The sequence below is a fragment of the Streptomyces sp. NPDC000878 genome, from assembly GCF_053599695.1.
The window spans coordinates 1-56,183 of sequence record NZ_JBSFMT010000013.1 but is presented as its reverse complement, the minus strand read 5'-3'; the positions used below and the strand labels follow the sequence as shown (position 1 = coordinate 56,183).

Annotated in this window: 51 protein-coding genes and 3 pseudogenes (1 of these 54 running past the window's edge); 22 read left to right on the top strand and 32 right to left on the bottom strand. The window is 71.7% G+C overall.

Annotation, left to right across the window (positions count from 1 at the left end):
• Window positions 1-172, top strand: the end of a protein-coding gene (locus ACWDR4_RS14610) for an N-acetyltransferase family protein (protein WP_450408309.1). 380 nt of this gene lie to the left of the window's left edge; only the last 172 of its 552 coding nucleotides appear in the window; its start codon lies beyond the left edge, outside the window; it ends in the stop codon at window positions 170-172.
• Between the two features lie 69 nt (window positions 173-241).
• On the opposite strand, the gene ggt is transcribed toward ACWDR4_RS14610, so the two are convergent.
• The gene (gene ggt / locus ACWDR4_RS14605) at window positions 242-2,050 is read right to left on the bottom strand and encodes a gamma-glutamyltransferase (protein WP_450408307.1); all 1,809 of its coding nucleotides are present in this window, start codon (window positions 2,048-2,050) and stop codon (window positions 242-244) included.
• A gap of 103 nt (window positions 2,051-2,153) precedes the next feature.
• Between ggt and ACWDR4_RS14600 the strand changes: the two genes are divergently transcribed.
• Together ACWDR4_RS14600 and ACWDR4_RS14595 are read left to right on the top strand one after the other, a co-directional pair.
• Complete coding sequence (locus ACWDR4_RS14600) at window positions 2,154-2,912, top strand: hypothetical protein (RefSeq protein WP_450408304.1); 759 nt, start codon at window positions 2,154-2,156, stop codon at window positions 2,910-2,912.
• Window positions 2,913-2,940: 28 nt separating this feature from the next.
• Window positions 2,941-3,120 (top strand): annotated as a pseudogene (locus tag ACWDR4_RS14595) (acyl esterase); the annotation flags it as partial.
• Between the two features lie 36 nt (window positions 3,121-3,156).
• Here the strand turns inward: ACWDR4_RS14595 and ACWDR4_RS14590 are convergent.
• The 3 genes and pseudogenes from ACWDR4_RS14590 to ACWDR4_RS14580 form a co-directional block, all read right to left on the bottom strand.
• Window positions 3,157-3,279: pseudogene (locus ACWDR4_RS14590) on the bottom strand (amino acid ABC transporter permease); the annotation flags it as partial.
• A 17-nt stretch (window positions 3,280-3,296) separates the two neighbouring features.
• Window positions 3,297-4,040 carry an amino acid ABC transporter ATP-binding protein gene (locus ACWDR4_RS14585; RefSeq protein ID WP_450408301.1) on the bottom strand — a complete coding sequence of 248 codons (744 nt, stop codon included), beginning with the start codon at window positions 4,038-4,040 and terminating at the stop codon, window positions 3,297-3,299.
• Window positions 4,041-4,177: 137 nt separating this feature from the next.
• On the bottom strand, window positions 4,178-4,618 hold the full coding sequence (locus tag ACWDR4_RS14580) for a DUF6278 family protein (protein WP_450408300.1): 441 nt from the start codon (window positions 4,616-4,618) through the stop codon (window positions 4,178-4,180).
• A gap of 176 nt (window positions 4,619-4,794) precedes the next feature.
• On the opposite strand from ACWDR4_RS14580, the gene ACWDR4_RS14575 reads away from it, so the two are divergent.
• Window positions 4,795-6,594 carry an SGNH/GDSL hydrolase family protein gene (locus ACWDR4_RS14575; RefSeq protein ID WP_450408298.1) on the top strand — a complete coding sequence of 600 codons (1,800 nt, stop codon included), beginning with the start codon at window positions 4,795-4,797 and terminating at the stop codon, window positions 6,592-6,594.
• 167 nt (window positions 6,595-6,761) lie between these two features.
• Here the strand turns inward: ACWDR4_RS14575 and ACWDR4_RS14570 are convergent, their stop codons facing one another.
• The 9 genes from ACWDR4_RS14570 to ACWDR4_RS14530 all read right to left on the bottom strand — a co-directional run bounded on the left by ACWDR4_RS14570 (window position 6,762) and on the right by ACWDR4_RS14530 (window position 19,557).
• On the bottom strand, window positions 6,762-7,541 hold the full coding sequence (locus tag ACWDR4_RS14570) for an exodeoxyribonuclease III (protein WP_450408296.1): 780 nt from the start codon (window positions 7,539-7,541) through the stop codon (window positions 6,762-6,764).
• A 36-nt stretch (window positions 7,542-7,577) separates the two neighbouring features.
• The gene (locus ACWDR4_RS14565; protein WP_450408295.1) at window positions 7,578-8,210 is read right to left on the bottom strand and encodes an MBL fold metallo-hydrolase; all 633 of its coding nucleotides are present in this window, start codon (window positions 8,208-8,210) and stop codon (window positions 7,578-7,580) included.
• A 73-nt stretch (window positions 8,211-8,283) separates the two neighbouring features.
• Window positions 8,284-9,579 (bottom strand): bifunctional 3-oxoadipate enol-lactonase/4-carboxymuconolactone decarboxylase PcaDC, encoded by a 1,296-nt coding sequence (gene pcaDC / locus ACWDR4_RS14560; RefSeq protein WP_450408293.1) that lies wholly within the window; start codon window positions 9,577-9,579, stop codon window positions 8,284-8,286.
• A gap of 146 nt (window positions 9,580-9,725) precedes the next feature.
• Complete coding sequence (locus ACWDR4_RS14555; protein WP_450408291.1) at window positions 9,726-10,853, bottom strand: LacI family DNA-binding transcriptional regulator; 1,128 nt, start codon at window positions 10,851-10,853, stop codon at window positions 9,726-9,728.
• 128 nt (window positions 10,854-10,981) lie between these two features.
• Window positions 10,982-12,958 carry an SWIM zinc finger family protein gene (locus ACWDR4_RS14550; RefSeq protein ID WP_450408559.1) on the bottom strand — a complete coding sequence of 659 codons (1,977 nt, stop codon included), beginning with the start codon at window positions 12,956-12,958 and terminating at the stop codon, window positions 10,982-10,984.
• 758 nt (window positions 12,959-13,716) lie between these two features.
• Complete coding sequence (locus tag ACWDR4_RS14545) at window positions 13,717-16,548, bottom strand: DEAD/DEAH box helicase (protein ID WP_450408288.1); 2,832 nt, start codon at window positions 16,546-16,548, stop codon at window positions 13,717-13,719.
• A gap of 336 nt (window positions 16,549-16,884) precedes the next feature.
• Entirely contained in the window at window positions 16,885-17,487 is a 603-nt protein-coding gene (locus ACWDR4_RS14540; RefSeq protein WP_450408285.1) for a sugar kinase, read from the bottom strand.
• Complete coding sequence (locus tag ACWDR4_RS14535) at window positions 17,484-18,668, bottom strand: ROK family glucokinase (RefSeq protein WP_450408282.1); 1,185 nt, start codon at window positions 18,666-18,668, stop codon at window positions 17,484-17,486. Before ACWDR4_RS14535 ends, ACWDR4_RS14540 begins: the two co-directional genes overlap by 4 nt.
• 139 nt (window positions 18,669-18,807) lie before the next feature.
• Window positions 18,808-19,557: a GntR family transcriptional regulator gene (locus ACWDR4_RS14530; protein WP_450408556.1), complete on the bottom strand. Its 750-nt coding sequence runs from the start codon at window positions 19,555-19,557 to the stop codon at window positions 18,808-18,810.
• 118 nt (window positions 19,558-19,675) lie between these two features.
• On the opposite strand from ACWDR4_RS14530, the gene ACWDR4_RS14525 reads away from it, so the two are divergent.
• Entirely contained in the window at window positions 19,676-20,689 is a 1,014-nt protein-coding gene (locus tag ACWDR4_RS14525) for a Gfo/Idh/MocA family protein (RefSeq protein WP_369031363.1), read from the top strand.
• 76 nt (window positions 20,690-20,765) lie between these two features.
• On the opposite strand, the gene ACWDR4_RS14520 is transcribed toward ACWDR4_RS14525, so the two are convergent.
• Complete coding sequence (locus ACWDR4_RS14520) at window positions 20,766-21,956, bottom strand: cytochrome P450 family protein (RefSeq protein ID WP_450408279.1); 1,191 nt, start codon at window positions 21,954-21,956, stop codon at window positions 20,766-20,768.
• An 88-nt stretch (window positions 21,957-22,044) separates the two neighbouring features.
• Entirely contained in the window at window positions 22,045-22,725 is a 681-nt protein-coding gene (locus ACWDR4_RS14515) for a response regulator (RefSeq protein WP_450408276.1), read from the bottom strand.
• Window positions 22,726-22,821: 96 nt separating this feature from the next.
• On the opposite strand from ACWDR4_RS14515, the gene ACWDR4_RS14510 reads away from it, so the two are divergent.
• Window positions 22,822-23,856 (top strand): aldo/keto reductase, encoded by a 1,035-nt coding sequence (locus ACWDR4_RS14510; protein WP_450408274.1) that lies wholly within the window; start codon window positions 22,822-22,824, stop codon window positions 23,854-23,856.
• A 47-nt stretch (window positions 23,857-23,903) separates the two neighbouring features.
• Here the strand turns inward: ACWDR4_RS14510 and ACWDR4_RS14505 are convergent, their stop codons facing one another.
• Window positions 23,904-25,280 (bottom strand): sensor histidine kinase, encoded by a 1,377-nt coding sequence (locus ACWDR4_RS14505; protein ID WP_450408271.1) that lies wholly within the window; start codon window positions 25,278-25,280, stop codon window positions 23,904-23,906.
• A 177-nt stretch (window positions 25,281-25,457) separates the two neighbouring features.
• On the opposite strand from ACWDR4_RS14505, the gene ACWDR4_RS14500 reads away from it, so the two are divergent.
• Both ACWDR4_RS14500 and ACWDR4_RS14495 read left to right on the top strand, forming a co-directional pair.
• Window positions 25,458-25,658, top strand: coding sequence for a hypothetical protein (locus ACWDR4_RS14500; protein WP_450408269.1), 201 nt, complete (start codon window positions 25,458-25,460; stop codon window positions 25,656-25,658).
• A gap of 122 nt (window positions 25,659-25,780) precedes the next feature.
• Window positions 25,781-26,176, top strand: a complete 396-nt coding sequence (locus tag ACWDR4_RS14495) for a ribonuclease domain-containing protein (RefSeq protein WP_450408267.1) — start codon at window positions 25,781-25,783, stop codon at window positions 26,174-26,176.
• A gap of 247 nt (window positions 26,177-26,423) precedes the next feature.
• On the opposite strand, the gene ACWDR4_RS14490 is transcribed toward ACWDR4_RS14495, so the two are convergent.
• Entirely contained in the window at window positions 26,424-27,050 is a 627-nt protein-coding gene (locus ACWDR4_RS14490) for a dihydrofolate reductase family protein (protein ID WP_450408265.1), read from the bottom strand.
• A 146-nt stretch (window positions 27,051-27,196) separates the two neighbouring features.
• Here ACWDR4_RS14490 and ACWDR4_RS14485 point away from each other — a divergent pair.
• Window positions 27,197-27,418, top strand: a pseudogene (locus ACWDR4_RS14485) (oxidoreductase); the annotation flags it as partial.
• Between the two features lie 764 nt (window positions 27,419-28,182).
• Here the strand turns inward: ACWDR4_RS14485 and alc are convergent.
• A complete protein-coding gene (alc, locus tag ACWDR4_RS14480; RefSeq protein ID WP_450408263.1) occupies window positions 28,183-29,298 on the bottom strand; it encodes an allantoicase in 1,116 nt (371 codons plus the stop codon).
• Window positions 29,299-29,362: 64 nt separating this feature from the next.
• Entirely contained in the window at window positions 29,363-30,703 is a 1,341-nt protein-coding gene (gene allB / locus ACWDR4_RS14475; RefSeq protein ID WP_450408261.1) for an allantoinase AllB, read from the bottom strand.
• A gap of 246 nt (window positions 30,704-30,949) precedes the next feature.
• Here allB and ACWDR4_RS14470 point away from each other — a divergent pair, with 246 nt between their 5' ends.
• Window positions 30,950-31,756, top strand: coding sequence for an IclR family transcriptional regulator (locus ACWDR4_RS14470; RefSeq protein WP_450408258.1), 807 nt, complete (start codon window positions 30,950-30,952; stop codon window positions 31,754-31,756).
• A gap of 30 nt (window positions 31,757-31,786) precedes the next feature.
• Here the strand turns inward: ACWDR4_RS14470 and ACWDR4_RS14465 are convergent, their stop codons facing one another.
• A complete protein-coding gene (locus ACWDR4_RS14465; protein ID WP_450408256.1) occupies window positions 31,787-32,074 on the bottom strand; it encodes a DUF5955 family protein in 288 nt (95 codons plus the stop codon).
• A gap of 205 nt (window positions 32,075-32,279) precedes the next feature.
• Here ACWDR4_RS14465 and ACWDR4_RS14460 point away from each other — a divergent pair, with 205 nt between their 5' ends.
• Complete coding sequence (locus tag ACWDR4_RS14460) at window positions 32,280-32,879, top strand: nucleotidyltransferase family protein (RefSeq protein WP_450408253.1); 600 nt, start codon at window positions 32,280-32,282, stop codon at window positions 32,877-32,879.
• A 114-nt stretch (window positions 32,880-32,993) separates the two neighbouring features.
• Window positions 32,994-34,616 (top strand): malate synthase A, encoded by a 1,623-nt coding sequence (aceB, locus tag ACWDR4_RS14455; RefSeq protein WP_450408251.1) that lies wholly within the window; start codon window positions 32,994-32,996, stop codon window positions 34,614-34,616.
• 14 nt (window positions 34,617-34,630) lie between these two features.
• Here aceB and ACWDR4_RS14450 read toward each other — a convergent pair whose 3' ends face one another.
• From ACWDR4_RS14450 to ACWDR4_RS14435, 4 genes are all read right to left on the bottom strand, one after another.
• Complete coding sequence (locus tag ACWDR4_RS14450; RefSeq protein ID WP_450408249.1) at window positions 34,631-34,918, bottom strand: SelT/SelW/SelH family protein; 288 nt, start codon at window positions 34,916-34,918, stop codon at window positions 34,631-34,633.
• Window positions 34,915-35,826 carry a HipA family kinase gene (locus ACWDR4_RS14445; protein ID WP_450408247.1) on the bottom strand — a complete coding sequence of 304 codons (912 nt, stop codon included), beginning with the start codon at window positions 35,824-35,826 and terminating at the stop codon, window positions 34,915-34,917. The genes ACWDR4_RS14450 and ACWDR4_RS14445 overlap by 4 nt, the downstream gene beginning before the upstream one ends.
• A 79-nt stretch (window positions 35,827-35,905) precedes the next feature.
• Window positions 35,906-38,284 (bottom strand): protein kinase domain-containing protein, encoded by a 2,379-nt coding sequence (locus tag ACWDR4_RS14440; RefSeq protein ID WP_450408244.1) that lies wholly within the window; start codon window positions 38,282-38,284, stop codon window positions 35,906-35,908.
• Window positions 38,285-38,463: 179 nt separating this feature from the next.
• Window positions 38,464-39,966 carry an IucA/IucC family protein gene (locus tag ACWDR4_RS14435; RefSeq protein WP_450408242.1) on the bottom strand — a complete coding sequence of 501 codons (1,503 nt, stop codon included), beginning with the start codon at window positions 39,964-39,966 and terminating at the stop codon, window positions 38,464-38,466.
• Between the two features lie 146 nt (window positions 39,967-40,112).
• Here ACWDR4_RS14435 and ACWDR4_RS14430 point away from each other — a divergent pair, with 146 nt between their 5' ends.
• The 3 genes from ACWDR4_RS14430 to ACWDR4_RS14420 all read left to right on the top strand — a co-directional run bounded on the left by ACWDR4_RS14430 (window position 40,113) and on the right by ACWDR4_RS14420 (window position 43,819).
• Window positions 40,113-41,618 (top strand): IucA/IucC family protein, encoded by a 1,506-nt coding sequence (locus ACWDR4_RS14430; RefSeq protein ID WP_450408239.1) that lies wholly within the window; start codon window positions 40,113-40,115, stop codon window positions 41,616-41,618.
• A gap of 72 nt (window positions 41,619-41,690) precedes the next feature.
• Window positions 41,691-42,965 (top strand): VWA domain-containing protein, encoded by a 1,275-nt coding sequence (locus ACWDR4_RS14425; RefSeq protein ID WP_450408237.1) that lies wholly within the window; start codon window positions 41,691-41,693, stop codon window positions 42,963-42,965.
• Window positions 42,965-43,819, top strand: a complete 855-nt coding sequence (locus ACWDR4_RS14420; protein WP_450408235.1) for a hypothetical protein — start codon at window positions 42,965-42,967, stop codon at window positions 43,817-43,819. The genes ACWDR4_RS14425 and ACWDR4_RS14420 overlap by 1 nt, the downstream gene beginning before the upstream one ends.
• Before the next feature lie 132 nt (window positions 43,820-43,951).
• Here the strand turns inward: ACWDR4_RS14420 and ACWDR4_RS14415 are convergent, their stop codons facing one another.
• Window positions 43,952-44,587 (bottom strand): winged helix-turn-helix transcriptional regulator, encoded by a 636-nt coding sequence (locus tag ACWDR4_RS14415; RefSeq protein WP_450408233.1) that lies wholly within the window; start codon window positions 44,585-44,587, stop codon window positions 43,952-43,954.
• An 87-nt stretch (window positions 44,588-44,674) separates the two neighbouring features.
• Between ACWDR4_RS14415 and ACWDR4_RS14410 the strand changes: the two genes are divergently transcribed.
• From ACWDR4_RS14410 to ACWDR4_RS14390, 5 genes are all read left to right on the top strand, one after another.
• Entirely contained in the window at window positions 44,675-45,883 is a 1,209-nt protein-coding gene (locus ACWDR4_RS14410; RefSeq protein WP_450408230.1) for a pyridoxal phosphate-dependent aminotransferase, read from the top strand.
• Window positions 45,884-45,943: 60 nt separating this feature from the next.
• A complete protein-coding gene (locus ACWDR4_RS14405) occupies window positions 45,944-46,489 on the top strand; it encodes a hypothetical protein (protein ID WP_450408553.1) in 546 nt (181 codons plus the stop codon).
• Window positions 46,490-46,559: 70 nt separating this feature from the next.
• Window positions 46,560-47,237, top strand: a complete 678-nt coding sequence (locus ACWDR4_RS14400) for a hypothetical protein (protein WP_450408227.1) — start codon at window positions 46,560-46,562, stop codon at window positions 47,235-47,237.
• Between the two features lie 115 nt (window positions 47,238-47,352).
• Window positions 47,353-47,775, top strand: coding sequence for an acyl-CoA thioesterase (locus tag ACWDR4_RS14395; RefSeq protein ID WP_450408225.1), 423 nt, complete (start codon window positions 47,353-47,355; stop codon window positions 47,773-47,775).
• A 103-nt stretch (window positions 47,776-47,878) separates the two neighbouring features.
• Window positions 47,879-48,694, top strand: a complete 816-nt coding sequence (locus tag ACWDR4_RS14390; RefSeq protein ID WP_450408222.1) for a chitosanase — start codon at window positions 47,879-47,881, stop codon at window positions 48,692-48,694.
• A 90-nt stretch (window positions 48,695-48,784) separates the two neighbouring features.
• On the opposite strand, the gene ACWDR4_RS14385 is transcribed toward ACWDR4_RS14390, so the two are convergent.
• The 7 genes from ACWDR4_RS14385 to ACWDR4_RS14355 form a co-directional block, all read right to left on the bottom strand.
• The gene (locus ACWDR4_RS14385; protein ID WP_450408220.1) at window positions 48,785-50,158 is read right to left on the bottom strand and encodes an 8-oxoguanine deaminase; all 1,374 of its coding nucleotides are present in this window, start codon (window positions 50,156-50,158) and stop codon (window positions 48,785-48,787) included.
• A 13-nt stretch (window positions 50,159-50,171) separates the two neighbouring features.
• Window positions 50,172-51,101, bottom strand: a complete 930-nt coding sequence (gene pucL, locus ACWDR4_RS14380; RefSeq protein ID WP_450408217.1) for a factor-independent urate hydroxylase — start codon at window positions 51,099-51,101, stop codon at window positions 50,172-50,174.
• A gap of 7 nt (window positions 51,102-51,108) precedes the next feature.
• Complete coding sequence (gene uraH / locus ACWDR4_RS14375) at window positions 51,109-51,528, bottom strand: hydroxyisourate hydrolase (protein ID WP_450408214.1); 420 nt, start codon at window positions 51,526-51,528, stop codon at window positions 51,109-51,111.
• Between the two features lie 5 nt (window positions 51,529-51,533).
• Entirely contained in the window at window positions 51,534-52,046 is a 513-nt protein-coding gene (gene uraD / locus ACWDR4_RS14370; RefSeq protein ID WP_450408212.1) for a 2-oxo-4-hydroxy-4-carboxy-5-ureidoimidazoline decarboxylase, read from the bottom strand.
• 165 nt (window positions 52,047-52,211) lie between these two features.
• Window positions 52,212-52,592 carry a helix-turn-helix domain-containing protein gene (locus tag ACWDR4_RS14365; protein WP_450408210.1) on the bottom strand — a complete coding sequence of 127 codons (381 nt, stop codon included), beginning with the start codon at window positions 52,590-52,592 and terminating at the stop codon, window positions 52,212-52,214.
• Window positions 52,589-52,843, bottom strand: a complete 255-nt coding sequence (locus ACWDR4_RS14360; protein ID WP_450408207.1) for a hypothetical protein — start codon at window positions 52,841-52,843, stop codon at window positions 52,589-52,591. The genes ACWDR4_RS14365 and ACWDR4_RS14360 overlap by 4 nt, the downstream gene beginning before the upstream one ends.
• A 119-nt stretch (window positions 52,844-52,962) precedes the next feature.
• Window positions 52,963-53,952 (bottom strand): hypothetical protein, encoded by a 990-nt coding sequence (locus ACWDR4_RS14355; RefSeq protein WP_450408204.1) that lies wholly within the window; start codon window positions 53,950-53,952, stop codon window positions 52,963-52,965.
• 250 nt (window positions 53,953-54,202) lie between these two features.
• Between ACWDR4_RS14355 and ACWDR4_RS14350 the strand changes: the two genes are divergently transcribed.
• Together ACWDR4_RS14350 and ACWDR4_RS14345 are read left to right on the top strand one after the other, a co-directional pair.
• Complete coding sequence (locus ACWDR4_RS14350; RefSeq protein WP_450408202.1) at window positions 54,203-55,042, top strand: TIM barrel protein; 840 nt, start codon at window positions 54,203-54,205, stop codon at window positions 55,040-55,042.
• 53 nt (window positions 55,043-55,095) lie between these two features.
• The gene (locus ACWDR4_RS14345; RefSeq protein WP_450408199.1) at window positions 55,096-55,986 is read left to right on the top strand and encodes a 2-hydroxy-3-oxopropionate reductase; all 891 of its coding nucleotides are present in this window, start codon (window positions 55,096-55,098) and stop codon (window positions 55,984-55,986) included.
• The last annotated feature ends 197 nt before the right edge of the window (window positions 55,987-56,183 follow it).

Here is a 56,183-nt window from a genome sequence, read left to right as displayed (position 1 = left end):
GGAGGTCCTGGCCGGCAACGCCCGCGCGATCACGTTCTACGAGCGCGCGGGCGGCCTGCGCACGGCCGAACGCCCACTGCGGATGGCCGCGGGCTTCACCGTGCCGGAGATCGAGTACACGTGGCCGGCGGCGAAGGTCCACGGGTACGAGGGCGGGCCGCCGGCCTCGTAGCCGTGGTCCGCGACCACGAGGACGGGCGGGCGGCCCGCGTCACGCAGGGCGCCGCCCGCCCCGGTCGGCTCAGGACGCCGGTCGTACCACCATCGCCGAGCCGCCGCCCCGGCGTACCGTCTCCGCTGCCGCCAGCCACTTGCCGTTGGGCAGGCGTTGTACGCCGGTTGCCGCTCCGATCTCGGGGTTGAGGCGGAAGCCGTGGCCGATGGCCTCCAGCCTGGTCCTCAACTCGCTGTTCCACAGGCCTGGTTCGAGTTCAGTGGTCGTCTGGTTGCGCTGGCTGGCACGTGGTGCCGCGATGGCGTCGACCAGCGGGAGCCCCCGGTCGAGGAAGCCCGTGAGGGTCTGCAGGACGGTCGTGATGATGGTCGCGCCGCCCGGTGAGCCGAGGGCCACGACCGGCTTGCCGTGGGCGTCCAGGACGATCGTCGGGGACATCGACGAGCGCGGTCGCTTGCCCGGGCCGGGCAGGTTCGGGTCGGGGACGGCCGGGCTGGCCGGGGCGAAGGAGAAGTCGGTCAGTTCGTTGTTGAGGATGAATCCGCGGCCCGGGACCGTGATGCCGCTGCCGCCGGTCTGCTCGATCGTCAGCGTGTAGGACACGACGTTGCCCCACTTGTCGGCGACCGTCAGATGCGTCGTGTTCTCGCCCTCGTACGTCGTCGGCGCCGCGACCCCGCTGGTGTCGCAGGCGGCGGGGTCGCGCGGGTCGCCCGGCGCGACCGGGCTCGTCAGCACCGCGTCGTCCTTGATCAGGCACTCGCGCGAGTCGGCGTACGACTGCGACAGCAGTTCCTTCGTCGGTACGTCCTCGAAGGCGGGGTCGCCCACCCAGCGCCCCCGGTCCGCGAAGGCGATCCGGCTCGCCTCGATGTAGCGGTGCAGGAACTGGACCTCGCTCGCCTTCGAAAGGTCCGTCTTCTCAAGGATGTTGAGGGCCTCACCGACCGTCGTCCCGCCGGACGAGGAGGGGGCCATCGAGTAGACGCCGAGGCCCCGGTACGAGGTCTTCGACGGCGCCTGGCGCTTCGCGCGGTAGGCCGCCAGGTCGGTCAGCGACAGCTTGCCGGGGCGCGCGTTGTAGCCCGAACCCGGGTCCACCGGAGGCTCGTTGACCGTGTCGACGATCTCCTTCGCCAGCTTCCCCCGGTACAGGGCACCGACGCCCTTGCGCCCCAACTCCTCGTACGTACGCGCCAGATCGGGATTCTTGAACGTCGACCCGACCACCGGCAGCGCACCGCCCGGCAGGAACAGCTCCGCCGTGTCCGGGAAGTATCTGAACCTGGCCTCGTTGGACGCGGTCTGCGACCGGAACGTGTCGTCCACCGTGAAGCCGTCGCGGGCGAGCCGCTCCGCCGGCTTCAGCAGCGTACCGAGCCGTTTGCTGCCCCAACTGTCCAGCGCCGCCTGCCAGGTCGCGGGCGTGCCCGGCGTACCGACGCCCAGCCCGCTGGTGACGGCGTCGGCGAAGGCGATCGGCTGCCCGTTCTCCAGGAACAGGCCCGAGTCGGCCGTCAGGGGTGCCGTCTCACGGCCGTCGATCGTCTGTACCGTACGGGACTTGGCGTCGTAGTAGACGAAGTAGCCGCCTCCGCCGATGCCGTTGGAGTAGGGCTCCGTGACGCCGAGCGCGGCGGCCGTGGCGACGGCGGCGTCCACCGCGTTGCCGCCCTTGCGCAGGATCTCGATCCCGGCGGCCGAGGCGTCCGCGTCCACGCTCGCCACGGCACCGCCGTACCCGACGGCGACCGGGACCTTCTCCGGAGCGGCATCCGCCGGCGTGGCGCCGGAGGGCGGCGCCGCCGCCCCCACCGACACCACAGCAGCCGAAACCGCCAGGACCGCCAGATTCCGCGCGACAGGGCGACGCATCAATACCTCCAGTCAACAGCCGTCCGCGCAGCGTAACTTCATCCCCGTGGTCCCGTAAGGGCCCCTCGAACACCGGTCCGGTGGACCGCTAACATGCGCGCCCATGACTGACGATGTGCGCAATATCGTCCTCGGTGTGGTCGCGGCCGGTATCAGCGCAGCCCTCGGCTGGCTGGCCCGCACCTATCTGTGGAAGCGCAAACTCCGCCGCAAGCAGGCCTTCTTCGGGCTGCCGGACAACTCCGAGTCGCTGCTCGTGGTGAACCGCGAGGCCGGTGGCCCCGAGTTGACGGTGATGCGCCACGACGTGTTCGCGCTCCTGGAACTCTCGGCGCTCATCAAAGACTGCAACGCCCACGCCCAGGTCGTCGCCCACGACGCCGCACAACAGGGGTTCGGCGAGCGGACCGAGTTCTGTGTGGGCGGACCGGCCTCCAATCGCCGCATGCTGGCCCATCTGCACTCGCTGCTCCCCGGCGTCCGCGTCAACGTCGACGCCGAACCCGGCCCGGACCGCGGCGCCTTCCAGATCGGCACCGAGCGCTACCGGCTGGAGGGGGGCAAGAGCGAGTACGTGATCCTCGCGCGGCTCACCGCAGGCCAGAGCGGCGAGGCCCGGCCGGTCTTCCTCTTCTGCGGCCAACGCGCGATCACCAACCAGGCGGCGACCCGCTATCTCGCCCGCAACCACGAACGGCTGACCCGCAAACACGGCAACAACTCGTTCGCCCTGCTCCTCAAGGTCGTCAACTCGCAGGCGTACGGGCCCGATGTCGTCGAGGTCGTCGCGGACATCACCCGGGTGGCACAGACGCCGCTGCCCGCCGCCGCCACCCCGCGCAGCTCCCACCGCGCCTCGTAGCCGGCGGTGGAGGGTCGCGGGCGCCGGAACCAAGGAGAGCGGCGCCCACGTCGCGTACCTCTGCGACGTGGGCCCGCTCGGCCTCGGCGAGCTGGTCGGCCCGGTCGACCCGCTCCGCGTCGAGCACAACCCGACCGGCGCGCAGCTGACCTCCTCCTCGGCGGAGCACGACGCCTCACTTGTGTCGGTGCCCCTGCACGAGCAGTGATCTCCGGCTGCCGCCGGGCGAACGCATGCCCTTCTACTACTGCCCGCCTGGCAGCAGCGTCCCTGATTCGGCCGGTGCCACGTCCACGGCCTCGGTTCCCATCACCACAGGGATGAACCGCAAATCGTAGTCGAGGTTCACCGCGGCCGATTTCCCGGCCCGGCCGACGTCGAACCTCAGTGCTTGAGGATCTTGGAGAGGAAGTCCTTGGCGCGGTCGCTGCGGGGGTTGGTGAAGAACTCGTCCGGGCTTCGGTCCTCGACGATACGGCCGTCCGACATGAAGACGACCCGGTTGGCGGCCGAACGGGCGAAGCCCATCTCGTGAGTGACGACGACCATCGTCATGCCCTCACGGGCCAGTTGCTGCATGACCTCCAGGACTTCGTTGATCATCTCCGGGTCGAGCGCCGACGTCGGCTCGTCGAAGAGCATGACCTTGGGGTCCATGGCGAGGGCGCGGGCGATGGCGACCCGCTGCTGCTGGCCGCCGGAGAGCTGGGCCGGGTACTTCGGCGCCTGCGAGGCGAGGCCCACCCGGTCGAGGAGTTCACGGGAGCGTCTGTCGGCCTCCTCCTTCTTCCGCCCGAGCACCTTGACCTGCCCCAGCGAGATGTTCTGCAGGACGGTCTTGTGGGCGAAGAGGTTGAACGACTGGAAGACCATCCCGACTTCGGCCCGCAGCCGCGCGAGCGGCTTGCCCTCGTCGGGCAGCAGCTGTCCGTCGAGCCTGATCGTCCCGGACTCGATCGCCTCCAGCCGGTTGATCGCCCTGCACAGAGTGGACTTGCCCGACCCGGACGGGCCGATGACCACGACCACCTCCCCCCTGCCGACGGTGAGGTTGATGTCCTGGAGAACATGCAGCTCACCGAAGTGCTTGTTGACTTCCTGCAACTCGATCAGCGGATCGACGGCCATGCCCAGCCCTACTTACTCTCAGCCGTGTCGTGGTTGCCGCAAACTATCCAGACAAGAGTGGAGTGAGGACACGACACGCACTTTTCGGTCATAAGCCGTATTTACGTCAGCCATACACCCGGCACCTCCACCCTCGGCTACGACTCCGAGACCTCCGCGTACAGCTGCGACAGCTCGGGGGCACCACTGGACGCCCACGCGTGGCCGGAGGCGACGACGTCGAACTCACGGCCCGACGACAGCCGTACGACGGGCTGGCCGTTCGGCCAGAAGTCCCAGACGGCACCGGGGACGGTCCGCACGATGACCGTGCCGAGGTAGAGACCCGCGTCGTTGCCGAGCCAGGACAGCGCCTCCTCGTCGTCCCGCCAGCCCGGCAGCAGCTGGTCCAGCGCCTCCAACGAGGCGGCGGAGTCGTCGAGTTCGACGCCCTCCCGGCCGGCCTGGGAGCGGAGCAGCTCGCACTCGGAGAGGAGTCCGGCGACCGCCTCGGGGTCGTGCTCCCCCTCGGAGAACACCGCCACGCCTCGGGCGAGTCCATGCTTCTTGCGCCAGTTGCCCAGGAAAGGGATGTTCATACGTCCAGCGTGTCATTCACACCGCCGACCGCACCACTGGGCGCGCGGGGCCGCCGGTTCCGGCCAACTTCCCCGCCCGCCCGGGCCCGGCGCACCTGCCGCATTGACGGGCACCTGGTACCTCTTTAGCTTCACACAGCATTGAGCGGCGGGCCGAGTCGACCGAGGGGACGCACATGCGCCGAGGCAGCCGAGTCGGGCGGGGACCGGGGCTCCGAGGTCTCTGGGGCCCGGGCGTCATCCTCGCCCTGTGCGCGACGCTCACCCCCCTGTCGTCCACGGCCGAGGCCACCGAACCCCTCCCCCTCACCCAGTACTTCGACAACACCGCCATCAGCGACGACGCCCTCCCCGGCGCGGCCGACTTCGACGGCTCGGGCGCCTCCGTGTCGGCCCAGGACCTGACGGCCGCCGGCTGGACCAGGGGCCGCGCCCTCACCGTCCAGGGCGCCCGGCTGACCTGGCCCTGCCGCGAACCGGGCGAGCCGGACAACGTCCGCGCCGCCGGCCAGCCCGTACGGGTGCGCGGGGAGGGCGACGCCCTCGCGTTCCTCGTCGCCGGCACCGGTGGCTCCGAGGTGAGCGGCGCGGGCACGGTCTCGTACGCGGACGGTACGGAGTCCTCGTACCGGCTGACCGCCCCGGACTGGCGCACCGGCCCCCTCGGTGCCAAGGCGGTCGCGCTGCCGCATGTGAACACGCCCACCGGCCAACTCGCCGAGAAGGCACGGCTGTACGTCGTCACCGTGCCGATCGCACGTGGCCACGAGGTCGAGTCCGTCCGGCTGCCGTACGCGGCCGACCTGCATGTGTTCGCCCTCTCGGTACGGCCCGACACCGCTGGCTGGACCGGCAGTTGGGCGGCGCCGACCTCGACGTACGCGACCGTCGGCCCGTGGACCGACCGGACGCTGCGGCTGGTGGTGCACACGTCGGCCGGCGGGCCACGGGTCCGGGTCCGCTTCGACAACACGTTCGCGTCGGCGCCGGTACGGATCGGCAGCGCGACGGTGGCCGTGCAGTCGGCGGGCGCGACGGCGAGCGGTACGCCGGTGCCGCTGACGTTCGGGGGCGCGGCGGGGGCCGAACTCCCGGCCGGGGCACAGGCGTTCAGCGATCCGCTGGACTTCGCGGTGCCCGCGGACGCCAATCTGCTGGTGAGCTTCCATCTGCCGGGCACGGTGACGGCGGCCCCGCTGCACCGGCTCGCACAGCAGCGCTCGTACGTCAGCGAGCCGGGCGACCACACGGCGGACGGCTCCCCGACTCCGTACACCTCGACTCTGACGACGTGGCCGCTGCTGACGGGCGTCGACGTGGGTGACGGTCCCGGGTCGGTGGTGGTGCTCGGCGACTCGATCACCGACGGCGAGCGCTCGACCGTGGACGCCAACCGGCGCTGGCCCGATGTGCTCGCCGACCGGCTGCGGGCCCAGAGCGCGGTTCCGCACTACGGCGTCCTCAACCAGGGCATCGCCGCGAACCGCATCCTCACCGACCGCTACCCGGGCGACGGCGTCTCGACCGACTCGGGCGGGGTGAGCGCCCTGCACCGCCTGGACCGGGACGTCCTCGCCCAGACTTCGGCCCGTACGGCGATCGTCTTCCAAGGCGTGAACGACCTGCGGACAGGTGCGTCGGCGGGCGATGTCATCGCCGGGCTACGGGAGTTGGCCGAGCGGGTGCGGGCGCGGGGGGTGCGGGCGCTGGTCGCGACGATCGGGCCGTGCGGGGGTGAGGCGCGGTGCACCTCGGTCGTCGACGGTCAGCGGGTTGCCGTCAACACGTGGATCCGCGAGGAGGCGGTGTCCGACGGTGGTTTCGAGGGGGCCGTGGACTTCGACGCGGCGTTGCGGGATCCGGCACAGCCGACACAATTGCGTCCCGCGTATGACAGTGGAGACCATCTGCATCCCGGTGATGCGGGGTTGGCTGCGCTGGCGGGGGCGGTGCAACTGGGGGCGCTGGTTCCGTAGGCGCCGTGGGTCTGGTGGCCGTCCCTGGGGGCGCTGCCCCCAGACCCCCGTATCGCGCTGAACGCGCTCGTCCTCAATCGCCGGACAGGCTAGGGGTGCGCGCCCGGCGCTGAAAAGGTCCCCAAGCCCAGGAGGACGGGTCACCGCGCCCTGGAGAACAGGACCCCCTACACCTCCAGGTCCACCACCACAGGGGCGTGATCAGACGCCCCCTTCCCCTTCCGCTCCTCGCGGTCGACGTACGCGTCCTTGACCGCCTTGGCGAACGGCTCGTTGCCGTACACCAGGTCGATGCGCATGCCCCGGTTCTTGGGGAAGCCGAGCTGGCGGTAGTCCCAGTACGTGAACGGGTGGTCGTACTTCAGGGGGCGGGGGACGACGTCCGTGAGGCCCGCCTCGCGCAGGGACGCCAGGGCGGCGCGCTCCGCCGGGGTGACGTGGGTGAGGCCCTCGAAGGCGGCCAGGTCGTAGACGTCGTCGTCCGTCGGGGCCACGTTGTAGTCGCCCAGGACCGCGAACGGGCGGCTGCCTGCCGCGTCCCCGGCGACCGCTGCCTTCAGAGCCTCGAACCACTGGAGCTTGTAGGCGTAGTGGGGGTGGTCCACCTCGCGGCCGTTCGGTACGTACACCGACCAGACGCGGACCGGGCCGCAGGTCGCGGAGATGGCACGGGGTTCCTCGACGCCCTCGTAGCCGGGGTCGCCGGGCAGGCCCCGCACCACGTCCTCCAGGCCCACGCGGGAGATCACCGCGACGCCGTTCCACCTGCCGGTCGCGTTGACCGCCACCTCGTAGCCCAGCTCGCGCAGCTGGTCGGACGGGAACTGCTCGGCGGCGACCTTGGCCTCCTGGAGGCACAGCACATCCGTGCCGGTGCTCTCCAGCCAGGCCAGCAGCCTCGGCAGGCGGGCGGTGATCGAGTTCACGTTCCAGGTCGCGATGCGCATGCCCCACAACCTACCCGCCGGGTCTGACAACGCGGCTCAGACCTCCGCCGACGTCCCTGGCGTGAGGCGGTGGTGCTCGGAGCCGCCCAGGCCGCCGACGAGACGGTCGTAGATCGGGCGGGCGAGGTCGGTGAGCAGGGCGTCGTGGATGTCGTACGCGCGCTGCGGCTTGACCTCGCGGACGTAGTCGACGACCTCGGAGAGCTTGCTCCAGGGGGCCATGACCGGGAGCAGCAGGGTGTCGACCGGGTGGTCGGGGACCGTGAGGGCGTCGCCGGGGTGGAAGACGGAGCCGTCGACGAGGTAGCCGACGTTCGTGATGCGCGGGATGTCCGGGTGGATCACGGCGTGCAGTTCGCCGTGGACCTGGACCTCGAAGCCCGCGGCGGTGAACGTGTCGCCGTGGCCGACGGTGTGGACGCGGCCCGGGAAGGCTGCGGAGAGCTGCTCCGCGACCGAGGCGAGGGTCCAGATCTCGGCGGCCGGGTAGGCGTCCAGGGCGGCGCGCAGCTGTCCCTCGTCGAAGTGGTCGGCGTGCTCGTGGGTGACCAGGATCGCGTCGGCGCCGGCCGCGGCGTCCTCCTCGCTGAATCCCCCGGGGTCGAGGACGAGCGTCTGCCCGTTCTTCTCCAGACGGATGCAGGCGTGCGACTTCTTCGTGAGCTTCATGCATCCCATCCTGCCGCGTGGGCCGGGGCCGTGGACCGCCGAGCCTGGTGGTTTCGCCACCAGGCTTCCCCGGTCACTCCTCGGGGGTCGTCTCCTCGCGGATGACCTGCTGGGCCACCTTGAACGCGCTGTTCGCGGCCGGTACGCCGCAGTAGACGGCGGCCTGGAGCAGCACTTCCTTGATCTCGGTCGGGGTGAGGCCGTTGCGGAGGGCGGCGCGGGTGTGGAAGGCGAGTTCGTCGAGGTGGCCGCCCGCGACGAGGGCGGTGAGGGTGACACAGCTGCGGGAGCGCCGGTCGAGGCCGGGCCGGTTCCAGATCTCGCCCCACGCGTATCTGGTGATGAACTCCTGGAAGTCCCCGGAGAACTCGTCCGCCTGCGCCAGCGCCCGGTCGACGTGCGCGTCGCCGAGCACCTCGCGCCGGACCTTCATCCCGGCGTCGTACTGGTCCGGGCGGCTGTGCCCGCCGGACTGTACGGCGGGCGGCGCGATCTCCGCGATGGGGGTGATCGGCTGGGCGGCGGTGAGCACCGGCTTGAGCGGCGCCGCCGAGATGGCCGTCTGGCCGGTCGGGTTGTCGTACGCGGGCTGCCAGGCCGTCGAGAAGTGGCGGACGAGGAGATCGGTGACGGCCGCGGGCTGCTCGACCGGGACCAGGTGGGAGGCGCCGGGCACCACCGCGAGGCGGGCGTCCGGTATGCCGGCGACCAGGGTGCGGGCCTCGGCGGGGCCGGTCACCTGGTCGTCGGAGCCGACGAGGACGAGGGTCGGCACACCGACGCGGGCCAGTTCGCCCCGTACGTCGAAGGAGGCGAGCGATTCGCAGGCCGCGATGTAGCACCCGGGGTCGGTGGTGCGGACCATCTGTACGGCCCACTCCGTGATCGCGGGCTGCGCGGCGGCGAAGCCGCTGGTGAACCAGCGCTCGGGGGACATACGGGCGATGGGGTCGAGCCCGTTCGTCCGGACGATCACCCCGCGCTGGCGGAACTCGTCGGCCGTCCCGAAGCGGGGCGAGGCCGCGATCAGCGCGAGCGAGGCCAGCCTTTCCGGGTGGCGCAGCGCCAGTTCGGCACCGATCGCGCCACCGAGCGCGCAGCCCGCGTAGCCGAAGCGCTGTACGCCGACCGAATCGAGCGTGACGAGCAGGCGGGTGGCCAGGTCGGTGACCGATCCGGCGGGGTGCGCGGGGGCGCCGCCGTGCCCGGGCAGGTCGTAGCGGAAGACCCGCCACTGCTTCACCAGCTCCGGCACCTGCCGGTCCCACATGTGCCACGTCGTGCCCAGCGAGGGACCCAGGATCAGGACAGGTGCGTCTTCCGGCCCGTCAAATCGGTATTGCAGGGTCTCTTTCGTCGTCTCACTCACCCGCTTACGCTCCCATATCTCACATCCCCTCCCGGGACGGGGCCAGGTAGCTCACGAGACCTCCCCATTGGTCCGCCGCCGTGCGGAAATCCTCCACATCCGGCGGGTGACCAGGAGGTGGAGGGGCGGACGACCACTCCAGGGGCCTACCAGGCCAGCCTGCGCACCGACTGCCGGATGACCAGCTGTGTGCCGAGCACCACATGGTCCTCGCCGCCGAGGGACTCCTCGCGCTCCAGGGCCAGGCGTACGGCGGTACGGCCGAGTTCCTCGTAGGGCACCCGGACCGTGGTGAGGGACGGGGTCAGGTCGGTCGCGAAGGGCACGTCGTCGAAGCCCACGACGGACACGTCGCCCGGCACGTCAAGACCGGCCTCGCGCAGCGCGGCGAGTGCGCCCAGCGCGACCATGTCGGAGGCGGCGAACACCGCCGTGAACTCCGGCCCGGCGCGCAAGGCGTCCCGGGTGCGGACATAGCCCGAGGCACGGGTGTACGTCCCCTCGGTGTCGAGTTCCTCGACATGGTCGGCGCCGTGGGCGCGCAGCGCGTCCCGGTAGCCGGCCCGGCGCTCGTCCCCGCTGCTCAGCCCGGTCTCCCCGCCGAGGAACAGCACCCGGCGGTGCCCGGAGGCGAGCAGGTGCGAGGCGGCCTGGAAGGCGCCGCCCCGGTTGTCGTAGTCCACGACCGTCAGCGGCAGGTCCGGCGCGGGGGCCGGCCGGCCCACCAGCACCAGCCGCGACCCGGCGGCGTCCAGCGCCCGCGCGTAGCCGGCCATCCGCCGCTCGTACGCCGCGTCCGGCACCACGCCGCCCACAAGGAGGACGGCGGCGGCGTGCTGCTCGCGCATGAGCTGGACCAGGGCGTCCTCCCGGGCCGCGTCGTCGTGGGTGGCGCACACCAGGCTGAGTCTGCCCCGGTCGGCGGCCTCCTGCTCCACTCCGGCGGCGACATGGGCGAGGGACGGACCGGTGATGTCCTTGATGACCAGGGCGACCGGGCCCGCGACCCGCCCGGAGAGTGCTTTGGCGTGCACGTTGACCACGTAGTGCAGTGACGCGACGGCCGCCATGACCCGGGCCCGGGCCTCGTCGGAGACCGGGTAGTTCCCGGCCAGGGTTCGGGAAACGGTTGCTACGGAGACACCGGCCTTCCGCGCCACGTCCCGGATCGTGCTGGGCCGCTCCTTGGCGCCGTGGTGCGCGTCGGCCCGCTTCCGCCGTCCGGGGCGGCCCGCACGCGCGGATGGCCGTTCGCTGTTCCCGTTGTCCGTCACGGCTCGACGTTACTGCATGTGGGACGCCTTGCGGCTTGGGCCGGAGAGCGGCCGGCGGGACGGTTTGGGTATACGTTTCCTATCCATTTCTCTCCACCTTTCCGCCTCTCTCCGCTGGCTCTGCCGGGTCAGGAGTCCGCAGGGTTGCCGAGGCCGGTGAGGGCGCCGACCGGGTCCAGGTCGGGGGTGCCTCGGGGCCACCAGTCGTCGTGGCCCGGCTCGGACTCGTACGCGTACCAGAGGCCGTCGCGGCCCAGGCGCAGCTGTATGTGGCCGCGCGGGTGGGTGAGGTGGTTGCGCCAGGGTCTGAAGGCGGGGAGGTCGGCGGCGCGGAGGAGGGGGCGGGCGCGGTCGAAGCGGCCCGCCGGCGGGTCCCAGGCCTCTTCGAGGACCTCCAGTCCGTCGAGCCCGCCCTGCCGCCAGGCGGCCACCGCGCGTGCCAGGTCGCCCGGGGTACGGCCGGCGGCTCGGGCGAGCGAGGAGTAGAGGGCGCGGGTGCCGGCGGTGAGCCCGGAGCCGGGGCGGGCGGCGGCGAGCCGTACGGCGTCCTGCCACAGGGTCAGCTCGCCGACCGGGTCGTGGCCCGCGGTGAGCAGGGTGTGGGCGCGGGCGGCGGCGTCCGTCGCCAACTGGTCCAGCGCGAAGGGGTCCGGGCCGCCCGGGGCCGCCGGGTAGGCCGGGGGCGGCTCGGGGTGCGGGCGGGGAGGCAGCGGGGCCGGGAGCGGCGGGAGGGTGCGCGGGGCGAGCGCGTCGGAGGCCCGGACGCCGGGGAAGGCGGCCGTCTGCTGCTCCTGAGCGGCGCGGGCTGCCCGGGCGGCGTTGCGCCGGGACAGTTCGTCCAGGACTTCCCGTTCGCCCCGGCCTCGCAGGAGGAGCAGGACGAAGGGGTCGGCGTCGAGGAGGCGGGCGGTCTGATAGCAGAGGGCGGCGGCGTGCTTGCAGGGGTGTCCGGAGTCGGGGCAGCTGCACCGGGGTTCGAGGTCGCCGGGGCCGGGCAGCAGTGGCGCCCCGCAGTCGGCGAGGGACTGGGGCAGCTCCTTGTCGAGCAGCGCGGCGATGTGCCCGGGCCGCTCCACGGCGGCCTCCAGGAACCGCTCCCACTCCTGGTCTCCGAGGGTGCGCAGCCGCACCTGTACGCGGTACGGCCGGGGGCGGGAGCCCTGTACGTAGGCGAGTACGAGCCCCGGAGTCACGGTGATGGCATCGACGTGCCCCTTCTCGGCGTACCCGCGCCCCCGCACCAGCCGGGCGACGTCCAACGCGCCCTCCTCCAGGGCGGTCACCCAGGCGTTCCCCCACCAGCTCTCCGCGAAGCCGGCGCCCTCGGACGCCTCCCTGTTCCCCGGGGCCCGCAGCGCGGGGAAGGTCCGGCGCAGCTCACCGTCACGGCCGGGGGCGGCCATGGAGGAGGGCACGGAGGCGAGGGGTGGATTGTCGTTCTCGTGGGGATCGGCGAGGGGCGGCGGTGCCTGTCGGAACCCGGTGGTGGCCCGGGGGCTCGGGGTGTCGCTGGACGCGCCTGCCGTCGCTTCGCCGCCCTCTACGCCCGAGATGTCGTCCCCCGAGGCCGGTGAGGCGACGGCACGCAGGACCTCCCCCACTGTCATCGGCGGCGAGGGGTCCGTATGCGGCTCGACGTCAGGAGTGCTGGCGCCCCTCGCCGGAGCCGCCGGGGACTCGTCGGCGGGCAACGCGAAGGAACCGGCGAGCAGTTCCCGTACGTCGCGCACCCGGTCGCCGGGGCTTCGATCACGTGGGTCCCGCGCGCGTACGGGTCGGACGGACCGCCGCCTGGCCTCGGCTGCTGCCAACGTCTCCGTGTCGAGACGGGCCCGCAACGCCTCACCGCGCGCGGCGCGCAACGCCTCTCGGGCGACGTCTCCGGGACGTCCGCTCTTGCGGTCTCCCGCGTCGGTACGGGCCTGCAAGACGTCGGGGACGTCCGGGGCACCCTCGGGCACGTCCGGAGCCTCCGGGCCCGGCCCTGCCGAGGCGCCTGTCGGGGGCTTACCCCTGGCCGATGTCGTCGCACCCCGCAACGCCGCACGAGCCGCATCGGAACGGGCCCGCAGGACGTCGGGGACGTCCGGGACACCGTCGGACACGTCCGGACCCGGCCCCGCCGAGACGCCGGTCGGGGGCTTGCCCCTGGCCGATGTCGTCGCACCCCACAGCGCCGCACGGGCCGCGTCAGTACGGGCCTGCGGGGCCTCGGGGACGTCCGGGGCACCCTCGGGCACGTCCGGGGCATCCGAGCCCGGCCCTGCCGAGGCGCCCGTCGGGTGCTCGCCCCTGGCCTGTGTCGTCGCACCCCGCAGCGCCCCACGGGCAACGTCACCGGGACGCCCGCCCCAGTGGCTTCCCGCGTCGGTACGAGCGTGCCGGGTGTCGGAGACATCCGGAGCACCGTCGGAGACGTCCGGGGCCTTCGCGCCCGGCCCTGCCGAGGCGCCTGACGGGTGCTCGCCCCTGGCCTGTGCCGTCGCGCCCCGCAGCGCCGCACGGGCCGCGTCGCCCGGCCGCGTCTTGGGCCCCGTGGCCTCCGCGGGCCTGTCGGGCCTCCCGCGCTGCTCGGGTTCCCCGGTCTCCGCGGGCTTCTCATACCTCCCGCGCTGCCCAGGCTTCTCGGGTTCTGTGAGCTTCCCGGCCGCCGCACGTGCCACGCCCCGCGCGGGGTCCACCCCCGGTGCCGAGCCGTGTGTCGTGGGCGTCTCCTGGCCCGCGCGTGCTCGGGCGGCCCTCAGGGCCCTGCGGGCGGCGTCGGCCGGTCGGTCCTGACCGGGGTCGTCCGGCAGAGGACGCTCGGCCTGCACCGGCTCCTCCCCCACCGGGCCGCGCCCGTCCTCGTGCTCCTGTGCCGGCATCACACCGCCCTCCGCAGCGAGACCAGGTCGGACAGTGCCCGGTCCGTCAGTTCCGTGAGGGACGACTCGCCGGAGGTGAGGATCGCGTCGGCCAGGGCCCGCTTGGCTTCGAGCATCTCCGCGATGCGGTCCTCGACCGTGCCCTCGGTGATCAGGCGGTGCACCTGGACCGGCTGGGTCTGGCCGATGCGGTAGGCGCGGTCCGTGGCCTGTTCCTCGACCGCCGGGTTCCACCAGCGGTCGAAGTGGATGACGTGGCCCGCGCGTGTCAGGTTCAGGCCCGTGCCCGCCGCCTTCAGAGAGAGGATCAGGATCGGGGTCGCGCCGGCCTGGAAGCGGTCCACCATGCGTTCCCGCTCCGGGACCGGTGTGCCGCCGTGGAGCAGTTCCGCCGGGACCGCGCGGGCCGCGAGGTGGGCCGTGATCAGGCGGGCCATCCCCACGTACTGCGTGAACACCAGGGCCGAGCCGTCCTCGGCCAGCAGGGTGTCCAACAGCTCGTCCAGCAGGGCGAGTTTGCCGGAGCGGGCCGCCATTCGGTCGCTCGCGGCAGGAGACGGCGCGTCCTCCTTCAGATACAGCGCGGGGTGGTCGCAGATCTGCTTCAGGGAGGTCAGCAGCTTCAGCACCAGGCCACGGCGCGCGATGCCGTCCGTCGTCTCGATGGCGAGCATCGACTCGCGCACCACCGCCTCGTACAGCGCGGCCTGTTCGCGGGTCAGGGGGACCGGGTGGTCGGTCTCCGTCTTCGGCGGGAGTTCCGGGACGATGCCCGGGTCGGACTTCTTGCGGCGCAGCAGGAACGGGCGGACCAGGCGGGCGAGTCGGGCGATCGCCTCCTCGTCCTCACCGGTCTCGACCGCGCGCGCGTGCCGGGCCCGGAAGGACTTCAGGGGGCCCAGGAGGCCGGGGGTGGTCCAGTCGAGCAGAGCCCAGAGTTCGGAGAGGTTGTTCTCGACGGGGGTGCCGGTGAGCGCCACGCGCGCGGGGGTCGGGATCGTGCGCAGTGCCTTCGCGGTCGCCGAGTACGGGTTCTTGACGTGCTGTGCCTCGTCCGCGACGACCATCCCCCACGGCTGCTCGGCCAGCTGACTCGCCGTCGACCGCATGGTGCCGTACGTCGTGAGGACGAAGCCGCCCGTCATGTCCTCCAGGGTGCGGTCGGGGCCGTGGTAGCGGCGGACGGGGACGCCGGGCGCGAACTTGGTGATCTCGCGCTGCCAGTTGCCCAGCAGGGAGGCCGGGCAGACCACCAGCGTCGGCTCGCTGCGGGCCCGCCGCAGATGCAGGGCGATGACGGTGATCGTCTTGCCGAGCCCCATGTCGTCGGCGAGGCAGCCGCCGAGGCCGAGGGAGGTCATGAGGTCCAGCCAGGCCAGTCCCCGGAGTTGATAGTCGCGGAGGGTGGCTTTCAGTCCCGAGGGCGGTTCCACGGGGGTGATGCCCGCCGTGAGCCGGTCGCGCAGGGTCGCCAGCGCCCCGACCGGGACCGCCTCGACCGTCTCGCCGTCGACCTCCACCTCGCCGGTGAGCGCGGCGGAGAGCGCGTCGACCGGGTCGAGCAGCCCCAGTTCGCGCTTGCGCGCCTTGCGGACGAGTGCCGGGTCGACGAGCACCCACTGGTCCTTGAGGCGTACGACGGGACGGTGGGCCTCGGCCAGGAGGTCCATCTCGGCCTCGGTGAGCGGATCTCCGCCGAGCGCCAACTGCCAGCGGAACTGGAGGAGTTCCTCGCTCTCGAAGAAGCCGGTGCCGTCCTTCGCCGAGCCGGGTGCCGGGCGTACGACCGCCTGGGCGGTCAGGTCCTGGGCCAGGTCCCGGGGCCAGTGGACGGCGACTCCTGCGGCGGCGAGCCGGGTCGCGGCCACCCCGAGCAGGTCGTACAACTCCTCCTCGGAGAGTGCCAGTACGTCGGGTGCGTCCTGCTCGGTGAGGCGGTCGAGCGGGGGCCAGACGCGGGCCGCGCGGCGCACCGCCAGGGCGGCGTCCACGCGGGCGCGTGCCCCGAAGGCCGCGTCCGCGGTGCCCGCCCACAGGGTCGCCGCGTCGGTGACCAGGGTGGGGTCGGCGAGGCTGTGCACCTGGACGATCGCGGCGCCCGCGGTGGGGGCCCGGTCGGGGTCGTCGAACAGGTCGTACGCCGACAGGTCGAGGCGGAGCGAGATCCGCACGCCCGCGTCCATGCCCGCGGCGACCTCCGCCGCCCAGTCGTGGGCGTCCGGCAGCCGCTGTGCCGCGCGCGCGGCGAAGGGCATCCCGGCCGCGTAGGGAGCCGCCGGGGTGCGCGGGAGGGTGTCCGCGACGGCGTCGAGGAAGGCGCGCATGAGCGCCTCCGGCTCGGGCAGCAGCAGGGTGCCGGTGCCGGGGAGGGGCACCGCGTGGCCCTCGTACGGCAGGGCCGCGGCGATGGCCCTGAGGTGGGCGATGTCGTCGGGGTCCAGCGGGCCCGCGCGCCAGGCGTCGTGGCCGGCGGGGGTCAGCCCGGGCAGCAGCCTGCCCCGGGCGGTGAGCCGCAGGGCGTGCAGCGCGGCGGCGCCCCAGCAGGCCGTCGCGGGATGGGCGGCGGGGTCGCGGCGGGCCCGCACGAGCAGCGGCAGCGCCGCGTCGACGGGCAGCGTCAGCGCCGGGGTGGTCCTGCGGCGGACGACGGCGCCGTGTCGTCGTACGACCGTCAGTTCCGTATGTGCGTCGCCCTCTCCGGGCAGGCCCGTGTCCCCAGTCGGGTCCCAGAAGGCGATGCGGCCCTCGCGCGGGAGCGGGGCGGGGAGGAAGACGGCCGCGAGGCGCACGGACACGTCCGCCACCGCTGTCGCCGATGCCTCGTCGCTCATGCGTACGTCACCTCCCGCCCTCGTGTCGTGTCCGTCGAGTCGGACGTCTTCGACTGTACGGGCGGGGTCTGACAATCGGTCCCGGCGACGGGCCGGGGCCTGTCCGGCGGATCAGGTCGCAGGGAATCGACGGCGCCTCGTCAACGCAGGTGAGCGGGGTCTGGTGCGTCGAGCTGCAAGGCGGAGGAGGGCGTCGACGCGATGGGGGTCCCCCCGCGCGAGGTTGTTCGAGCGTGGGGGAGTCGGCAACCGACGACAACGCCGCAGATCGGCGTGCCAGACCCCGCGTCTGCGACATGGTCCGCCGGACAGGCCCTAAACCGGTCGCCCGGCCGGTCAGGGGGTCGTGCGCGAGACGACGTACACCATGTAGTGGTTGGCGTGCGACCACTTCACGACGATGTGCTGGGTGGGTGCCGGGTTCTTCTGCTGGTGGGCGAGACCCCACCACGGGCCCGGCTCCTTGAACTCCCAGCCGACGATCTTCTGGTCGCGGGCGCTGATCGTGAACTTGTCCTTCGTCAGGCTGCTGCGGGGTACGCCCATCGCCTTGAAGAAGTAGTCCAGCCCCGCGTTCGTGGTCATGAACTGGACGTACAGACGGCTGGTGCGCCAGTTGTTCGTCTCGTAGTAGGCGACCTTCGTCGACAGGATGCCCTTGCCGTCGGCCTGGCGCGGGACGGGCACCTCGTAGATGTGGCGCTGGACCTTCGAGGGCCAGGCCTCGGTGAGGCCGCGCGCCGCCCACTTCCGTTCCTTGTCCTTGCCGCTGTCGCGGCTCTGGTTGGCGGAGATCACCAGATAGCCGGCCGGGACGCCGATGAGCAGCACGATGATCAGCAGGGTCAGGGCCCGGCGACGGATCATGTGGCCACGGTCCTCGGGCGGCCTGGGCGGCTCGTCCGGGGCCATGGCCTGGCGGGGCAGGGAGGCGGTCACAGCGGCCCCTGGGTGGTGCGGCGGGTCTCGGCGAACTTCTCGTAGCGTTCGTACCGCTCGACGCGGCGCCGGTTGGCGCGCCGGAAGCGGCGCGCGACCAGTCGGGCGAGGTCGGCGGCGCCCACCATGCCGGCCTCGGGGCCGAGCTGGGCGCGGGCGATACGGGCCTCGGGGCGGTAGCCGCGGCCGGTCAGCTGGCGCCGGAAGGCGTCCCGCGCGGGGCCGATCAGCAGGTCGTCGGCCGCGGAGACGCCGCCGCCGATCACGAAGCAGGAGGGGTCCAGGGCGGCAGCCAGGTTGGCGATGCCGACGCCGAGCCACTGGCCGATGTCCTGGAGGAGTTCGATGCACATGGCGTCGCCCTCGCGGGCCAGCTCGGTGATCATCGGACCGGTGATCTCGGCGATGTTGCCCTTGACGTGCTCGATGATCCCGTACGCCACCGGGGAGTCGGCCGCCGCGAGTTCGCGGGCCTCTCTGACCAGCGCGTTGCCGGAGCTGTACTGCTCCCAGCAGCCACGGTTGCCGCAGGGGCAGCGGTGGCCGCCGGGTACGACCTGCATATGGCCGAACTCGCCGGCGACACCGAACTTGCCGCGCTTGACCTGGCCGTCCTCCAGGATCGCGCCGCCGATGCCGGTACCGAGCGTGATCATGACGAGGTGGTCCTCGCCGCGCCCCGCGCCGAAGCGCCACTCCGCCCAGGCGGCGGCGTTGGCGTCGTTGTCGACCAGGACGGGGACGGCGAGGCGGCTGGAGATGCGGTCCCTGAGGGGCTCGTTGCGCCACGACAGGTGGGGCGCGAACAGGACCCGGTTGCGGTCTGCGTCGACCCAGCCGGCCGCACCGATGCCGACCGCGTGCACGTCGTGCCGGTCGGACAGGTCCAGGACCAGCTCGACGATGGTGTCCTCGACGACCTTGGGGCTCTTGGACTTGTCCGGCGTCTCGGTGCGGAGCTTCTCCAGGATGTTGCCGTCGGCGTCGACCACTCCCGCCATCACCTTCGTGCCGCCGATGTCGATGCCGACGGTGGGCACACGGGGGGCTGTGAGGTGGGAACGGCGCTCGCGCGTGCCGACGGTGCGCAGGGCGGGGGCCCTGCGGGAGCCGATGGGGGCGCCGGCCCCACTGGCTGCGCTGAGAGCCCGAGGGAGTGCGAGGTCGCGGTAGGTGCTCATTGCGGCGATTCTGCCTCACCGTAAGTCTCGTTGCCGCGCGGGGGAGCAATGGGGAGGTGTGGGTTGTTTGCCGGGTGCGGGTGCGTTGTGGTTGCTCGCGCAGTTCCCCACGCCCCTGAAAGGAGGGCTGCGCCCCCTTTCAGGGGCGTACCAGTAGTTGGAATTCGAACGAATAGCGGGTGGGGCGGTAGGTGTGGGTGCCGAATTCGACCGCGCGGCCGGTGTCGTCGAAGGTGGTGCGCTGCATCGTGAGGAGGGGGGCGCCTTCTCGCTCCGTCAGGCGTTCCGCCTCCTCCGCCGTTGCCCCGCGCGCGCCGATCGACTGGCGGGCGCTGTGCAGGGTGATTCCGGCGGCGCGCATCAGGCGGTAGAGGCCGGTGGCCTCCAGCTGGGCGGTGTGCAGGTCGAACAGGCCGGGCGGCAGGTAGTTGCAGAGGTACGCCATCGGCTCGCCGTGGGACAGCCGCAGCCGTTCCACACGGTGTACGTCGCTGCCCTCGGCCACGTTGAGGGCGGCGGCGACCTCGGCGGACGCCTGCACGACCGTGTTGACGAGGACCTTGGTCGCGGGGCGCTGGCCCGCCGCCTCCAGGTCGTCGTACAGGCTGCTCAGTTCGAGCGGGCGCTTGACCTGGCTGTGCACGACCTGCGTACCGACGCCTCGCCGGCGTACGAGCAGGCCCTTGTCCACAAGGGACTGGATGGCCTGGCGCACGGTGGGGCGGGACAGACCGAGCCGTCCGGCCAGCTCTATCTCGTTGCCCAGCAGACTGCCGGGGGTGAGCGCTCCGTGCTCGATCGCGGCTTCGAGCTGCTGGGACAGCTGGAAGTAGAGCGGCACCGGACTGCTCCGGTCCACACTCAGCTCGAGCGGCGCTGTGGGATCCACATCTGGTTTCGGCACGGGCCGAGCGTAGCTCCGGGGATTGTTGACGGGAAGTTGTGTAGTTCGATTGTCCGGACATACGCATTGACAGCGTGCCTGGTCGGACCCCAGTTTGGTTCTCATGCGCATCGGAGTCATCGGGACGGGCCGCATCGGTACATTCCACGCGAATACCCTCAGCCGCCACCGCGAGGTAGGGGGCTCACTCATCGTCACGGACGCGGACAGCGGGCGGGCACAGGATCTGGCACACCGCTTAGGAGCCACGGCCGCACCGGGTGTCGACGAAATCTTCACCTGGGGCGTGGACGCCGTGGTGATCACTGCGGCCACCTCGGCCCACGCCGAACTGATCGGTCGGGCAGCACGCTCGGGTCTTCCGGTGTTCTGCGAGAAGCCCATCGCGCTCGATCTGCCCGCCACCCTGGCCGCGATCGCCGAGGTCGAGGCGGCCGGAACGATCCTTCAGATGGGCTTCCAGCGCCGTTTCGACATCGGCTACACGGGCGCCCGGGACATCGTGCGCTCCGGGAAGCTCGGCCGTCTGCACACCGTCCGCATGATGACGTCGGACCAGACACCGCCCCCGCCCGAGTACCTGCCGCTGTCCGGCGGGCTGTACCGGGACACCCTGATCCACGACTTCGACATCCTGCGCTGGGTGACGGGGCACGAGATCGTCGAGGTGTACGCGACCGGGTCGGACACCGGGCCCTCGATGTTCCGCGAGGCGGGCGACATCGGTACGGCCGCCGCGGTACTCACCCTGGACGACGGCACGCTCGCCACGGCGACGGCGACGCGTATGAACGGCGCGGGCTACGACGTCCGCATGGAGCTGGCCGGCGAGCTGGACCAGGTCGGGGTGGGCCTGGACGACCGTACGCCCATCGCGTCCACCGAACCGGCCGGACCGCCGGCCGCGAGCAAGCCCTGGACCGGCTTCCTGGAGCGCTTCGGCCCCGCCTACGAGGCCGAGCTGTCGGCGTTCGTGGAGGTGGTGCGCGGCGAGCGCGCCAACCCCTGCGACGGCCGCGAGGCACTCCAGGCCCTGCGCGTCGCCGAGGCCTGCGAACTGTCCAGACAGGAGCACAGACCCGTACACCTCGCGGAGATCCCGGGCGGGTGGGACTGAGCGCGGGGCCGACCACCCGGGGGGGGAGGGTCGACGAACTCCCCCGGGCGTTCCCAGGCTTTGTCGCGCCGACCTGCTACCAGCGCACCGGAAGACTCCGCACCCCGCGTATCAGCATCCCGGGGAGCCATTCGCCGGGCGGGCCGGCCAGGGCCAGGCCGGGGGCGCGGTCCAACAGGGTGGCTATCGCCGTGCGTGCTTCGAGGCGGGCCAGTGGGGCGCCCAGGCAGTAGTGGAGGCCGTGGCCGAAGGCCAGGTGGCCCCGGGTGTCGCGGTGGATGTCGAAGCGGTCCGGGGCCGGAAAGCGGTCTCCGTCACGGTCGGCCGCGGTGAGGCCGATCATCACCGGTTCGCCCGCCCCGACGGCTGTGCCGCCGATCTCCAGAGGCTCGGCAGCGAACCGGAACGTCGCGTTCTCCACCGGTCCCTCGTAGCGCAGCATCTCCTCCACCGCGCCGTCGAGGAGGGTCATGTCGGCGCGCAGTTCGGCCAGTTGGCCGGGGTGGTTGAGCAGGGCGTGGACGCCGCTGGTGATGAGGTTGACGGTCGTCTCGTGGCCCGCGATCAGCAGGATGAACGCCATGCCGCGCAGTTCCTCGGGGGACAGCCGGTCGCCGTCCTCGGCGGTGGTCCGGATCAGGTCGCTGAGCAGGTCGCCGCTCGGCCCGGCGCAGCGCTTGTCCTCGATCAGGTCGGTGAGAAAGGCGGCGAGCTGCACGAACGCCTCGTAGTGGCTCTCCGCGTCGGTGGGTGCGACCGCCTCCGAGGACAGTTTCCGGAAGGCCGTACGGTCGATCTCGGGCACGCCGAGCAGTTCGCAGATCACCGTGAGGGGCAGCGGGTACGCGAACGACTCCACCAGGTCGGCCCGGCCGCCCGGGATCATCGCGTCGAGGAGGTCGTCGGTGATCTCCTGGATGCGTGGCCGTAGGGCCTCCACGCGGCGTGCGGTGAAGGCGCGGGTGACCAGCGCGCGCAGCCGGGTGTGCTGCGGCGGGTCCGTGCCGAGAAGGTACTTGCCGATCACCTGCTCGTCCTGGAACCGCGTCCCGATCTTGGTCGGGTCCTTGGCCAGCCGGGGGTCGGCGAGCGCGGCCCTCGCCTCCTCGTACCCGACGACGAGCCAGGTCACGTGGTGCGCGTCGTGACCCGGCAGCCGGACGCGGTGCACGGGTCCGCGGGCGCGCAGCCGGGCGTACACCGGATGCGGGTCCGTCCTGAACCCGTCGCCGAACTCCCCCAGATCGACCACATCCGCTTCCCCCACGACGATCCCCCTGGAAGTCACCCTCGCGACCGGTCCCGCAGCCGGGCCCGGCCGTCCTCGTTGCCATGAGAACGGGCGGCATCGCCGGCTAGTGCCCGTCCTGGCCGTGTTCTTCCAGGAGTCCGGCGTCGTACGTCAACAGGGCGATCTGTACTCGGTTGTTGAGGTCGAGCTTGGCGAGGATGCGGGAGACATGTGTCTTGACGGTGGCGACGCTCATGAACAGGGCGGCGGCGATCTCGGCGTTGGAGCGGCCCTGGCCTACGGCGACCGCGACCTCGCGTTCCCGGTCGTTCAGCGCGCCGATCCGTTCCCGGGCGCCGGCCCGCCGGGTGTCGGCCGTGCCGCCCGCCGCGTGGGCCATCAGCTGGCGGGTCACTGCGGGCGACAGGACGGGGTCCCCGGCCGCGACGCGGCGTACCGCGGCCAGGATCTCGGCGGGCGGGGTGTCCTTGAGGACGAAGCCGGCGGCGCCCGCGCGCAGGGCACGCAGTACCTGGTCGTCGGCGTGGAAGGTGGTCAGGACCACGACCTGCGGGGCGTCCTTGAGGGCGCGGAGGCGTTCGGTGGCGGCGAGACCGTCCACCGTGGGCATCCGGATGTCCATGAGCACGACGTCCGGGCCGGTGCGGCCGACGAGCGCCTCGACCTCACTGCCGTCGGCGGCCTCACCGACGATCTCGATGTCGTCGGCGCCGCCCATCATCAAGGACAGGCCTGCCCGTACCAGGGGGTCGTCGTCGACGAGGAGCAGTCTGATCACGGTCATGGCCCTACGTAATCACGGTTGTGCGGCGCCGGGTCGGACACGGACGGAGCGCGGCTACATTGCCCGCCTGAACATCCGTCAAGCGAGGGGCCTTTCGTGCGTTACCGACTGCTGGGCCGGACCGGCCTGCGCGTCTCCGAACTCTTCCTGGGCGCCATGACCTTCGGTGAGCAGGGCGGGGTGGGCGCGCCCAGGGAGGAGTGCGCGCGCATCCTCGACGCGTACGAGGCCGCCGGCGGCAATGTCGTCGACACCGCGATCAACTACCGCGGTGGTGCGAGCGAGACGATCCTGGGCGAACTCCTCAGAGGGCGGCGCGACCGGCTCGTACTGTCCACGAAGTACACGATCTCGCGCGACGGCGCCGACCCCAACGCCGCAGGCAACCACCGCAAGAACCTCACGCTGTCCCTGGAGACGAGTCTGCGCCGGCTCGGTACGGACTACATCGACGTCTACTGGGTGCACATCTGGGACCGCGCCACGCCCGTCGAGGAGACCATGCGTGCCCTCGACGACGCCGTGCGCTCCGGGAAGGTGCTGTACGTCGGTATCTCGGACGCCCCGGCCTGGGTGGTGGCCCGCGCCAACACCCTGGCGGAGTGGCGGGGTTGGTCGCAGTTCGCCGCGCTGCAGGTGCCGTACAGCCTGCTGAACCGGGACGTCGAGCGCGAACTGCTGCCGATGGCCGAGGCGTTCGGGATGTCGGTGGCGGCCTGGAGTCCGCTGCACAACGGCATCCTGTCCGGCAAGTACACCCGCGCGCGGGGCATCGCCCCCGACGAGTCGGTACGGCTGTCCGCGGACGCGGTCGGCGAGCACGAGCACGCGGTGGCGCGGGCCGTGCAGTCGGCGGCGGACGAACTCGGCGCGTCCCCGGCGCAGGTGGCCATCGCGTGGACCATGGCGCACTCCCCCGCCGTGCACCCGATCGTGGGCGCGCGCCGGGTCGAGCAGCTCATGGACAACCTCGGCGCGGCCGAACTGACGCTCCCCGCGGACCTGGTGGTCAAACTGGACGAGACGACGGGATTCCGGCCGGGCTTCCCGACCGAGTTCATCGAGGAGACCGCGGGCTGGGTGTACGGGGAGGCAGGACGTCGGGTGGTACCGCGTACGGTGCGCGGCTGAAAGCGCCCTCTTCTTTAAAGAGGTCCCGTTCTTCAAAAGGGCCCCCCTTAAAGAGGTCCGCCCCACGGCAGCCAGGCCCGTACGGCGAACCCCACGCGCGCGTGCCCATGCCCGTGTCCGCCCTCTCCCCCGCCCTCGCGGCCGTCCGCCTCCGCACCGTGCTCCAGCCGCCCGCCCGCCAGCGTCGCGCGCTCGGTCAGGCCGATGAGGCCCTGTCCGGAGCCGGGGACGTGCGGGATCTCTCCCGGGGGTGCGGGATTGCGTACGGCGACGGTCAGGCCGTCGCCCGGGGCGCCCGCGAGGGACACCGTGACCTCGGCACCGGGGGCGTGTTTGCGGGCGTTCGTGAGGGCCTCCTGGACGATCCGGTAGGCGGTGCGGCCGATGGAGGCGGGGACGGCCGCCGGTGCCGTCACACGGCTGTCCAGCACGATCTTCATGCCGGCCTCGCGGGACTCGGTCACCAGGGTGTCGAGCGCGGCCAGCGTCGGCTGCGGGCGCCCCGCCTCCTCCGCGTCACCGGCCCGCAGGACGCCGATGATCTCCCGCAGGTCCTGGAGAGCCTCGTGGGCGCTCTCCCGGATGACCCCGGCCGCCCGCGCGACCTCCTCGCGGGGTGCGTCGGGCCGGAACTCCAGGGCGCCTGCGTGGACGCTCAACAGGGTGAGCCGATGGGCGAGTACGTCGTGCATCTCGCGCGCGATGGCCTCGCGGGCGAGCCGCTGCGCCTGCTCGGCCCGCAGCGCCGCCTCCGTCTCGGCCCGCCGCAGCCGGTCCCGCAGGCTGAGCATGAGCTGCCGCTTGGACCGTACGAACATGCCCCACCCGACGGCGGTCGCGGTCAGCAGGACGCTGAGGATCACCGAGACGACGTACGGCAGGTCCGGGTCGGGGCGCAGCCAGTAGAAGAACGGGACCACGACGACGGAGGCGGCAGCGACGAGACCGACGTACCGGAAGGGCCGGTGCACGGCGAGGGAGAAGAGGGCGACCAGGCCGGCGCCACCCGCCGTGCTCGACACGAGGCTGACCGCGAGCATCGCGACGGCGAGGCCGAGCGGCCAGCGGCGGCGCAGCCAGACGGCGGCGCAGGAGAGGGCGCCGAGCCACTGGTCGACGACGGCGAGGGCGTGGGGGGTGTTCGGATCGTCGGCCAGGGCGTCCGCGCCCAGCACGCCGATGACGACGGCCAGCAGGAAACAGGTGAAGTCGACGACCCAGTCGCGTGCGGTGCGCCGGGGCCGTGCGGACAGTCCAAGCCGTCCGAACCGTGCGGTCCACTTGCGCTCGGAGCCGGGAGTAGGGCCCGAACCGGGGGCGGGGTCAGGGTCCAGTTCGTCGAGTACGGCCGACGGGAAGAGCCATCGCCGCCCCGGGAACGCCGTCGGGGCCTCGGGCACGGATGTCGGCCTGTCACCACTCACAGTCGACAAATCTACGCACTCCAGGCCCGTGCCACCCCTGGCTAGTCGCGATCGTCGACCAAAGTCGCACCGCCGCAGACTTTCGGCGCCGCTTCCGGGGCGATCGGCGACTTCGGGAGAGCGGGCCTCGCCCTGCGGCCGATGGAAGCGGGCGGTCCCCGGGGCGAGGATCCTGGCATGAAGCAGCTACTGGAGATCGTCGGTTTCCTCGCGCTGGTGCAGGGTGTCGCGGGCCTGCTGCACGAATTCACCGACCTGCACTGGGGCCTCGTACAGAAGCTCGGTTTTCTTGACGGCTATGAGATCTACGCGAGCGTGGCACTGCTCGTCCTGTCGTTCGCGCTGTTCGCAGCCGCGGAGAGCCGGAAGCCGGGATGACCGAGGTGGCCGGCGAGGTGGCCGGTCCCGAAGTTAACTTTCGGAAAACTCATCGGACTTGACGGGAAAATCTTCGAAGTTGTCATTGACATGCCACTGTCTACGCGCGTCATCATGAGGGCATGAGATTCCCCCCACGAATCACTCGCATCGGCGCCGCAGCCGCCGTCCTGTCCGCGCTCCTGGTGGGTGGCACCGTCACGGCCGGCACGGCCGGTGCCGCCACCACGGCGGTCGGCAGCATCTGCTACGACGACCTGCCGTCGCAGGCCTACACGACGCTCAACCTGATCGCGCAGGGCGGCCCCTACCCGTACTCGCAGGACGGCAGCGTCTTCCAGAACCGGGAGGGCGTCCTGCCCTCGCAGTCCACCGGTTACTACCACGAGTACACGGTCAAGACCCCTGGCTCCTCCACGCGCGGCGCCCGTCGCATCGTCACGGGTGAGGAGTCCCAGGAGGACTACTACACCTCCGACCACTACGCCTCGTTCGACCTGATCGACTACGCCTGCTGAGTCCCCCACGACTCGGCCCGAGGAACGGTGCGACCCGCTGGAGGTCCCGGCCCGTGTTCAGCGGGGCCTCCGGCTGCGACGACTGATCGACATGTGCCGCTGAACCCCTTGCCCCGCGTACCCCCCACACCTCCATTGGGCGCGGGGCAAGGCAGTTCGGACTGACGCCGCGCTTCGTCATCGCGAACAACTCGGCATTTGCTTGCGATATCCCGTACGGATTGCATTGCTGTGCCTACGCGTATGCCTACGCGTTCTCCGGAAGCTCGTACGTGCCGTATTCCGGGCGGCCCGCGGACTCGTACGTCTGGATGGAGACGCCCGCCGCGGTCGTACGGCCCCCGGTGTGCCGGAAGGCGGTCGGGACGGCGCCCTCTGTAAAGAGGCGGCGGCCGGCGCCGAGGACGACCGGGAAGGTCAGCAGGTGGACCTTGTCGACGAGGTCCAGGGCGAGGAGTGACTGGGCGAGGGCGCCGCTGCCGTGCACCTGGACCTCACGGTCGGTGCGCTCCTTGAGGGCGGCGACCTCCTTGCCGAGATCACCGCTCAGCACGGTCGTGCCGGCCCAGTGCGGGTCCTTGAGGCCGGACGAGACGACGTACTTCGGCAGACCGTTGAGCCGGGACGCGACCGGGTCGGCGGGGTCGGTGACCTTGGGCCAGTACGAGGCGAAGATGTCGTACGTGCGACGGCCCAGGAGGAAGGCGTCGACGCGTTCGAAGACCTCGGTGACGAACCGGCCGAAGTCCTCGTCCCCGTACGGGACGCTCCAGCCGCCCTGTGTGAAGCCGTCACGCGGGTCCTCCTTTGGGCCGCCCGGTGCCTGGTAGACGCCGTCGAGGGTGACGAAGGACGTGAGGGTGAGGGTGCCCATGGCGGGTGCCTGCTCTCTGGGAGGGGTCTGTAGTCATCAGCTCAGACCCCGCCGGGGCCCGCAACTCATCGGTGGGAGGGGTTCCGGGCGCCTGACCTCGGTGTCCGTCCGCCGCCGGCGCATGGGCCGGCCGCTGGGATGGCTCCATGCCAACAACTTCGCGAACTTCGCAGGGACCCCTGAACGGCAGGGTCGCCCTGGTGACCGGCGGCAGCCGGGGCATCGGAGCGGCGACGGCGCGGACGCGGCCGTCACCTACGTGAACGGCAAGAAGGCGGCACAGGACGTCGTACGGGCCGTCGACGGTGGCCCTGCGGGCGGACTCGGCGGACGCGACGGAGGCGGCCGGGGCGGTGGAGTGTACGGCGGAGGGAGCTGAGCAGAAACACAGTGACCGCCATGGTTCCGGGACTCTGCCACGCCACGCCCCCCGCCGGGGGTTCCAGGGCTCTGCCCCCCGCGCTGGGGTCAGTGGCAGAACCCGCCCCGGCCACGGCCCTGCCAGGAGCCCGGTGGGCGCGACCCCGGGATGGACGTGGGCGGCGCGACCCCACGAGAGGCGCGGAGGCACAGCCCCTGCGGGGGCCAGGGCCACAATCCAGAGCGGGGCACACGGGACCGGGTCCCTGCCCGGGGAGGCAGGGCTGTAGGGGTACAGCCCCGCCGGGGGTGCCCGAACGCACCCCCGCCGAATGTCCCTGACCGCACCCCCAAGCGGGGTGCGGGGGATGCAGTCCCCTCCCGGGGGGCCAAGGGACGCCCCCCGCCAGGATGTCCAGGGGACGTAGTCCCCGCCGGGGGCCCAGGAGACGCAGCCCCGCCAGGGGTGCAGAGGATGCAGTTCCCGCCGAGGGCCCAGGGGGCGCAGTCCCCCAGGGGGTACAGGGCACGCACCCCCCGCCACGGGTGCAGGGGGGACGCAGCCCCCGCCGGAGGTCCAGGGCACGCAGCCCCCGCCAGGGGTGCAGAGGACGCAGTCCCCGCCGGGGTCCAGGGGGCTTGCCCCCTGGTGGGGTCGAAGGGGCGGAGCCCCTGGGGATGGGACGGGTAGGGGCGGCGGGGGCGAGGAAAGAGGCCGCTCCGAACCCACCCCCGGTCCCCACCCGCCCCCGCTCCCCCGCCGGAGGCCCCCTCAGCCCCCGAGCCCCTGATACCGAGCCGCCAGTTCCCCCGCCCCCTCCTCCGTCAGCGAGCCGAACAGTCGCAGCCGGGAGATCCCGCCGTCGGGATAGATGTCCACGCGCGCGTTGGTGCCCGCCGCCGGGGTCGGCAGGACGAAGCGGTGGTTGGTGTCGGGCTGGAGGCGGGTGCGCGGGAGGATCTCCGTCCAGTCGCCGTTCTCGCCGTCCCGGAGCGACACCGTCGCCCAGCCCGCCGAGTTGCCCTTCAGATACGCCGTGTCGATCTCGATCGCCCGGATCGACGACCGGGCCACCAGCCGGTAGCGGATCCAGTCGTTGCCCTGGTCGCGGCGGCGGCGCGTCTCCCAGCCGTCGTCCATCTTGCGGGAGCGCCCGGGCTGGATGGTGTTCGACGCCGGTGAGTAGAAGAGGTTGGACGCGTCCTCGGCCCGGCCGCCGTTCTCCAGGGCGACCACGTCGAAGGTGCCCAGCACCGCCAGCCAGGCGGGATCGGGGACGATCTCGCCGTACACCCGCAGGCGCGCGATGCCCCCGTCGGGATGCTGGTTGACGCGCAGGTGCGTGAAGCGCTGTTCGACCGACACCTCGAAGCCGTTCGCCGCGTGCCCGCCGACCTTCGTGCGCGGTACCAGCGTCGTCCACTTCACGTCGTCCGCCAGGAGGTCCTCGGGGGACGGGGAGCCGACCACCGACACGCCCTCCACCGACACGGCCTGCGGATAGTTGCCGCGGAAGTGGGCCGTGTCGACCACGATGCCGCGTACGACACCCGGCGCGCCGAGCCGGACGAGGGCCCAGTCGTGGTCCTCGGCCGTCGGCCACGGGTGCTCCGCCGACGCGCCGCGCCTGCGCCGGGTCTCCCAGCCGTCCATGACCTTGCCCTTGTGGCCGAAGTGCTCGGGCACGAACTCGGCGGGCCCGGGCACGAGCATGTTCTCGCGGTGGGCGAAGAACTCGTCGTTGGCGGCGATCACCCCGGCCCCGAGGCGGCGGTCGGCGAGGTCGGCGTACTGGGTGAAGGGGAAGTCCGCGGTGCGGTAGTCCGCGTACGGGTCGCCGCCTCCGTAGGGGTTCGCGTCGCCGGTGAAGCTCGGAATCGCGGTCACGGTGATCAGTACTGCCTTTCGGAGGCCGCTGCGGGTGCGGGAGCGGGATCAGGAATGGGTGGGATCAGAGGGGGCGGGTCAGGAGGCGCCCCCTCGGGTCCGTGAACTCGCCCTCCGCCACGATGCGTTCGCCGCGCAGCCAAGTCGACTTGACGACGCCGGTGAGGGTCTTGCCCGCGTACGCCGTCACGCGGTTGCGGTGTTGCAGGGCCGCCGGGTCCACGGTGAACGTCTCGTCCGGGGCGAGCACCGCGAAGTCGGCGTCACGGCCCGCCTCGATCGCGCCCTTGTGTGCGCCGAGGCCCACCAGGTCGGCCGTACGCGTGGACATCCAGCGCACGACGTCCTCCAGGGAGTGGCCCCTCCCCCGCGCCTCCGTCCACACCGCCGCGAGGCTCAGCTGGAGCCCCGAGATGCCGCCCCACGCCGTCGCGAAGTCGGCGGTCTTGAGGTCGGCGGTGGACGGGGAGTGGTCGGTGACCACGCAGTCGATCGTGCCGTCGGCGAGCGCCTGCCACAGCAGGTCCTGGTTGGCGGCCTCACGGATGGGCGGGCAGCACTTGAACTCGCTGGCCCCGTCCGGGACTTCCTCGGCGGTGAGGGTGAGGTAGTGCGGGCAGGTCTCCACCGTGATCCGCACGCCCGCCGCCTTCGCCTCGGCGATCAGTGGCAGCGCGTCGCTCGACGACAGGTGCAGCACGTGCACGCGCGCGTGCAGCCGCTTCGCCTGTTCGATCAGGTTGGCGATGGCCCGGTCCTCCGCGCCGCGCGGGCGCGAGGCGAGGAAGTGGGCGTACTCGGGGCCGCCCCTCTGGGGTGCCGTGTCGAGGTGGTGCGGGTCCTCGGCGTGCACGATGAGCAGTCCGTCGAAGTCGGCGATCTCGGCCAGCGACAGGGCCAGTTGGCCTTGGTCGAGGTGCGGGAACTCGTCCACGCCGGACGGTGACAGGAAGGCCTTGAAGCCGAAGACTCCGGCGTCGTGCAGCGGGCGCAGGTCCTTGACGTTGTCGGGCAGCGCGCCGCCCCAGAAGCCGACGTCGATGTGCGCCTTGCTCGCGGCGACTTCCCGCTTCGTACGGAGGTGGTCGACCGTCGTCGTCGGCGGGAGGGAGTTGAGGGGCATGTCGACGAGGGTGGTGATGCCGCCGGCCGCCGCCGCGCGCGTGGCGGTCCAGAAGCCCTCCCACTCCGTGCGGCCGGGGTCGTTGACATGCACGTGGGTGTCGACCAGCCCGGGCAGCAGGACGTCGTCGCCGAAGTCCTCCAGGCGTGCGCCGGGCGGTACGTCGGCCTCGTACGGGAGTACGGCCGTGATCCGGCCGTCGGCGACCGCGACCGTGGCCGCGCGCGTCCCCTCGGGCGTGATGACGCGCGTCGAGCGCAACACCAGTTCGACGTCGGACACTCGGAGACCCCTCTCTGCCACCGTGAATCCCGCCGTTAACTTCCACGTAACGGAATTCAACGTTCTGTTGAAGGAGTCTTCACCGCCCACCTCATACCGTCAAGAGTGACCCCGGCGACAACCTGGATGTTTCCACAGAACGGAATTACAGTTCCAGAAATCAGAACGTAGCTACATACAAGCAGGCCGTCAAGCAACCGACCGGTAGGCTGCATCATCGCCTGTCAGCCGTGAAAGGAACGCGCCGTGCCGACGCCCAGCGCCAGCTCCACCGACGCCGCCAAACCCGCCGCCGCCAGCGGTGGTGTGCAGTCCCTGGAGCGCGCCTTCGATCTGCTGGAGCGCATGGCGGACGCGGGCGGTGAGGTCGGCCTGAGCGAACTCTCCGTGAGCAGCGGGCTGCCGCTGCCGACCATCCACCGGCTCATGCGCACCCTCGTGGTCTGCGGTTACGTCCGACAGCAGCCCAACCGCCGGTACGCGCTCGGCCCGCGTCTGATCCGCCTCGGCGAGTCCGCGTCCCGGCTGCTCGGCACCTGGGCCCGCCCTTACTTGGCCCGGCTGGTCGAGGAGACCGGCGAGACGGCGAACATGGCGCTCCTGGACGGCGACGAGATCGTGTACGTGGCGCAGGTCCCGTCCAAGCACTCGATGCGCATGTTCACGGAGGTGGGCCGGCGCGTCCTGCCGCACTCGACCGGCGTCGGCAAGGCGCTGCTCGCCGACGTCCCGCCGGACGAGGTGCGTTCCCTGCTCGCCCGTACGGGTATGCCGGCCGCGACGGACAAGACGATCACGACCCCGGACGGCTTCCTGACCGCCCTGGAGGACGTACGCCGTCTCGGTTTCGCCGTCGACGACAACGAGCAGGAGATCGGCGTCCGCTGTCTCGCGGTCTCCGTGCCCAACTCCCCCACCGCCGCCGCGATCTCGATCTCGGGCCCGGCGGGCCGGGTCACGGAGGAGGCGACGGAGAAGATCGTGCCCGTCCTGAAGCAGGTTGCCGCCGAGCTGTCGGAGGCACTGGCCAACTCGGGCAACCCCGCGCACTGAGGCCTGTCACTCAAAGACTGCCACTCGCCGTCAGCGACGCGGCTGGTCCCCGAACAGCTCCACCGCCGCGCGTACGGCCGACAGACCCCGGGCGAGTGCGCTGACCGAGCCGATCGCGCCTGCGACCAGGAGTAACGAGCGGCGCAGGCGCGGGATTTCGGGGCGGCCGGTGATGGCCATCGCGGCCAGGGAGGCCAGTTCGTCCTCGGCGATGCCACGGTCGGGGAACTCGGCCGGGTGCGCGGCGAGTTCACGGCGCAGCCGGGACACCGCGGTCCGCAACTCCGCCACTCTCGGATCCTCGTCGCTGCCGGTCACCGACCTCTGCCCCAAGCTCCGCAACACGGCTCTCCCCCACGGCCCCCACACGCGCCCCGCACACCCCCATCGCGCTGGTCGGGCGCCAGGGACGCGGGACAGTAAACGCCACCCGGGCGACAGGCGCCACACCACGGGCCGAAATTCAGCCCGCGAACGTCCGTGAACACCGCCGGTTCGCCTCCGCGTCAGGTATGCAGGAGGCATGACGGAGAAGCCGGACCAGGTAGCGGGGCTGCTGCTCGCGGCGGGCGGGGGACGACGGCTCGGCGGACGCCCCAAGGCCCTCCTCGAACACCGCGGACGCCTCCTCGTCGAACACGCGGCCGACGCCCTGCGTACGGCGGGCTGCGATCCGGTCCATGTCGTCCTCGGGGCGCGGGCCGACGACGTACGGGAGCGTGCCGTCCTGCCCGGGTGCGTCCTGGTGGACAACCCGGAGTGGGCGGAGGGCATGGGGTCCTCACTGCGGGCCGGACTGGCGTCCCTGCGGGGTACGTCGGCCCGCGCGGCCCTCGTCTCGCTGGTCGACCAGCCGGGCATCGGACCGGAGGCCATGGCTCGCGTCCTCGCCGCCCATACGTCCGAGGAGTCCCTCGCGGCGGCCTCGTACCACGGAACGCGCGGCCATCCGGTGCTGTTCGGCGCCGCGCACTGGGCGGGTGTCGCGGCGGTCGCGGTCGGGGACCGGGGCGCCCGCGACTATCTCAAGGCCCACGGCGACGCGCTCACCCTCGTCGAGTGCGGTGACGTGGCACAGCCGTACGACATCGACACGGCGGCCGACCTGGACCGGCTGGAGTAGAGAATCTCGACGTCAACAAATTATTGAACTTCCACGATGAGGAAACTAGCATCCGTTCAGCAGAAACACCCGTTCCAGGCAACCACAGCAGCCCGCTGAAGGAAGTGACCGCTCATGTCCGCACCAGCGCCGTCCCCGCTGGCCATCGTCGACGCCGAGCCCCTGCCCCGGCAGGAGGAGGTGCTCACCGACGCGGCGCTCGCCTTCGTGGCCGAGCTGCACCGGCGGTTCACGCCCCGGCGTGACGAGCTGCTCGCGCGCCGTGCGGAGCGCCGCGCCGAGATCGCCCGCACCTCGACCCTCGACTTCCTCCCGGAGACGGCCGCGATCCGCGCCGACGACTCCTGGCGGGTCGCCGAGTCTCCCGCAGCCCTGAACGACCGGCGCGTCGAGATCACCGGTCCGACCGACCGCAAGATGACGATCAACGCCCTCAACTCGGGCGCGAAGATCTGGCTCGCGGACTTCGAGGACGCTTCCGCGCCGACCTGGGAGAACGTGGTCCTCGGGCAGGTCAACCTGGCCGACGCCTACACCCGGAACATCGACTTCACCGACCCGAAGAGCGGCAAGTCGTACGCCCTCAAGGCGAACGACGAACTCGCGACCGTCGTCATGCGGCCCCGTGGCTGGCACCTCAACGAGCGTCATCTCCAGGTCGACGGGCAGCAAGTCCCCGGCGCCCTGGTCGACTTCGGCCTCTACTTCTTCCACAACGCGCAGCGGCTCATCGACCTCGGCAAGGGGCCGTACTTCTACCTCCCCAAGACCGAGTCGCACCTCGAAGCCCGCCTGTGGAACGAGGTGTTCGTCTTCGCGCAGGACTACGTCGGTATCCCGCAGGGCACCGTCCGCGCGACCGTCCTCATCGAGACGATCACGGCCGCGTACGAGATGGAGGAGATCCTCTACGAACTCCGCGACCACGCCTCGGGGTTGAACGCGGGCCGCTGGGACTACCTGTTCTCCATCGTCAAGAACTTCCGTGACGGCGGCGCCAAGTTCGTCCTCCCGGACCGCAACGCCGTGACGATGACCGCCCCGTTCATGCGCGCCTACACCGAACTCCTCGTCCGCACCTGCCACAAGCGCGGCGCGCACGCGATCGGCGGCATGGCGGCGTTCATCCCGTCCCGGCGCGACGAAGAGGTCAACAAGGTCGCCTTCGAGAAGGTCAAGGCCGACAAGGACCGTGAGGCCGGGGACGGTTTCGACGGTTCCTGGGTCGCCCACCCGGACCTCGTCCCGATCGCCCTGGCCTCCTTCGACGCGGTCCTCGGCGACCGGCCGAACCAGAAGGACCGCCTCCGCGAGGACGTCCACGTCGAGGCCGCCGACCTGATCGCCGTCGACTCGCTGAAGGCGAAGCCGACGTACGACGGACTGGTCAACGCCGTGCAGGTGGGCATCCGTTACATCGAGGCGTGGCTGCGCGGGCTCGGCGCGGTCGCCATCTTCAACCTCATGGAGGACGCGGCCACCGCAGAGATCTCCCGCTCCCAGATCTGGCAGTGGATCAACGCGGACGTCGAGTTCGAGAACGGCGAGCGGGCCACCCCGGAGCTGGCCCGCAAGATCGCCGCCGCGGAACTCGCGAACATCCGCGCGGAGATCGGCGAGGAGGCCTTCACGGCCGGCCACTGGCAGCAGGCCCACGACCTGCTGCTCACGGTCGCCCTCGACGACAACTACGCGGACTTCCTGACGCTGCCGGCGTACGAGCAGCTGCGCGGCTGACCCATCCGGTCAGCTCACTCCGCAGGCTTGTCCGAGTGGCCCAGGGACTTCCCCGGGGCCACTCGGTCGCGTACGGCCTGCTTCACGGCCGTGGGCTCCGGGAAGCCCTGTTCCTTGCGGTCCCAGACCACCTCGTCGTCGACCCGGACGACGAACACGCCGCCGGTGCCGGGCTTGAGCGACAGCTCGCCGAGCTCCGTCTCGAAGGTGGTGAGCAGTTCCTGTGCCAGCCAGGCCGCGCGGGGCAGCCAACGGCACTGGGTGCAGTACTCGATCTGTACGACGGGTGCGTGGGGGCTCATCCGAGATGCACCGACCAATCCTGTTCCGCCGCCGGCTTGCCGTGCAGGTCGGGGACCCGCTTGAGCCAACTCGGGCGGCCTCGCTGTGTCTTCGCCGCCCGGAGGGCCTCCTCGGCGGCGAGTTCCTCCCGGGTGGGGAAGTCGGTGGGCAGCCAGGCGGCCGAGGCCCGCACACGCGCGTGCAGGTAGCCGACGTACGCCTCCCTGGCGTCGTCCGGTGTCGCGAAGCCCGGTTCGCCGGCCAGCCAGGCGTCCGGTACCTCGGCCGCGATGCCGCGCAGCAGGTCCTCGGTCACCCGGGGAGCCAGCTCGGCGTCGGCGGCCCGGGTGTCCGGGGTGTAGTGGCCGAGGGCGTGGTGGCGGAAGTCGTAGGCCTTCGTGGGGTCGGCGCCGTCCCAGCGGTGGTGGAAGACGAGGGCGGCGCCGTGGTCGATGAGCCACAGGCGCGGGGGCGCGATGCCGAGCGTCGGCCAGATCATCAGGTTGGAGCTGTGGACCGTACGGTCGACGTTGACGGTCAGCGCGTCGAGCCAGATGACCTTTCCGGCCTCCAGCGGGTCGACCGTGCAGTTCGCGGCGACCTCCGGGGTGAAGTCCCGCGCGCCCGGCAGGTAGTCCATGCCGAGGTTCAGGCCGGCACTGGCGCTGTGCAGGTCCCGTACTTCCTGGTGGGGTTCCTCGTCGGCGATCTCCGGGTCGAAGTGCACGAGCACCAGCTCGGGGAAGCGCAGTCCCAGGGCGCGGGCCAGCTCTCCGACGATCACTTCGGCGACCAGTGCCTTGCGGCCCTGCGCGGAGCCGGTGAACTTCACGACGTAGGTGCCGAGGTCGTCGGCCTCGACCACCCCTGGGACGGAACCGCCCGACCTCAGGGGCTCGACGTAGCGGGTTGCCGTGACCTCTCTCATGTCGTGAGCATAGTGATCAGGTGTGACAGCCGGTACGGCGTTTCTCCGCGCCGGGATCAGTGCCGACTCCGCACCGACCTCAGCGCCAAGAAGGGTGCCCCTCCGGTGTGCTGCCCGTGGTGAGTCGGCGCGCACCCGTGCCGTCCGCGCGGACCGCCCAGATCGCCGGCCGGTCGAAGGGCCCCCGGACGAAGGCCACCCACTTGCCGTCCGGTGACCAGACCGGGTCCATCTCCTGGGCGGCCGTCTGGACGAGTGTCCTGTCATCGCTGCCGTCGGCCTTGACGATGCGGATGTCGCCCCCCGTCCCCTCGCCGGGTGCTCCGGCGGTGTACGCGAAGTGGTGGCCGTCCGGGGACCAGACGGGGTCCAGCGCCCGCCGGGACTGGTGGGTCACCTGGCGGGGTTCGGCGCCCGGCTGGGCCGGATCGACGACGTGGACCTGCCAGCCCGACGTCTTCTGCAGGCAGATGGCGATGAGTTTGCCGTTGGGGGACCAGGCCGGGTCCTCCACCTTCCCGGTGACGGTGGTCAGTTGCTGCGCGGAGCCGTCCGAGACGTTCACGGCGAACAGCTGCTGCACACCGTCCGCGTCGCGGCGCAGGACGGCCAGTCGCTTACCGTCCGGGGACCAGGAGACCCGGCCGCCCGAGATGGCGGCGATCCGGCGGACACCGGTACCGTCCGCGTTCGCCGTCCACACGGCCGGCTCTTCCGCCGTCTTACGGGTGAACGCGAACGACTCGTGGTCGGGGGACCACTGCGGGAGGGCGTCGCAGGTCCCGTCGATGAGCTGATCGGGGTTGTCCGTGGTGGAGTCGCGGCGGCCGATCACGCTGTGGCATTCCGACGATCCGGGGTCCGTGTCCAGCCGGACCAGCAGCGGGTCGTCGGGGAACGCGGCGGGGGTCGATCGCCGGGCTGACGGCGAGGCTCCCCCGGCGTCGGCATCGGCATCGCCCTTGCCGGAACCGGTCCAGGGCTGCCACACGAGCAGCCCCGCGACGGCCGCCGCGACCAGCAGCGCCGCTACGGCGACCGCCCCTCGGCGCCCGCGCCGCGCCCCGGCACCGCCCACCGGGCCGCCGCCGCCCGGCGGGACGGACCCGCCGGGCGGGCCAGGTACGGGTGCGAGGACCGGCGGGGGCCCGAAGCCGGGGCCGGGCGGCGACTGGACGGTCAGGGGGTAGGAGGCCACGGCCCGGCCATCGGCCGCCGCCGACGGGGCGGGCGTGGCAGGCGTGGCGGGGCGCGGGTCGGTGACCAGTGCCTGCCCTTCGGCGACCGGGGGCGGCGCGGACACGGTCGCGCGCTGGTCCATCGCCAACGCCTGTCCATCGGCGACCGGCGGCAGCGCGGACACCGTCGCACGCTGGTCACTGGCCAGAGCCTGCCCATCAGCGACCGGCGGCGCGGACAACGTCGTACGCGGATCGGTAGCCGGGGCCTGTCCACCGGCGACCAGCGGCGGAGCTGGCACCGTCGCACGCCGGTCACTGGCCAGGGCCTGTCCTTCGCCGACCTGAGGCGCGGCCCCGGTCGTACGCGGATCGGTGGGCGGCGCCGACGAGCGGTCCGCCGCCGCGAGGTCCGCCGCCGGGGCCTGTCTCCGGATGAGTGCGGTCGCCTCGGCGGGGAGCCAGGTGTCCGACGGATGCCGGACCGTGAGCTGGTCGAGGAACTCCGACGGGCCGGGGCGGTCGAGCGGGTCCTTGGACAGGCAGGCCGCGATCAGTCCGCGCAGCCCGCCGGGAAGGCCCGTGAGGTCCGGCTGTTCGTGGACGACGCGGTAGGCCCAGGCGGCCGACCCCCCGTCGCCGAAGGGAGCGCGGCCCGCCGCCTGGCTGAGCACCACGCCCAGGGCGAACATGTCCACCGCGGGAGTGAGCGTGCCGCCGGTGAGCTGTTCCGGCGCGAGGAAGCCGAGCGTGCCGATCTGGAACCCGGTCTGGGTGAGCGCCGTACCGTCGAGGGCCCGCGCGATGCCGAAGTCGATGACCCGGGGGCCGTCCTCCGCGACGATGATGTTGGCCGGCTTCAGGTCGCGGTGAATGACCCCGGCCTGGTGAATGGCGGCCAGCGCCTCGGCGAGGCCGGCGGCCAGCACAGTGAGCGTGTCCGCGGGAAGGGGGCCCACCTGGTCGAGCAGGTCCCGCAAGGTGGGGCCGGGTACGTAGGCCGTCACCAGCCAGGCCGGGTCGCCCTCCGGGTCGGCGTCCACGACCGGCGCGGTGTGGAAGCCGCCGACGCGGCGGGCCGCGGCCACCTCGTCGGCGAATCTGCGCCGGAAGCCCGGTTCCGTGCTCAGTTCGGGGCGTACGACCTTGACGGCCACCGCCCGGCCCGACCGCGACCGGCCGAAGTAGACAACGCCCATTCCGCCCTGGCCGAGCCGTCCGACCAGCCGGTACCTGCCCTCCCCGACAGAGGCGGGATCACCTGCTCCGAGCGGTTTCATGACTCCCCCATCCCACCTCTGCGGCCCGGCTGTGGGAACTCATCGCCCCGGCCCCCCGTCCCCGTCGAGCGGCCGCAATCAGCCGCGAGGCTCCCATTACCGGCATTTACCGGCCATCAGTCTAGATGTTCCGCTCATGACGTCACCGGGTCCGGAACGGTTCCCCTTCACCCGCCGGTTCACCCCGCCAGCGGATTCCGCAGCGGCAGATAGCGGGCGTCGGCGCCGTGGGCGCCGGTCCAGCGCAGCAGCAGGTTGGTCTTGCCGGGCAGGGTGGGCGAGGCGAGGAGTGCGGCGACCTCGGGGAGGTCGTGGCGGGACAGCTCCCGGCGTACGGCCTGCCAGGGGTCGAAGCCCGGGTGGCGTTCCCGCAGCACCTCCGCGACCTCCGTGAGGTGGTTGACGACCAGGCAGTACACGAGCCGCTCCCAGCCCGCCGCCCGCGTCACGTCCGGCAGCAGCTTCACGCCCTCCGCGTCCCGGTACAGGGCCTGTACGGGGGTTCCGTGGGCGTCGACCGCGATCAGGCAGTTCTGGAGGTGGGCCTCGACGACGACGCCGGACCGTGCGAACAGTTCGACGACCGGTGGCACGGCACAGCGCAGATACGCCGTCCACCAGGCGGCCGGGTCGGCGAGCCCGTCGAGCGGGTTGCCGTCGAAGCCCTCGACCAGCGCGGCGGCGAGCAGCGGGGTGGCGCCCGGTACGACATGGTCGCGCAGGCCGTCGCGGACCAGGACCGCCAGCTCCTCGAAGGCGAAGTCGGCGGTGCGGTAACCCCGGTCGCTGAGCCAGACCGGCCGGCCCTCGGCGGCGGCGACGACCGCCGCGTCCGTGCGGCGCAGTGCCAGCAGGTCGTGGCGCCAGAGCCGACGTACGTCGTTGGTGATGCGGACGTCGAGGCTGAACTTGACGAAGACGTCGTGCTCGGGCGCGTACAGCGTGCGGATGGCGGCCGTGGGCCAGGTGTCGGACGTGGTCGTGCCGAGCCGGATCAGCCGGCCGTCGGCGAAGGCGTCCGTCAGGCTCGGGCCGACGAGGTCGAGCTGCCAGGGGTGGGCGGGCAGCAGCCGGTAGCCGGGCGGGGCCGTGCCGAAGGCGTCCAGGGCGGATACGTCGCCCTCCTCGACCGTCACGTCCTCGCGTACGCCGAGCAGCACCAGCGGGAAGGCGGCGTACGCCTCGGGCGCGTACGGCAGCCAGCCCGCGACCGGGCCGCCGCCGCGCGCCTTGGGCGCCGGGTGGTAGGGGTGCCCGGTGAGGAGGGACTGCTCGGAGCGGCGGTACGGATCGTCGGGCGGGGTGGTGAGGTCGCGGGCGGTGAGCAGCGCGGCGACCGCGTCCCGGCTGTCGGCCATCTCGGCGGGCAGCTCGGGGTTGGACAGGCCGGTGTGGGCCTGGAGTTCCTCGGCCACGAGCTTGACGAGTTCGGCGTGACCGACCGGGTGCCAGGTGCCGTCGCCCGTGTTCACCTCGGGCGCGGCGGGCCGCCGGGTGCCGTGCACGCGCAGCAGGCGCTGCCCGCTCGGCAGCCGGTACACGTGCGGCTCGCCGGTGCCGGGGACCGGCTGTGCCACTTCCCGGAGCAGACAGTTGAGCAGGGGCGCGGTCGCGTAGGCGTCGGCACACGCTCCGGTGCCGTCGTGCGCGGGCACGTCCGGGGGCGGCGCGGCGGGGGGCATGGTGGGGTCCACGCGTTCCCTCGTTTCTTACGGTGCTTGCCTACGGTGCGGTTTCCCGCGGTGCACTGACGATCAGTATGTCTGTCGTCGGCCTACCCGCTCACCAGCACTTACCCGCACCCAAACCCGCACCCGAGGAGCCCGCCGTGCACCGTCCCTCCAGCGCAGAGGCCGAGGTCGCCGACGAACTGGCCGCCGTACGCCCCGACCTCGCGTCGCGGTACGCAGCCGAGCTGCCCGGCGCCCGGGCCGCCGTACTGACCCGGCTGTGGCGGGCGCTCGTCCATGAGTCGCTGCCGTGGATCGTCCGCCGCGAGGGCGGCGCGGGCCTCCTGCTGGCGGACGGCCGCCGCCTGGAGGGCCCGTACGCCGATCCGTACGCCGTCGACGGCCGCGCCACCGCCGTACGGCTCGGGAGGGTCTCGTACGACGATCCGGCGCGGCTGATGACGGACCTGGCCGTCCCGCACGGTCCCGCCTTCGCGGCCGAACTCGACCACAGCGTCGCCTCGTTGGCCCTGTCACGGGCGAACCAGGTGAGTGTCACGCGGACTCCGGTGGCGAGCTGGGAGTGGGAGCAGCGGGTCGTCGACGGGCATCCCTTCCACCCCAACTGCCGTTCCCGGCCCGGGTTCTCGGTGGCCGAGCAGCTCGCGTACGGGCCCGAGCACCGGCCGGTCGTGGAGCTGGCGCTGGTGGCGGCGGACGAGTATGCCGTGCGGGGCGAGTGGCCCAAGTGGCTGTGGGACGGGGAGCGTCCGCTGATCCCGGTGCATCCCTGGCAGTCGGCGCACGTGCTCCGACTCCCCGGTGGGGGCGGGCTGTCGGCGCATCCCCTGATGTCCCTGCGCAGCCTCGCCCTGCCGGACGGCGGCCCGCATCTGAAGACGGCGTTGAGTGCCCGGCTCACCTCCTCGGTACGGGACATCTCGCCGTACTCGATCGAGACGGCGGCGACGGTGTCGGCGTTCATGGAGTCGATGGCCGCGCGTGTCGACGGGCTGCTGCACATCACCCGCACGCTGGGCGCGGTCACCGCCAACTCGCCCGATCTGGCAGCGGTGTTGAGGGAGCCGCCGGACCAGTACGCGAATGTGGTGGCGGGCGAGCGGGTCGTTCCCGTCGGAGCACTGGCCGCCACCGGATTCGACCGATCCCCCTCCTGGCTGGCCGAGTTCACGCGTCTCGCCCTCACCGTCGGTCTGCGCCTGCTCGATCTGGGCGTCGCCCTGGAGGCGCACGGCCAGAACCTGCTCGTCGTGCTGTCGGCGGACGGGGACCCGCTGCGGCTGGTCTACCGCGACCTCGCCGACATCCGCGTCAGCCCGGCCCGGCTGGCCCGGCACGGCATCCCGGCGCCCCAGCTGACCGGACGGATCGTCACCGACGACGAACCCACCCTGCGCCGCAAGCTGTTCGGCTCGCTGGTGGCGGGGGCACTGGGCGCGACCGCCGGTTCGGAGGCGGCGCTGCGGGCGGCGCTGGAGACGGCCGTACGGGGGCTGCCGCGCACGCCCGATCTGCTCGCGCTGCTCGAACAGCCCCTGCCCACCAAGGCGTTGACCCTGATGCGGCTGTCACCGGAGACCCCCGGGGACCAGTGGACCCAACTCCCCAACCCCCTGGGAGAAGTCAAGCGGGAGGGCAGCTGACGGACCCGCCGACAGGGGCCGTTGACGGGACCCGTTTTGAAGCGGGTCACCCCGGGTCAATAGGATCCGTCGATGATCACAAGACAACGGCTGGCGGCGGGCGCCTGCGCCCTGCTCGCCGCCCTGGCGGCCGGGATCGCGGTCCCGGCCGGAGCCGTCGCCGACGAAACCACCGCACTCGCGCCCAAGGTCAACCTCCTTCTCGACGTCAGCGGTTCGATGCGGGCGAAGGACATCGACGGGCAGTCGCGGATGGCCGCGGCGAAGCAGGCGTTCAACGAGGTGCTCGACGCGACCCCCGAGGAGGTCCAGCTCGGTATCCGCACGCTGGGCGCCAACTACCCGGGCGACGACCGCAAGGAGGGCTGCAAGGACACCGCGCAGCTCTATCCGGTGGGCCCGCTCGACCGTACCGAGGCCAAGACGGCCGTCGCGACGCTCACGCCCACCGGCTGGACGCCGATCGGCCCCGCGCTGCTGAAGGCCGCCGACGACCTCGACGGCGGCGAGGGCACCAAGCGCATCGTGCTGATCAGTGACGGCGAGGACACCTGCGCGCCGCTCGACCCGTGCGAGGTGGCCCGGGAGATCGCGGCCAAGGGCATCGGCCTCACCATCGACACCCTCGGTCTGGTCCCGAACACCAAGATGCGGCAGCAGCTGAGCTGTATCGCGGAGGCGACCGGCGGGACGTACACGTCGGTCGAGCACACCGACGAACTCGCCGACAAGGTCAACCAGTTGGTCGTCCGGGCCGCCGACCCGGTGGTGACGCCGGTCGCCGTCGAGGGCGCGGCCGGGTGCACGAACGCCCCGGCGGTGAAGTCCGGTCTGTACACGGACCGCGAGGAGTTCGGGCAGCAGCGCTGGTACCGCGTGGACGTCGAGCCGGGGCAGGAACTGCGCGCCTCGGTGAGCGTGTCGGCCGACCGGGCCGTCAACCCCGACTACGGGGTGCTGCTGCGGGCGGTGACCGTGCACGGCCGCGAGATCGTGCGCGGCGAGGGCAACGGCACCGGCCGGACCGATGTCATCTCGACGGGTCTGCGCTATGCGAAGGCGGAGGCCGACGACGAGGACGACCCCGAGCAGACGGCCGCCGAGACCGTGTGTCTCCAGGTCACCAACTCCTACTCGGCGGCGAGTGGTGTGGCGTCCACGCCCGGTCTGCCGCTCGAACTGACCGTCGACGTCGTCGACGGCCCGAGCCAGGCGAGCGATGTGGCCTCCTTCGGTCTCGGCCGTGGCTGGTGGCTGCTGGGCGCGCTCGTCCTGGTCGGCTTCCTCACGGGCGTCCTGTGGGGCTGGATCTCTCGTTGGCGGCTCGCGGTCTGGAGGACCAACTGATGCGTGCTCTCAACAATGTCGGCAATCTCGGCAATCAACTGACGTGCGGTGTCCGCGTGTTGGGTTCGGCCATGCTGCTGCTCGGGCTGGCGGCCGTCCCGGCCGTCGCCGACGAGACGCCCTCCGCGAGCCCCTCGGACGACAGCTCGGCCCCCACCTCGGCGGGCACGTCGTTCCGTACGGCGACGGAGATCGACCAGGGCCAGCAGGCCACCGCGAGCGGCTCGGCGGGCGACTACCTGTACTGGTCGTTCCCCGCCGACGCCGGCCAACGCCCCACCGTCAAGGCGACGGTGAAGCTCCCGGACACCCACGCGTCCGAGGCCTGGCAGCTCGACGTGTACGACGGTCTGCGGCGCCGTCAGGCCTGCCAGTACGGCGCCCAGACCCGCACCGCCGCCTCGGGCACCGCCTCCGTGGAGCTGGCGTGCACGCTGCGCACGGTCCGGGCCTGGTCGGAGCAGTGGGCCAACGACCCGCTGCCGGGCACGTACTACGTCCGACTGACGGCCGTGAACCTCCCGACGTCCGACCTCGGCCTCCCGGTCGACGCCGAACTGCGGGTCGACTCCAAGGACATCGGCGGTTCGGCGGCCGTGGACGGTTCGCTGGCCGAGCCGCTGGTTCCCGGGATCGCGGTCAAGTCCGAGAACTCCGAGGACACAGCGGACAGTTCGACGACGTCCGCCGTGCTGTCGAGCATCGAGCCCGACGACGGCTGGGCCTCCGGCTGGTGGTCCGACCGCTGGGTCTGGACGGCGATCGGCGGCGCGCTGGCGGCCCTGGCGGGCGTCGGCGGCTACGCCCTGACGCGCGGCTCGGGCCGGCCGAGGCAGGTTCCGCCGGGAGCCTGAGCAGTATGTGACGGTTCGTCAACATGCCCGCCGCGCACGGTCGCACGGCGGGCATGTCCCGTTCCGGACCCCGTTCCCGGACCCTGTTTTCGGACCCCGTTCCCGGACCCGTTCCGGACCCGGTCTCGCTTCTCAGGCCTCGCGCAAGGCCTTGGCGAGCGTCCCCTCGCCGGTCACCTCGATACGTCCGCCCCGGACCGCGTCCAGCACGCTCAGGTCCCCCCGGCCGACCGCCGCACACGTGCCGGTGTCCATCGACAGCCGGGCGTCGGGCTCCTCGGGGGCGGGCCCGGCCCCGTACACCGGAACGCCCTCGGCACCGACGTACAGATGGAACTCGCCCTCCTCCAGCCGGACTTCGACGAGTCCCCCGCCGCTCACGTCACCCAGCCCGCGCAGCAGCGGCAGGGCGAACCAGTGGGCCCGTACGGCGTCCGTGGCGCGGCGCTCGGTCAGCTCGGGGGCGCCCCACTCCCCCAGCGCCTGGAGCACCGGCAGCAACTGCCGTCCCCGGTCGGTGAGTTCGTACACGTATGCGGCTCCCGGCGGGAGCAACCGACGCCGGGTCGTCAGGCCGTCGCGCTCCATGTCCTTCAGCCGGGAGGCCAGTACGTCCGTGCTGACGCCCGGGAGATCCGCGTGCAGGTCCGTGTAGCGGCGCGGGCCGGCCAGCAGTTCGCGGACGATCAGGAGGGTCCAGCGGTCGCCGACGACGTCGAGGGCGCGCGCGGTGGAACAGTACTGGTCGTAGCTTCGGCGAGGTGACATGCGACGCAGTCTAGACATGTCGTTGGACTTTCCAAGCTGGAACTTGGTAAAACCAAGCAACACACGAAACCGGAGGGGCGAGCGCGCATGGAGTTCCGGCAGTCGAACAAGCTCAGCGAGGTCTGTTACGAGATCCGCGGCCCGGTCATCGAGCACGCGGACGCGCTGGAGAAGGCGGGCCACAGCGTGCTGCGCCTGAACACCGGCAACCCCGCACTGTTCGGCTTCGAGGCGCCGGAGGAGATCCTCCAGGACATGATCCGCATGCTGCCCCAGGCCCACGGCTACACGGACTCGCGCGGCATCCTCTCCGCCCGCCGCGCGGTCACCCAGCGCTACCAGACGCTCGGCCTGGAGGTCGGCGTCGACGACGTCTTCCTCGGCAACGGCATCTCCGAGCTGATCTCGATGGCCGTACAGGCGCTGGTCGAGGACGGCGACGAAATCCTCATCCCCGCCCCGGACTTCCCCCTCTGGACGGCGGTGACGACCCTCGCCGGCGGCAAGGCGGTCCACTACCTCTGCGACGAACAGGCCGACTGGTACCCGGACCTGGACGACATGGCGGCGAAGATCACCGACCGCACCAAGGCCGTCGTGATCATCAACCCGAACAACCCCACCGGCGCCGTCTACCCGAAGGAGATCATCGAGGGCATCCTCGACCTGGCCCGCCGGCACGGCCTGATGGTCTTCGCCGACGAGATCTACGACCAGATCCTGTACGACGACGCCGTGCACCACTCGGTCGCCGCGCTCGCCCCCGACCTGGTCGTCCTCACCTTCTGCGGTCTGTCGAAGACGTACCGGGTGGCCGGCTTCCGCTCGGGCTGGCTGGTGGTCACCGGCCCGAAGCAGCACGCGAAGAGCTATCTGGAGGGCCTGACCATGCTGGCCTCCATGCGGCTGTGCGCCAACGCGCCCGCGCAGTACGCCATCCAGGCCGCGCTCGGCGGCCGTCAGTCCATCCACGAACTGACCGCCCCGGGCGGACGCCTGCACGAACAGCGCACCGTGGCCTGGGAGAAGCTCAACGAGATCCCGGGTGTGTCGTGCGTGAAGCCCAAGGGCTCGCTGTACGCGTTCCCGCGCCTCGATCCCAAGGTGCACAAGATCCACGACGACGAGAAGTTCGTCCTCGACCTGCTCCTCCAGGAGAAGATCCAGGTCGTGCAGGGGACGGGCTTCAACTGGCCCACCCCCGACCACTTCCGCATCCTCACCCTCCCGTACGCGGACGACCTGGACGTGGCGATCAGCAGGATCGGGCGGTTCCTGAGCGGTTATCGGCAGTAACGGCCAGTGGGGTGGTCGGCCGCTGTCGGTCATGGGTAACCCGTCCCCATGACGGACCGAATGACCGACCGGCCACTGCTGCTCCTCGACGTCGACGGCCCCCTCAACCCGTTCCGCGCCCGGCTCCTGCGCCCGCGCGGCTATGTGACCCGCCGGGTGCATCCCGCGAGCTGGTCGGCCAAGCAGAAACCGGGCTCCCGGAGGCTCCGCCGGGGCCTACGGATACGGCTGCACCCGGGGCACGGCGCCCGGCTGCTCGCCCTGCCGTACGACCTGGCATGGGCCACGGTCTGGATGCACGGGGCGAACGAGATGATCGGCCCGGCGATCGGGCTGCCGGCCGACCTGCCGGTCATCGAGTTCACCAATCTGTTCGCCGAGGATCCCGACGGGCTGTTCTGGAAGACGCGCCGCGTCGTGGAGTGGGCGGACGGACGCCCCTTCGCCTGGGTCGACGACATGATCACCGACCTCGACGTCCGCCATGTGGCCGAGCACCACACCGGTCCCGCGCTGCTGCTGCGGATCGACCCGCGCAGGGGTCTGCGGGAGCGCGAGTTCGCGGAGCTGGAGCGCTGGGCCCTCGATGTCAGTGCCGGGTCGTAGTCTTCGAACGGGTCGAATCCACCGAATCGACCCATGATCGAGGAGACCCGTGACCGGGGAGGAGTGCGCCATGACACGACCGCCGACCGCCGCCCAGCGACGCGTCATCGACGCCGCCGACCCCGTCACCGGACGGCTGCGGGGTACGGAGTTCCAGCTCGCCGCACTGGTGAAGCGCGGGCTCGCCTTCCGGCACCCGCGACCACCGCACGACCACTTCCTGACGCCGACGGGCCATCGGATACGGGAGGAAGCGCAGCACACGGACACACCGGCCGCTGCCGAGGCTGCCCCCGCGTCCACCGCTCCCGGGGCCACAGCTTCCGGGGCCACCGGGGTGTTCGCCGCGCGTGTCGGCGGCGAGGAGGAGATACCCGCCGCCGGGCCCGCCCGGACGCGTGAGGTGCACAGTGCCTGGCAGGGGCTGCTGGAGCTGCGCCGGATGACCAACAGGGACGGTGCCATGGACCGTCCGTGCGGGTGGGAGCGTACGCATCTGGTGCAGGCCGCCGCGCTGGCACTGGAGGCGGCCGGTCATCGTCCGGCCGACGGGGGTGGGAGCGGGAGCGGCGGTGGCTATCGGGTGCGGGCGACTCCGCAACCGGAGGCCGTCGCCGTGCGCGAGCCCGACGGTGACGCGCTGCGGGCCTGCGCGGCCACGCTGGAGAAGGCGGGCTGGCAGGTCGGCGAGCACACCGAGCCGCGTACCGGCGCCCGCTATCTGCTGGCGTCGCCCCGACGGACGTAACGGCTGTTCACACAAAGACAGTTGACGAAGGTGAGCAACCGCTCAGTACGCTTGCGGCCGTCCGTTCTAATTGCCGTCTGTTTTCCGTGAGCCGAACAGTCGTGAAGGGGAAGTCGTGGCCGAACCGTTTTCCGTCCCGGTGACCGTGCGCGGGTACGAGACCGATGTGCAGGGGCACCTCAACCAGAGCGTGTACATCAACTACGCGGAGCACGCCCGCTGGGTGCTGCTCCAGGCGGCCGGGATCAGCCAGACCGGGCTGATGGCGAAGGGCGTGGGTCCGGTGGCCCTGGAGACGACCATCCGGTACCAGCGGGAGCTGCTCGCGGGCGACGAGGTCGAGGTGACGTGCGACTTCGTGTGGGGTGAGGGCAAGACGTTCCGTATCCGGCAGACGATCCGCAAGACCGACGGCACGGTCGCCGCCGAGATCACGGCGGTCGGCGGGCTGATGGACCTCAAGGCGCGCAAGCTGGTCGCGGACCCCAAGGAGCACTTCCGAGCACTGGCGTCGGAGCCGCAACTCTTCGGACTCTGACCGATACTCACAGCGACCTCCTACCCTCACCCCACGGCATTCCCAACCTGGCGCGCGACCCTCAACCTCTTCCCACCGCGCCCTTTTTGGAGTTCACGTGCCGATGATGCACAGAGCCGCCGCCCGCCGTACGTTGCTGGCGGCGCTCGGCGCCACCGCGATCCTCACCACCCAGCGGATCGCGTCCGGCGCGACCACCGACGCGACCGGGACCGGGCTCGACGACCCGGACAAGAAGGACATCGCGATGCGGCTGGTGTGCAGCGCGGAGAACTCGTCCCTGGACTGGCGGGCGCAGTACAAGTACATCCAGGACATCGGCGACGGGCGCGGCTACACCGGCGGGATCATCGGCTTCTGCTCCGGTACGAGCGACATGCTGGCCCTCGTCGAGCTGTACACCGAGCGGGTCCCGGGCAACGCCCTGGCCGCCTTTCTGCCCGCCCTGCGCGCGGTGGACGGCACGGACTCGCACGAGGGCCTCGACCCGGGCTTCCCCAGCGCCTGGCGCAAGGCCGCGAAGACGTCCGCGTTCCGCGCGGCCCAGGACGACGAGCGCGACCGTGTCTACTTCGGCCCGGCCGTGGCCAGCGCCAAGAAGGACGGCGTCGGCACGCTGGGCCAGTTCGTCTACTACGACGCCATGGTCATGCACGGCCCCGGCACGGACAGCGCCTCCTTCGGCGGGATCCGCACGCGGGCCCTGGCGAACGCGGCCACCCCGGCCGAGGGCGGCGACGAGACGACGTATCTGAACGCCTTCCTCGACGCCCGGGTGTGGGCGATGGAGCAGGAGGCCGCACACGAGGACACCACCCGGGTGGACACCGCCCAGCGGCTCTTCCTCGACCAGGGGAACCTGAACCTGGATCCGCCGCTCGACTGGAAGGTGTACGGCGACAGTTACTACATCGGCTGACCGGTCACTGCGCCGGCTGATCGGTGGTGACAGCAGGACTCCGGCCGAGGGCCGTCCCCCTCGGCCGGAGGTCTTTTCGAGCCCCCTGATTCAGGCTCGCGCCGCGATGGCCGCCAGCCGCCGGGCTTCCGTACGCGTCGAACGGGCGATCTCGTCCTCGTCGACGTGCAGCAACCGCCCGTTCTCGACGATCTGTTCGCCGTTGACGAAGGACGCCGTGACCGGGGCCGCCGCGCCGAAGACGAGGGCGATGACCGGGTCGGCGATCGAAGCGTGGGCCAGCGTGTCCAGGTTCCAGAGGACCAGGTCGGCGAGCTTGCCCGGCTCCAGCGAGCCCGTCTCCCTTGCTCTGCCCAGGACTTGGGCACCGCCGTACGTCCCGAGGCGCAGCGCCTGCCGGGCGTTCAGGGCGGCCTCGCGGTGGGGGCCGAGGCGGTTGATGAGGAGGGCGTTGCGCAGCTCGGTGTGGAGTTCGCCCGACTCGTTGGACGCCGTGCCGTCGATGCCGAGGCCGACCGGGACGCCGGCCGCCAGCATGTCGGGGACGCGCGCGATGCCCGCTGCCAGCCGGGCGTTGGAGGACGGACAGTGGGCCACACCCGTCTGGGTACGGGCGAAGGCGGCGATGTCCGAGTCGTTCATGTGGACGCAGTGCGCCATCCACACGTCCTCGCCGAGCCAGCCCGTGGACTCGAAGTAGTCGGTCGGGCCCATGCCGAACAGCTCCTTGCAGAACTGCTCCTCCTCGACCGTCTCCGAGCCGTGCGTGTGCAGCCGTACGCCCTTGCGCCGCGCCAACTCCGCGCCCTCACGCATCAGCTCGGTCGAGACGGAGAACGGCGAGCAGGGGGCGACCGCGATCTGGGTCATGGCGTCGAAGGAGGGGTCGTGGTGCTCGTCGACCGTGGCCTCGGTGGCGGCGAGCGCGCCTTCGAGAGTCTCGACGGCGAAGTCCGGGGGCAGGCCGCCGTCCTTCTCGCTGCGGTCCATCGAGCCACGGGCGAGGGTGAAGCGGACGCCCATCTCGCGGGCCGCGCCGATGATCGCGCCGGACAGGTCGCCGGAGCCCTTCGGGAAGACGTAGTGGTGGTCCGTGGCGGTGGTGACTCCGCCACGGACCATCATGGCCAGCGAGCCCTGCGCGGCGGCCCGGACCATCGGCTCGTCGATACGCGCCCAGGTCGGGTACAGCGCCACCAGCCAGTCGAAGAGGTTGTGGTCGGTGGCCAGGCCCCGGGTGATCCACTGGTAGTAGTGGTGGTGCGAGTTGACCAGGCCGGGGGTGACCAGGTGACCGCTCGCGTCGATGCGCCGGACCACGTCCGCCAGTCCCTCGGGGGCCTTGCCCGCGCCGACCGACTCGATCCGGTTTCCGGCGATCACCACATGACCGGACGCGTACTCGGTGTCGGTGGCGTCCACGGTCGCGATCGCGCAGTTCTCGATGACGATGCGCTGAACCATCGTACAAACGTCCTTAGAGGTTGGTGAGGTCGGCGGGGATGCGCGCCTCGGCGCCGTCACGCAGGATCGTGCCCTCGATCAGGCCGTAGGGCCGGTCGGCGGCAAAGTACACAGCTCCGTCGGCGGTGTCGTTCTTGAGTCCGAAGGGCTTCAAGTCCACAAGGAAATGGTGCTTGTTGGGGAGCGAGAACCGCACCTCGTCTATCTCGTCGCGGTGTTCTATGATCCGCGCGCCCATCTGGAAGAGGGTCTGCTGGAGGGAGAGCGAGTAGGTCTCCGCGAAGGCCGAGAGCAGGTGCTTCCGGGTCTGCGCGTACGACTCCTCCCAGTCCGGCATCTCCCCTGCGTCGTCGGACCAGTTGAAGCGCCAGCGCGCGGACACCTGCGTCGCGAGGATGCGGTCGTACGCCTCGGGGAGCGTCGTGTACTTGTCCTTGACGTAGCCCCAGAACTCGGAGTCGGTCGTGTTCATCACGACGAGATCCTTGAGCCCGGAGACCACCTCCCACGACGAACCGTCGTACGTTATCTGGGTCAGCCGGGTCTCCTGGCCCTGCCGGGCGAAGGAGTGCTCGCCCTCGCCCGCCGCCTCGATCCGCGCCCAGGAGTACTCCTCGATCCGGATGCGCGCCTTCTTTATCGGCTCCTGGCTGGTCACGAAGTGCCGGGCCAGATGGATGCCGAACTGCTCGGCGGAGTCGATGCCGTGCTCCTTGGCGAAGGCGTACACCGTGTTCTTGGTGGTGTCCGTCGGCAGGACGTTCGCGTTGGAGCCGGAGAGGTGGACCTCGTCCATGTCGCCGGAGAGCGACACGGAGACGTTGAGATCCTTGATGTGGTGGGTGGCGCCGTCGCGGGTGACGCGCACGACGCGGTTCTCGGCCTTGCCGTACTGGTTCTGCCCGAGAAAGACGGGCCGGGCCTTGCCGGTCGAATCGGTCATGGTGCTGCTAGCTCCCTCGGTATACGGAGTAGCCGAACGGGTTGAGCAGCAGCGGTACGTGGTAGTGCTCGCCCGGCACGACGGCGAACGTGATCGCCACCTCCGGGAAGAACGCTCCCGCCGCACCGCTGTCCCGATTCGCGGGGGCGTCCTGCTGCGCATCGGCCTGATTCTGCTTCTGCCTCTGTTCCAGATACGGCTCGACCTCGAAATCGAGCCGCACGTGGGTCGTGCCCTGCGGCAGCGCCGGCAGATCCCTGCACCGCCCGTCCGCGTCGGTCGCACTGCCGCCGAGCGCCTTCCAGTCCGCATGCCGGCCACTGCGCGCAGCAAGCAGGACGGCGACAGCCGCGGCGGGTCGCCCGACGCTGGTGTCCAGGATGTGCGTGGACACGGAGGCGACAGAGGCGCCGGTACCGGTGCTCATGGCGGTCACCGCTCTTCCTGTACGAGGTTGCCGAGCCGGATGCGGTTGATCTTCCCCAGCTCGGTGCGGACGATCTCCCGCTCCCGCTCCGGTGTGTTCACGATCCGTTCCCGCACCGCGTCGCGCATCTGCTCGCCGGTGCGGCCGGTCGCGCAGATCAGGAAGACATGGCCGAACCGTTCCTGGTAGGCGAGGTTCAGTTCGAGCATCTCCGCCTTCAGCTCCTCGGAGGCACCGGCCATACCGCGCTGCTCACGGGCGGAGGTCGGGTCACCGGGCTTGGGGCGGCCGATCGGCGGGTGGCCGGCCATCGCCTCGGCGAGGTCGTCGGCGGACAGTTCCGCCATCGCGGCATCGCTCGCCTCGTACAGGTCCTCGGCGGTGGTGTACGGCCGTCCGGCGAGCAGGTGCCGTCCCCAGGCAGCGGAAGCGCAGGCCTCGTGGAGGGCGGTGCGGGCCTCGGACTTCTCCAGGGCGTTGAAGCGGGCGAGGCCACCAGGGGTCGTACTCGACGTCACGGCAAGCCTCCGTGGCCTTGTGCGTGCTGGATGCGTGCTGGGCGCACGCCGGGCTGGCTGCGCTCAGCTAACGCCTTCCGACGACAAGACGTCAACACTTTGTTGAAAATTCCGGGTAACGGCACCGGGCATCCCGGACCCGCCACCCCACGCCCGATCAGCCCGTCAGGCCTGTTTCTCGCGGTTCAGGTAGTTGTAGACCGTGAAGCGGCTGACCCCGAGGGCGCCCGCCACGGTCTCGACCCCGTGCCGCACGGAGAAGGCACCGCGTGCCTCGAGTATCCGTACGATCTCCTGCTTGGCCTTGCGGTCCAGTTCGGCCAGCGGCTTGCCGTGCTTGCGCTCCAGGGCGGCCAGGATGTGATCGAGCGAGGCCGCGAGCTGCGGGAGGCGTACGGCGACCACGTCGGCGCCCTCCCAGGCGAGCACGACGTCGTCGGGGCCGGCCTGGCCGGGTGCGATCATCTCGCCGCCCATGGCGTCGACCAGCGGTTTCACGGCCGCGAGGAAGGCCGCGCCGACGGCCCCGTCTCCACCGCCGGTCACCGACCGCCCTCCTCGTCGATCACGTTGACCTGGAGCGAGATCCGGGTCGCGCCGGCCTCCAGGGTCTTGCGCAGCAGCGCGTCCAGGGCGGTGAGCACGGCGTCGGCGCGGCCCTCGGCGGTGTTGCCGAACGGGCCGACGTCCACCGCGTCCAGATCGGCCGCCTCGATGACCTCGCGGGCGACCAGCGCGTGTGCGGGTGCCTCGTCGAGGTCGAAGGGCTCGGTCGTGAACTCCACTCTCAATCGCACTGTGCCCCCATGGCATCGGCTCCCGGTCGCTCGGGCACGACCCTAACGGACTCCCCGGTGGCAATCACCAGGGATGCCCGCTCGGGCCGCCGACCATGCCCCCGAGGCCACGAACGGGGTTACAGCCGCAGGGAGTTCACCTCCAGGGCAGGATCGGGGGCGGTGTCACGCGCACCGGTGACACGCCCTCGGCGGGCGAGGGAGACGGCCAGTGCCGTCAGCGCGGCGAGCGTCGCGACGCAGGCCGCCACAGCGGGCAGCGGGGAAGCGGCTCCGCCCGCCTGTCGTACGTAGGCGAGTGTCGCCGAGTCGGCGTGCGCGCCCAGCAGGTGGGCGGCGGCCAGGGCGCCCGCGACGATCACGGCGGTGGCGGCCACGACCGAGGAACGGCTGAACCACAGGGCGGCCCCGGCCAGCAGACACAGCACGGAGACGCCGAGCGAGGCGGCCAGTCCATGCCTCGGCGCATCGACCCAGTCGAGCGGGAAGTGGGCCGCGCCGCAGAGCAGCACGAGGACGGCGGCGGCACGGCGGAGCCAGAGGCGGGCCGGCTGCTCCCCGCCCTGCGGTGCGGTGTGCGCGGGGGCGGGTATGGGTGCGGACGCGGGCTCCCGGTCCCGGTCCCGGGCATGGACCTCGCCCTGATCACGAGCCTCGCCATGGGCCTCGTCGATGCGGCCGATCAGCTGGACGAGATCCTCGACGGGCCTGCCGGTGGCGGCAGCGTGGAGCGCCTGGGCCTTGGCGTGTGCGGCGTGCGGGGCCGCGTGCAGGAGGGCGACCAGGCGGCCGACCTCGGCCACGGGCCGCTGCTCGGCGGCTGTCCGGATCGCCTCGTCCATCCGGTCGACGCCGCGCTGGGGCGGGCCCAGCAGTTCCACGAGGCGCGAGACGTCCTCCACGGAACGCGCCACCGCCGCCACCCGCAGGACCGACGCCGCGATCGGCAGGCCGTCGGGCGACTGCTCCAGGAGGGTGACGAGTTGGACGACGTCGTCCAGGGGTCTGGCGACGACCACGGTGCGCACCAGTTCGTCCGTACGTATTCGGGTGACGGGAGGATGGTCGCCGGTTCCGGGGTTCGCCGGGCCGACAGGGAATGGCTCCACGGCCATGTTCGCCTCACAACTTCAGTGCACTGACACACGGGCAACGTGCGCCCCGCTCATATGAACGTTGCACCTGTCTAACCGCCCCCTTCCCACCCCGCCACTCGGGAGATCACTTGGGAGAGCCCTCTTGACAAGCTTCGACACCCGGCGGCAATCTTCCAGTAAGCAGAAATATATTTCCGCAATGCGGAATAAAGAACACAGAATACAGAACACGAAGATCGAATCAAGAGGGGCGCCGACGGCCATGGGTTTCACAGAGCAGCGCTTCAACGTCAACCTGTCGATCCTCTTCACGGAACTCCCGCTCCTGGAGCGCCCGGCGGCGGCCCGGGCGGCCGGTTTCACCGCGGTCGAGCTGTGGTGGCCCTGGCCGGACTCCCCCACGCCGGAACAGTCCGAGCTGGACTCCCTGCGGGCCGCGATCGAGGACGCGGGCGTCCGGCTCACCGGCCTCAACTTCTACGCCGGACAGCTGCCGGGCCCGGACCGGGGCGCTCTGTCGGTGCCCGGGGCGGAGTCCGAGCGGTTCCGCGCCAACATCGAGGTGGCCGCCGGTCTGGCCGAGTCGCTCGGCTGCGGCGCCCTCAACGCGCTGTACGGCAACCGGATCGAGGGCGTGGACCCGGCGAAGCAGGACGCGCTGGCGCTGGAGAACCTGGTGCTCTCGGCGCGGGCCGCCGAGCGCATCGGCGCGATTCTCCTCGTAGAGGCGCTCAACAGGCCGGAGTCACCCCGGTACCCGCTCGTCAGCGCCCCGGCCGCCGTCGGGGTCGTCGACAGGGTCAACGCGGCGACGGGCCTCGACAACGCACGTTTCCTGATGGACCTCTACCACCTGTCCATGAACGGCGAGGACCTCCCGTCGGTGATCGACGAGTTCGCCGCGAAGACGGGCCACGTCCAGATCGCCGACAACCCCGGCCGTGGCGCCCCCGGCACCGGCACGCTCCCCCTCGCCGACCACCTCGACCGGCTGCGCAAGGCCGGTTACGCGGGCTGGGTCGGCCTGGAGTACAAGCCGGGCGACCGGCCGAGCGCCGAGGCGTTCGACTGGCTGCCGCACGAAGCACGCCGAACCCCCTGACACGCAGAGCAGCAAACCAACAAAGAGGCACAGCGGCAGAGAGGCACCCCACCATGAGCAGTCTCCCCCGGGTCGCCTGGATAGGCCTCGGCATCATGGGCTCGCCCATGTCCGAGAACCTGATCAAGGCGGGGTACGACGTCACCGGCTTCACCCTGGAACAGGACAAGCTCGACCGGCTGGTCGCCGCCGGCGGCACCGCGGCCGGATCGATCGCCGAGGCCGTGCGTGACGCCGACGTGGTGATCACGATGGTGCCCGCGTCACCTCAGGTCGAGGCGGTCGCGTACGGCCCCGAGGGCATCCTGGCGAACGTGCGGCCCGGGGCCCTGGTCGTCGACATGTCGTCGATCACCCCGCAGACGTCGGTGGACCTGGCGAGGGCGGCGGCGCAGCTGGGCGTCCGGGTGCTGGACGCCCCGGTCTCGGGCGGTGAGGCGGGCGCGGTCGAGGCCGTGCTGTCCATCATGGTCGGCGGTGACCAGGCCGACTTCGACACGGCGAAGCCGATCTTCGAGGCGCTGGGCAGGACCATCGTGCTGTGCGGTCCGCACGGCTCCGGCCAGACGGTGAAGGCCGCGAACCAGCTGATCGTCGCCGTCAACATCCAGGCGTGCGCCGAGGCCGTGGTCTTCCTGGAGAAGTCGGGCGTGGACCTGGGAGCGGCACTGGAGGTGCTGGGCGGCGGGCTGGCCGGTTCGACGGTGCTGGCGCGCAAGAAGGACAACTTCCTGAACCGTGACTTCGCGCCGGGCTTCCGTATCGACCTCCACCACAAGGACATGGGCATCGTGACGGACGCGGCCCGCACGGTCGGCGCCGCGCTGCCGGTCGGCGCGGTGGTCGCCCAACTCGTCGCGTCCCTGCGTACACAGGGCGACGGGGGCCTGGACCACTCGGCGCTGCTGCGGGGCGTGGAACGCCTGTCGGGCGCCGAGGTCTGACACCCTCCCCCAAAACTCCGGGCGGCGCCACCGCTGACAACTGTCCTGTCGCGCCCAGGCGTTGGCGCCGCCCGGAACCCCGAACAAGCCGGAGACCCGAGTAGGGGAGGTGCCTGTGGGTGATGCTGAGCGAGCCGGAGGGGGACGACGAGGAGTTGGTGTCGGCGCTGGATGTACTGAGGCACCAAGTACGGCTG

Coding starts and splice junctions, on each gene's coding strand:
- ggt (WP_450408307.1), bottom strand. CDS start 2,050: ATGCGTCGCCCTGTCGCGCGGAATCTGGCGGTCCTGGCGGTTTCGGCT.
- ACWDR4_RS14600 (WP_450408304.1), top strand. CDS start 2,154: ATGACTGACGATGTGCGCAATATCGTCCTCGGTGTGGTCGCGGCCGGT.
- ACWDR4_RS14585 (WP_450408301.1), bottom strand. CDS start 4,040: ATGGCCGTCGATCCGCTGATCGAGTTGCAGGAAGTCAACAAGCACTTC.
- ACWDR4_RS14580 (WP_450408300.1), bottom strand. CDS start 4,618: ATGAACATCCCTTTCCTGGGCAACTGGCGCAAGAAGCATGGACTCGCC.
- ACWDR4_RS14575 (WP_450408298.1), top strand. CDS start 4,795: ATGCGCCGAGGCAGCCGAGTCGGGCGGGGACCGGGGCTCCGAGGTCTC.
- ACWDR4_RS14570 (WP_450408296.1), bottom strand. CDS start 7,541: ATGCGCATCGCGACCTGGAACGTGAACTCGATCACCGCCCGCCTGCCG.
- ACWDR4_RS14565 (WP_450408295.1), bottom strand. CDS start 8,210: ATGAAGCTCACGAAGAAGTCGCACGCCTGCATCCGTCTGGAGAAGAAC.
- ACWDR4_RS14545 (WP_450408288.1), bottom strand. CDS start 16,548: ATGAGCGACGAGGCATCGGCGACAGCGGTGGCGGACGTGTCCGTGCGC.
- ACWDR4_RS14535 (WP_450408282.1), bottom strand. CDS start 18,668: ATGAGCACCTACCGCGACCTCGCACTCCCTCGGGCTCTCAGCGCAGCC.
- ACWDR4_RS14525 (WP_369031363.1), top strand. CDS start 19,676: ATGCGCATCGGAGTCATCGGGACGGGCCGCATCGGTACATTCCACGCG.
- ACWDR4_RS14515 (WP_450408276.1), bottom strand. CDS start 22,725: ATGACCGTGATCAGACTGCTCCTCGTCGACGACGACCCCCTGGTACGG.
- ACWDR4_RS14500 (WP_450408269.1), top strand. CDS start 25,458: ATGAAGCAGCTACTGGAGATCGTCGGTTTCCTCGCGCTGGTGCAGGGT.
- ACWDR4_RS14495 (WP_450408267.1), top strand. CDS start 25,781: ATGAGATTCCCCCCACGAATCACTCGCATCGGCGCCGCAGCCGCCGTC.
- ACWDR4_RS14490 (WP_450408265.1), bottom strand. CDS start 27,050: ATGGGCACCCTCACCCTCACGTCCTTCGTCACCCTCGACGGCGTCTAC.
- ACWDR4_RS14460 (WP_450408253.1), top strand. CDS start 32,280: ATGACGGAGAAGCCGGACCAGGTAGCGGGGCTGCTGCTCGCGGCGGGC.
- aceB (WP_450408251.1), top strand. CDS start 32,994: ATGTCCGCACCAGCGCCGTCCCCGCTGGCCATCGTCGACGCCGAGCCC.
- ACWDR4_RS14450 (WP_450408249.1), bottom strand. CDS start 34,918: ATGAGCCCCCACGCACCCGTCGTACAGATCGAGTACTGCACCCAGTGC.
- ACWDR4_RS14445 (WP_450408247.1), bottom strand. CDS start 35,826: ATGAGAGAGGTCACGGCAACCCGCTACGTCGAGCCCCTGAGGTCGGGC.
- ACWDR4_RS14440 (WP_450408244.1), bottom strand. CDS start 38,284: ATGAAACCGCTCGGAGCAGGTGATCCCGCCTCTGTCGGGGAGGGCAGG.
- ACWDR4_RS14435 (WP_450408242.1), bottom strand. CDS start 39,966: ATGCCCCCCGCCGCGCCGCCCCCGGACGTGCCCGCGCACGACGGCACC.
- ACWDR4_RS14425 (WP_450408237.1), top strand. CDS start 41,691: ATGATCACAAGACAACGGCTGGCGGCGGGCGCCTGCGCCCTGCTCGCC.
- ACWDR4_RS14420 (WP_450408235.1), top strand. CDS start 42,965: ATGCGTGCTCTCAACAATGTCGGCAATCTCGGCAATCAACTGACGTGC.
- ACWDR4_RS14415 (WP_450408233.1), bottom strand. CDS start 44,587: ATGTCACCTCGCCGAAGCTACGACCAGTACTGTTCCACCGCGCGCGCC.
- ACWDR4_RS14410 (WP_450408230.1), top strand. CDS start 44,675: ATGGAGTTCCGGCAGTCGAACAAGCTCAGCGAGGTCTGTTACGAGATC.
- ACWDR4_RS14405 (WP_450408553.1), top strand. CDS start 45,944: ATGACCGACCGGCCACTGCTGCTCCTCGACGTCGACGGCCCCCTCAAC.
- ACWDR4_RS14400 (WP_450408227.1), top strand. CDS start 46,560: ATGACACGACCGCCGACCGCCGCCCAGCGACGCGTCATCGACGCCGCC.
- ACWDR4_RS14390 (WP_450408222.1), top strand. CDS start 47,879: ATGATGCACAGAGCCGCCGCCCGCCGTACGTTGCTGGCGGCGCTCGGC.
- ACWDR4_RS14385 (WP_450408220.1), bottom strand. CDS start 50,158: ATGGTTCAGCGCATCGTCATCGAGAACTGCGCGATCGCGACCGTGGAC.
- pucL (WP_450408217.1), bottom strand. CDS start 51,101: ATGACCGATTCGACCGGCAAGGCCCGGCCCGTCTTTCTCGGGCAGAAC.
- uraH (WP_450408214.1), bottom strand. CDS start 51,528: ATGAGCACCGGTACCGGCGCCTCTGTCGCCTCCGTGTCCACGCACATC.
- ACWDR4_RS14350 (WP_450408202.1), top strand. CDS start 54,203: ATGGGTTTCACAGAGCAGCGCTTCAACGTCAACCTGTCGATCCTCTTC.
- ACWDR4_RS14345 (WP_450408199.1), top strand. CDS start 55,096: ATGAGCAGTCTCCCCCGGGTCGCCTGGATAGGCCTCGGCATCATGGGC.